Here is a 56,298-nt window from a genome sequence, read left to right as displayed (position 1 = left end):
CGTTGGGATGCTGAGCGATATTGCTTGCTAGATTGTAGGCTGCCCCTGCTTGCTGTGCGGTTTTAACCGCGGTAGCCGCGTTATAAGCGAGTGTTTGGTTGGTTGGATCTGCTTGATAAGCAGCAGCGGCAGTTTTTGCAGCTGTGGCGGCGGCTTGCGCCGCTTGTCCTGCAGCAGCAACCTGCTGCGCGCTGACTGTACCATTGACAAAGTTATTATTGCCGGTGAACTCAACATCCGCGCCCCACGGCTGGTCAAAAAACACACCCACACTGACTTTATCGTTGACGTCTGCTTTTGCCCCATAATTGATAAAATCATAGTTTAGCGCCATGTTATTAATATCGCGACCTTCTTCATACGTAGTTGGCGAAGGGGTGGTGGCCGCATTGTCTTTGCCACTAATCGATGGGTCGATGGTGATTCGTTCGATGTACGCAAAAGTGCCATCTTGCGTAAACCCCCAACTTGGCTGAGTTGAGCGGTCAAGCCCTGCGGCTTGGGCAGCGCTAGCAAATGAAATGCTGGCAATAGCGAGTGTTAAGGATTGCAATCTTAATGACATGAAATACTCCCTTTTACATGGATATTGATAAAGTGCGAATTGGAGAGCTTGCTAAAGGTTGCTAAAAGGTATGAGAAACTTAGACAGGATAGTGAGGCCTTCCAATGGACCCACAAAGAATAGTTAAAAACTTACGCCTTGACAACTTATGGCTTACAAAAATAGCGCCAATTTCTGACCTGATAAGTCACTAATAGCGTATTTATAGTGACATAAACATAACAAAACACCGATTAATATAATCGGTGTTTGAGTCAAAGAATAACAAAGTATTAATTTACTCTAGTCAAATTCATTTCCATTTTTTTACCATCATTGTTTTGAACCACTTTGACAGGTAAATAATCAAGTTTTGGGGCTAACCAAAAACTGGTTTGACGGTCTTTGTCATCATGCACGCGATCGATACGCACCACATCAAAAGTACCCGCTGGCACGGTAATGCGAGTCATGGCAGATTTTTTGAAGGGCACCGCTTCAACGGTATTGCGATCTGCCATGTAATAGTTACCACGGAACTTGCCTGCTTTTAAATCTTCCCGAATTTGAATTTCTAAACTTAAATCATCATACGCAGGCTGTGGCAAAGCAATGACTTTGTTTTGACCTTTATAATTGGTGACCAGTTGTTTTTTTGCGTTATTAAAGTTTAATGTGGTAGTTCGACCCGTCCCTAAGATTTTGTATTGGGTTAATGCGCTCACCGGTAAGATAGCGCCATTGGTATTGACAAAATTGGCGGTTTGCTTGGCACTGGCTAATTTACCGACACTTGCATTAACATTATAAAAATACTGATTGCCAGTTTGGGTCAATACACGGCTTGCGGTACCATTATATTTGCCTTCAATATTAAAATTATAGGTTGCATTAAAAGGGGCAACTGCCGCATTCGCTATAGAAGTGATAGCCATCGCTGACACGAGTGAAGTACTTACTAACAGTTTTTTTACTAAAGAATTTTTCATGTTTCATCCATCAAATAACGTTCATCAGATAAGGTTAAATCTATTTGGTATGCATACAGTAGTATTGATGGCAAGCAAATACAAGCCAGTTAACAAAAGATTGTGATTGTGCAATAAACGACAGTCTTTATGAGGTATTTGGGTGAAGGGGTTAAAAAATTGACAACAAATTGCAAAATTTCGTAATTTTCTGCTTGAACAAATTGGCATACATCCCCACTGTTAGACAGTGAATTGATAACATGTCATAAGCATATGATTATTTATGTAAACAGATAGTTATCATCTTTTTGTGGTCGGCAAAATAGAGGGGGTCTTTTGAGCCAACCTCTGAGCTGATCACAGCTTTCAAAGCTAACTACGGCTTTCAAACAATAATTTAACAGTTAATTTATGGAGTAGATTATGGCAATTCGTCCTTTACATGATCGTATCGTCGTGCGTCGCAGCGAAGAAGAACAAAAAACAGCTGGCGGTTTATTGCTAGCAGGCGGCGCCCAAGAAAAACCGTCTCAAGGTGAAGTCATTGCAGTAGGTAATGGTCAAATCCGTGAAAACGGTGATGTACGTGCGCTCGATGTCAAAGTCGGCGACAAAGTACTCTTTGGTCAATATGCCGGCTCAACGGTTAAAGTAGATGGTGAAGAATTATTGATTATGAAAGAAAGTGATGTATTGGGTGTGATTGAAGGTTAATCAGTCATTACTTTAAACAATCGTTTTTTACCCAAAAGCTAATTTACTTAGTCTTAATTTACCTGGTCTTAATCTAACTGGTTAAGTACTTGGTAAAGTAATTGATAGCAACCGTGGTAGCAATTTGGACTACCTTATACAAATAAAAATTTATAATTTGGAGAATTTAACATGGCTAAAGATGTAAAATTTGGTATTGATGCCCGTGCAAAAATGATTGATGGCGTCAACGTATTGGCAAATGCGGTTAAAGTGACATTAGGCCCTAAAGGTCGTAACGTGGTTATCGACAAATCTTTTGGCGCACCCACCATCACTAAAGATGGCGTATCAGTGGCTAAAGAAATCGAACTTGATGACAAATTTGAGAACATGGGTGCACAGCTGGTCCGTGAAGTTGCAAGCAAAACCAATGATGTTGCAGGTGACGGTACTACCACAGCGACTGTTTTAGCCCAAGCGATTTTGCAAGAAGGCATGAAATCAGTTGCCGCTGGCATGAACCCAATGGACTTAAAACGTGGTATCGATAAAGGTGTACGTGCTGTTGTTGCACAAATCCACGCGTTTTCAACCCCAGCCAATGACACTAAAGCCATCGCACAAGTTGGCTCTATCTCAGCTAACTCTGACCAAACTATCGGTGACTTAATCGCTCAAGCGATGGAAAAAGTGGGTAAAGAAGGCGTAATCACAGTTGAAGAAGGTTCAGGCTTTGAAGATACCCTTGAAGTCGTTGAAGGTATGCAATTTGATCGTGGCTACATCAGCCCATACTTTGCCAATAAAGCAGATACGTTGACCGCTGAACTAGAAAACCCATTAATCTTGTTAGTCGACAAAAAAATCAGCAATATCCGTGAGTTGATTCCACTGCTTGAAAACGTGATGAAATCTGGTAAAGCCTTACTGATCATTGCTGAAGATGTTGAAAACGAAGCCTTGGCAACTTTAGTTGTGAATAACATGCGCGGCGGTTTAAAAGTTTGTGCTGTCAAAGCCCCTGGTTTTGGTGACCGTCGTAAAGCGATGCTTCAAGATATCGCAATCTTAACGGGTGGTACAGTTGTATCAGAAGAACTGGGCATGAGCTTAGAAACTGCGGATTTATCAGTATTAGGTACTGCCAAAAAAGTGACGGTTGGTAAAGAAAACACTGTGATTGTCGATGGTGCCGGTCAAAAAACTGAAATCGATGATCGTGTTGCCTCTATCCGTCGCCAAGTGGAAGAATCAACCTCTGATTATGACAAAGAAAAGCTACAAGAGCGTATTGCTAAACTCGCAGGCGGTGTGGCAGTTATCAAAGTCGGTGCGGCGACTGAAACTGAAATGAAAGAGAAAAAAGACCGTGTGGATGATGCCTTGCATGCAACTCGTGCTGCCGTCGAAGAAGGCGTTGTAGCAGGTGGTGGTGTGGCATTGGTTCGTGCTATCTCTGCGCTTGACAATGTCAATGGTGACAATGACGACCAAGCCGCGGGTATCAACATTTTACGCCGTGCGATGGAAGCACCACTTCGTCAAATCGTGACCAACGCAGGTGATGAAGCATCTGTGGTGGTAAACCAAGTCAAAGGCGGTCAAGGTAACTACGGTTACAACGCAGCGACTGGTGAATATGGCGATATGCTTGAAATGGGTATCTTAGACCCAGCCAAAGTCACTCGCTCAGCGCTTGAAAACGCAGCATCTGTGGCAGGCTTGATGCTTACGACAGAAGCAATGATTACTGACCTGCCAAAAGACGACGCTGGCGCTGCTGCCATGGGTGGTATGGGCGGCATGGGTGGTATGGGCGGCATGATGTAATCTAAAGATTATATCCTACTCAAGCCATTTAGCTAAAATTAAAACCCTATTAAACTTCAGTTTAATAGGGTTTTTTAATTAGGGAAATTATCACAACCATGACGATGGAACTACCGACCGCTTCACTACCACAAGCCAACACCATCGGTGTATTCAATAAAAATGTGTTAAAAGATAGTATGAGTGTGGATTTATGGGCGAATATTTTGCGTTAAATGGCGGCGCAGTTAATCATTATCCCGTCTAAAAACATACTCAGTTGAGCTTGAAGCATTTTCAACAAACTGATAGCCTTCCAAGTTAAAGTCTTTTAACTGTTGCGCGGTTGTCAGCTGATTTTCAGCGGCAAAACGCACCATCAAGCCGCGTGCCTTTTTGGCATAGAAACTTACCACTTTATATTGACCATCTTTGCCGTCTTCAAAACGGGGCGTGATAATATCCGCGCTGATTTTTTTGGGATTAACCGCCTTGAAGTATTCGTTGGAAGCCAAGTTTACCAAAACTTTGTGTTTATTTTCTGCCATGCGTTGATTGATGAGATTGGCAAGCGTATCGCCCCAAAATTGATACAAATTATCGCCTCTAGGATTTTTTAGTTTTGTGCCCATTTCCAAGCGATAAGGTAGCATCAAATCAAGCGGCTTTAACAAGCCGTACAACCCAGACAATATTCCTAATCGCTCATTGACATAATGGACTTGTTGTTCAGTCATTTGCTTCGCTGCCAAACCTGTATAGACATCACCATCAAATAAATACAGCGCCGCTTTAGCAGGTATGTCAGCATGATCGGTACTAAATGGCTGGGTAGTATCCCATCGCCAATTTTGGTTGCGCACGGCATTTAATTGCCCAAGTTTAGCTGAGATACTCATCAACGCCGACAAATCGGTTGGCGCTAATGTTTTTAATTCACTCATCAATTCGCAAGCGTGCGCCATCAAAGCAGGCTGGGTGTAATGGTGGCTAAAATCAAAAGGTAAATCATTTTTTTCATTCAAATTTTTGGCAGGCGAGAGCACAAAGTACATGGGGTATGTTCCGTTTACTTTATCGGTTAAGAATTAGAGCGGTTAAGATAATGATAATGGCAGCGCAGGGCGCAAAGATAACGCCCAAGCCACATAGACTAGGCGAGTTTGATTTTATCGGTTAACAAGAATTCCATCAGCGCTTTTTGGGCATGCAGACGATTTTCGGCTTCATCCCATACCACAGCGCGCGGATCCTCAAGCAAATCATAGGAGATTTCTTCGCCGCGGTGGGCAGGCAGACAATGCATAAATAATACGTCTGGATCGGCTTTATCCAGTAATGAGCGGGTCACCATATACTGGGCAAATCGCCGCGCACGAGTATTTTGCTCGCTCTCTTGCCCCATACTTGCCCATACATCGGTGGCGACCAAATGCGAGCCTTTGACCGCCTCATTAACATCTTCGACCAGCTCAACACAGTGCGAATACTGCTTGATGAGGTCGGCATTGGGTTCAAACCCATAAGGCGCGGAAACCCGCAGTTGAAAGCCAAATTGATGCGCAGCATGGATAAAAGAAGCGCACATATTATTGCCATCCCCAATCCAAGTCACTGTTTTGCCTTCGATGCTACCACGGTGCTCTATAAAGGTTTGGATGTCGGCTAGTAGCTGACAAGGATGCTGCTCGTCAGTGAGTGCATTGATAACAGGCACTTGTGAATACTGGGCGAATTTTTCAACAATACTGTGTTCAAAGGTGCGAATCATGACGATATCGACCATGCGTGAGATGACACGTGCTGAATCTTCAATCGGTTCGCCACGACCTAGCTGGGTATCGCGCGGTGATAGAAATATGGCATGACCGCCAAACTGTCCCATCCCTGTTTCAAACGAAATACGGGTACGGGTACTCGATTTTTCAAAGATCATCCCCAAGGTACGACCGACAAAAGGCTGATAAATAACCCCTTCATGCTGCATCAAACGCAGTTCGCTACCGCGTTTAATCACTTGCATCAATTCTTCTTTGCTAAAATCCAATAACGTCAAAAAATGGCGGGTACTCATTGCCTGTCCTACATCCCAATTTTGTCAATAAACATTACAGTAAACTATCAGTATAGCGGATTTATCCAAACTGTCTAGCAAATTGACGCATTTGTGTCACTTTAACCTCAGTGAAATAATTAACAGTTACGACTGATAAATCCACGTTGGACGTCGGGTGACCACGCTTAACAGCTCATAGCTAATGGTATCATTCCAGCTACCCACCTCATCAATGCTCGGTGCGTTACCCCAAAGCTGGACAAGGCAGTCAAGGTTTACATCGGTAGTATGGGTTAAATCAACCATCAACATATCCATTGCCACGCGACCGATGATAGGCGCCTGTTGACCTGCGACGACGACATACGCATCATCGCTAATCACCCTTGGATAACCATCAGCATAACCCACACTGACAATACCGATGCGCGCTGGGGCTTGGGCAGTCCAGCGACTACCATAACCCACGCTATCACCCGCTTTTAGCGTATGAATTGCCATAATACTGGCGTTAAAATGCATGACGGGTTGCAGATCTAGCTGTTTGGCAGTGGCATGATTTACAGGCGTTGCCCCATACAAGATAATGCCTGGGCGCACCCAATCATAATGGCGGTCTGACCAGTTGACAATCCCAGCTGAATTACACAATGAGCCTTTAATTGCTGGGTTGACTTGGTCACGTAGCATTTGTAAGGTTGAATCAAATAATTCAAACTGTTGTTGGTTATTGGGATGATCGATGACATCAGCGTTGGCAAAATGGGTGGTCAAAACAAGCTCGTAGCCTGCCTCAGTTAATTGCTGGGCAATTTCCCTGATTTCACCTGATGTAAAGCCAAGGCGGTTCATGCCGGTGTTTAGTTTTAGCCAGAGGGTTGCGCCTTTCTTTGCAGGCTGCTGCAACGCCCAGTCTAATTGGCGTTGGTGATGCACCACGCACTCGATTTGATGCGCTATACAATATTGCCATTCTGCTAACGAAAACGCGCCTTCAATCACTACCATTAATTTTTGCCAGCCCGCCTGTTGTAGTTCTATCGCTTCTTGCAAACAAGCGACACCTAGGGCATCGGCTTGTGCTACGGCGGGTAAACAGTTGACGGCGCCATGTCCGTAGGCATTGGCTTTCACCATGGCTAACACCTTGGCGGTCGGGGCATAATCTTTGACGCGTTGTAAGTTATGGCTAAGCGCTGCTAAATCGATGGTGATGCTGGTTTGACGCACAATCTTGACCTTGTTGCAGTAAAATTTTTATTCATCAGGTTCGCTAAAGGAAGCGGTTTGGTAAAATTCAGGGGTTAGGTTACCAAAACGGGTAAATTGCCCTTCAAAGGAGAGGCGCACTGTCCCAATAGGTCCATTACGCTGTTTACCGATAATGATTTCAGCCGTGCCTTTAGCATCGCTGTTTTCATTATAAACCTCATCACGATAAATGAACATAATCAAATCGGCATCCTGCTCAATGGCACCCGACTCGCGTAAGTCCGACATAATCGGGCGTTTGTTGGGGCGATTTTCTAAACTTCGATTTAACTGTGATAAAGCGACCACCGGGCAATTCATCTCACGCGCAAGCGCTTTTAAGCTTCGTGAAATCTCCGAAATCTCACCCACACGGTTGTCGCCTAAGCCTGGCACTTTCATCAATTGTAGATAGTCAACCATTACCATCCCAAGTTTGCCATCATTGTCTTTGGCAATACGGCGACAACGCGAACGAACCTCAGATGGGGGGAGCGCGGTACTGTCATCGATATACAATTTTTTAGCATGCAGATGGGCGATGGCATTGGAAAGTTTACCCCATTCATCTTCGTTCATTTGGCCTGAGCGCAAATGCGTTTGGTTGATAGCCCCCCAAGAAGACAATAGACGCATCACAATCGACTCGGCAGGCATTTCCATCGAAAACACCACCACCGGTAAATCGGTATGAAATAAAATACTCTCTGCCAAATTCATCGCAAATGTGGTTTTACCCATCGAAGGACGCGCTGCCACGATAATGAGATCGCCTGCTTGTAGCCCTTGGGTTTTGTTATTGAGTTCTTCAAACGGGGTCTTAAGACCAATCATGCCTTCAGGATGGTCTTTAAGTTCTTGGATATTGTTGACGACATTGGTAATAACATCGCTTAGTTGGGTAGGACCCTTGTGTTTTGACTGGCGGCTATGGGTTTCATTGATGGCAAAAATTTCGCTTTCAACGGTGTCTAAAATATCACTGACACTTTGATTTTTTGGGTCAAAGGCAAGCTCTAGCATATGACTGCCGGCTTTGATGATTTGGCGTAAGGTCGAAAATTCCCTGACCCGCTGCGCATAAGCAGTCAAGTTAAACAGCGTCGCTGGGCTTTGTGATAGGATATCGCCTAGATAATCGCTACCACCTGCAGGTTCAAGCAGTTTTTGCATATCCAGCCAGTCCATGACCATAGTAGCATCATACGGCTCATTGGCATTGGCAAGATGAGAGATGGCATCAAAAATATATTGATGGCGCTGTGCATAAAAATCATATTTGGTAATAATATCTGAGATGCGATCAAACGACTCTTCAAGGCTCATCAGCGACGCTAGGACGGACTTTTCTAAGTCCATACTGTGCGGTTGGTGCTGCGTCAGCGAAGTATTCTTAAGATCGTTCTCTTTGGTTTTATCGTCTGCCATGATGACCTGTGATAAAGTTATTTTAAATAGTTTGAAAGGGCAAAAGTTTGCTAAAAGTTATCGGTTGCAAATCGTGAGTCTAACACACGCATCAAAATAGAACAGTCAATATACCGAAAAAACCATCCAAATTCTAATGAGAAAAATATAAAAAAACGGCAATTTTTTTGAATGAAATCAGCTTGAATTTTAGGCTTTCTTGTTGAATTTTTACGCCGCAAACAATAAAAAAAAGAGACAGCAAAGCCATCTCTTTTTTAAAGTAAACTATCAATTAAGCAGCTGAATCTTCTGCCAAGATAGTGACTTGGATGTTGGTCATTACATCGTGATGTAATTGGATATCAACATTGTATTCGCCAATTTGACGTAATGCACCTTCAGGCAATTTAACTTCTGAACGGTCAACAGGTAAACCAGATTTGGTTAAGGCATCGGCGATATCGCGAGTACCGATAGAGCCAAATAGTTTGCCTTCATCACCTGATTTTGCACGGATGATAACATTGACGTCTTGTAGCGCTTCAGCACGGGCATTAGCAGCGGCTAATTCATCAGCTTCTACTTTTTCAAGTTCTGCACGGCGTGCTTCAAATTTTTCGATGTTAAAAGCAGTGGCTGGTAATGCTTTACCTTGTGGTACAAGGAAGTTACGGCCGTAACCTGCTTTTACATTAACAGTATCGCCTAGTTTACCTAGGTTAGCGATACGTTGTAATAAAATAACTTGCATATATCACTCCTCGGTTTATTTTTGGCTGTCAGTGTAAGGAACCAACGCAAGATAACGCGCTTGTTTGATTGCTACAGCCAATTGGCGTTGATATTTGTTTGAAGTACCAGTGATACGGCTTGGTACGATTTTGCCACTTTCAGTGACATACTGTTTTAGGATTTCGATATCTTTATAATCGATATGGGTAATGCCTTCAGCAGTAAAACGGCAAAATTTACGGCGGCGATAAAAACGTGCCATGATTAGTCTCCTTAATTATTCGTCGTTGTTGTCTTCAGCATCAACTTCTGACTCATCATCATTTGATTGATAGTCATCTTGAGCTGTATCGTTACGGCGTGAAGCTTTACGAGCACGTTTTTCTTCAGCACTTTTTGCTAATGGTGATTCTTCAGTAATCGCTTCGTCACGACGGATAACTAAGCTACGGATGATAGCATCGTTATAACGGAATAATTCTTCAAGCTCATCAAGCGTTTGTTGACCCGCTTCAATGTTTAATAGCACATAGTGAGCTTTGTGAACTTTGTTGATTGGGTAAGCTAATTGACGACGACCCCAATCTTCTAGGCGATGGATAGCACCACCTTGTTCTTTTACTAAGTTGATATAGCGCTCAACCATGCCGACCACTTGGTCGCTTTGGTCTGGGTGAACCAATAATACCAGTTCATAATGTCTCATAAAGACTCCTCACGGATTAAACAGCCGTTGACCCCGTGTCAACAGCAAGGAGATTGAATGCACCTAAGTTAGAATCATCTAACTATATTGGTATAAACAAGGTGCGCTATTATATAGTAGCACACACTCAGTAGCAAGTTAATATTTACTTAACAAATTCGCCCACGCATTGCTGCAAGGTATTCGATACCGCACGCGCCACAATGACATTGCGCGCGGCCGGGTCGACTGCTGCTGTGGTCAAATCGACAATGGTGACGGACTGCGGGGCTTTTTCGCTGACGCAGCTACACACATTGCTCGCTAACTCCGCTTGCTTCTCGGAAGTCATCAACACACTGCCCAAGCGCCAGTATTGGTTGTTTTGTAATTGAGTCTGGCATTGTTGATTTACCGCGGCTTTAAATATCGCCATGCCGACATTGTTGGCAGCGCCGATGGTGCTATTAGCATCCATCACACCGGTACCTGTGGTAGAGGCGCAACCGCCCAATGCTAGGGCTGAACCAATTACTGCAGCGGCACTTCCTATGCGTTTAGTAGCTAGGCGTTTAGATGGCTTGATAGCGGCGAAAAAAGAAAATTGTTGATGCATGTTAAATACTTCTGTCCTTTACTGTGTTAAACAATTGATAAACACCGCTAACATAGCAGATTACAGAAAATTTTTTTACCCAAATTTTTTAACCAAGTCATGTTATTGGGTCATAGTTACTAAAAATAGTTACTAAAAAATGTGCCACCAAACTTGAAAAATTGGGTGGGATTTTTTTTCATCAATGTTTATAAAGCCAATTAAATTCCTCGACCTCGGTGATATTAATCGGAAAAAAACACGGATTTTTTAGATTTCTCAATAGATTTGATTCAAATTAAACCTTACTAAAAATGTGGAATTGATAACCAATTGTTTTAGGTCGTGCATTTGTTTAATCTTTTTTTTCCTTGTTTTGAGTGTGGAATTGGACTATAACTATACCTAACAAATACATCTATTTACGCAATGATAAGGAGTTGTTATGAACTGGCAATTATTTAGCGCAATTTTTACAATCGCTTCTGGTGTGACTATTGGTGTTTTAATGACCATTGCGTTGGTGACCGGTTTTGATGAGGCTCAACACATTGTGATGGCAGCCATTGTAGGGCTGGTGTTGTCGATTCCGATTGCTTGGATAGTGGTAAAAAAACTACAGAGTTTGGGTGTAAATAAAACCCCTGTCACACCTTGACTGTCACACCCTAACTGTCATAGCATAAATGGCGCTTTGATAATGCAGTTGCTCACTAGATAATTAATACATAGCAAAAACCGTTTAACTGAAAAAACCGCTTAACTAATAATAGTTAAGCGGTTTTTTTATGGTTAATAAGGTTAAAAGTGTATAGCACTCACGCTAGACTACGGTGCTAAACGCTGTAGCTCAACAGCTACTGTAAATCTACCTTGGTACCTGTATCAACATTGGCATACACTTCAAGCACATCCCAGTTGGTTAAGCGAACACAGCCGTGCGAGGCTTGACGGCTAATGCCTTCAGGAACGGGCGAGCCATGAATCCCGTATGAGGGTTTACTCAGTCCCATCCATACCACACCGACTGGACTTTTGGGTCCTGGCGGCAACATAAACACTTTTTTATCTTTGCCTTCACCGCTACTGGCGCGGTACCAAGGGTTTTTAACACGATTGACAATACTAAAGGTACCCGTAGGAGACGGTGTATCACTACTACCGACCGTGGTAGGATAAGTGGCAATTAATCTATCGCCATTATAAGCGTATAAGATATTGTCGGCTTTTTTGGCAACCAAACGGGTGATTTTCTCATTGAGCGGTGCACCTGGGTTAAAGACGGTGATGGTTTCACCTACGGTGAATTTTTTATCGCTATTAAGCTTTTTAAGATAGCGAATATCCATGTGGAAACGTTCAGCCAACATTTCTTGGACGTCTTGATAGTATAGACCTTTCATTTTAGATTTGGCTTCACTACCACTCGGTGTTGGCTGATACGGACCTTTGATATCTTCTTGCGTCAAGGTATAACCGACCAACACAGGCTGATTGGCAGGAATTTTTTCATTTAACAGTTTCCAAACTTCGGCGCTCATACGGCCATCTTGGGGTAGTCCATGCATGGCTTGGAAATTTTTGAGCGCTTTTTTGGCATTCATACCCCAGCCGCCATCAATCGGACCCGGTGAAGCATGATTCCAATCTAACAAGGCTTGAAGTTTTAAGGTCGTTGCTGAGTTAACATTTTGACCAGGTTTCCAGTCGGCACTATTGACTAGCTGTGCGTAGTCAGACAAATTTAGGGTAGAAAAACTGGCAGGTGTTGTTGCTGTTTTATTGTTACCCACTGTTGTCGGGTCAAAATTTGGCGCAGCCGTTGTGGTATTGTTGACTTCTTCAGAGCTGGCGCCTGCGACACCTGCACCCGAAGTATAGTCACTATCGATACCTGTTTGGGTGGCATCTTCTTTAATGCCTAATGCCGTGGTGGTGGCTGGGATTGCGGTTGCTGCTGCCGTTGGTTTTGCCGCCGTCACCGCAGTAGCCGAGGCGAGTTTCGGCGTGGTGGTAGATTGTGTGACGCTAGCTGCGGACTTGGCTGGTTGCGATTTTTTAGCCGTTTTACTATCGGTAGTAGTTTCTTTAGCAGTCGCAGCTGCGGTAGAGGCGCTGGCCGCTTTAGTTGTGGCAGTTTTAGTTGTGGCAGTTTTAGTCGTTGTCGTTGTTTTGGTAACAGCTTTGGTGGCGGGTGCCGTTTTGGCGGTAGTGGTGTCTGAGACCGTGTTGGTGGCTGCAAATGCTTGATTGGCAATCAGACAAGCTAGGGTAGATAATACAAATTTTTTCATAGATTGACTCAATAATCGGCAATAACAAATAAAAATAAGGGACAATATAAATAACGTACAGTAAAAGCATAAATTGGCAGCAATTATACTATAAAAACCAACTTTTCAGGCAATGGCTCATTTGTTAGCTGCACGACAATCTAAGTCTAAGTAGCGTTTGCCAAAGCGTTTAACAACCTTGCGCCATGAAACCTTGCTGCATAGTTAAATTTTTCCACAGCTAAACAGTTAAATTGTCGTATGAATAAATTGTCCCATAGGGGAATTTACATGCTTTAAGTCTAACATTAACAAATCGCACCATAGACAATGGTAAAATTTTTTAACCAAGCGGTATTTTTATAGCAAGATTAAGGCAAAAAAGGGTTTAAAATATTTAACCCTGCGAGCAACATTTATTTTTACAATGTTTATTGAGCAGCTCGATAATGAAAAATTTACTTGTACAAATCTGCGACCCTTTAATTTGTTAAATGACTTTATCTTGTTAAATAATTTGTAAAAAAATCAAAGTATATTATAATTTTAATTCAAAATTTTTTAGGTTAACCACTATGTCATCATCGCCATTTGCATCAGCCAATGTTTCTCACACGCCATCTTTTGACCAAAATCAAGATTCACAAAATTTTGACGATTTGCAAATCGATTTGCAAATCGATTTGCAAGCACTTGATATGGATGAAGAAACCGAGTCAGATGACATCTTTGACACCATGCAGCAAGAGTTTGCTGAAGCCCACCAAACCCTAAAAACGATTCGCGATTTTATCCGTTTTGGGGTCAGTAAATTACGCGAGTATGATGTAGTAGTCGCGCAAGGTACCACAGATGAGTTTGCTGAGGCTTCTGCCATTGTGCTACAAACCTTGTCACTTGATTGGTCTGCCGATGAGCAAATTTTAGATTGTCGCCTGACCAATAGCGAAAAATCAGAAGTGTTGACATTGTTGCAGCGCCGTATCGTTGAACGCAAACCTTTGAGTTATTTAATTAATTTATCTTATTTTTGCGATTTGCCATTTTATGTGGATGAGCGGGTATTGATTCCACGTTCACCGATTGCTGAGCTGATTCGCCAGCAGTTTTATCCGTATTTTGAGCCGAATGATTTGGTTGAAAAAATTGCTGGCACTACTAATGACAAAAAATTTCATGACCACGGATTGTATGATAAACAGTTAGCACAACCAGAGCGTATGCTGGATTTGTGTACAGGGTCAGGCTGTATTGCCATTGCCTTGGCAAGCCGTTTCCCTGATGCAATGGTCGATGCCAGTGATATCGATAAAAACGCCCTAGAAGTGGCAGCGGTCAATGTGGAACATCACCACATGAACCATCAGGTCAATTTGATTGAGTCAAACTTATTTGAAAAAGTGCCTGCAGAAAATCAATATGATTTGATTGTGACCAACCCGCCGTATGTTGATGCGGCAACCATGGCAGATTTACCACCCGAGTTCTTGCATGAGCCAGACCACGCGTTGGCAGCGGGACAAGATGGCTTGGATTTGGTGCATCATATTTTATACAACGCCCCAGATTATCTGACTCGTGACGGCTTGCTGGTGTGCGAGGTGGGGGATAGTGAATGGGCACTGCGCCAAGCGTATCCTGAAATTCAGTTTGATTGGTTAACCTTTGCGCATGGCGGGCATGGGATTTTTGCCATGGATTATGATGAATTGATGGAAAATCGGGCATATTTTGAGCAGTATGTGAGCGCTTCTTAAGTAAGCGCTTGTTTGGGGTTACTATCTTTAACTTGCTGATTGGGCTTGTTGATTTAACGAGTTAGATAATGGCTAAAAAAAACAATATATGAACAGGGTGCAACAAACCTATTATTTGATTTGTAAGTATTGATGATAAATTAAGCGGAGCATAAATGGCAGGCAATACCATCGGGCAAGTTTTTACCGTCACCACCTGTGGCGAATCACATGGCGCAGGACTTATGGCAATCGTTGACGGCGTGCCACCAGGGTTGCCTTTAACCGAAGCAGATCTGCAAATTGACTTGGATCGTCGTAAGCCCGGTACCTCAAAATTTGCGACCCAGCGCCGTGAAGACGATGCAGTTGAAATTATCTCTGGCGTGTTTGAGGGTAAAACGACAGGTACTTCTATCGGGCTTTTAATTCGCAATACCAACCAAAAATCCAAAGATTATAGCGATATTAAAGACACCTTTCGTCCCAACCATGCCGATTATACTTATAGCATGAAATATGGGTTTCGCGATTATCGTGGCGGTGGTCGCTCATCAGCGCGCGAAACGGCAATGCGAGTGGCAGCGGGCGCGATTGCCAAGAAATATTTGAAACAACGGCTGGGGGTAGAAGTCCGCGGTTATGTCACCCAGATTGGTGATGTGGTTGCCAAACACATACCTGAAGATACGATTGATTGGGAATTTGTCAACAGTAACCCATTTTTTTGTGCGGATATAGATGCCTTGCCAAAGTTTGAGCAGCTGATTACCCAATGCCGTGAGCAAGGAACAAGCTGTGGCGCAAAGCTTACCATATTGGCATCGGGTGTACCGGTGGGATTGGGTGAGCCTGTGTTTGACAGGCTTGATGCGGATATTGCCCATGCGATGATGAGCATCAATGCAGTCAAAGGCGTTGAAATTGGCGATGGCATGGCAGTGGCGGGACAGTTTGGGCATGAGTCTCGCGACGAGTTAACCTTGCACGGCTTTAATGCCAACCATGCCGGGGGAATTTTAGGGGGAATTTCATCAGGGCAAACGATTGTAGTGAGTATTGCGCTAAAACCTACTGCCAGTATCACCACCCCGGGTCAAAGTATTGATATTCACGGCAATGCATTAGAGATGCTAACCAAAGGGCGGCATGATCCTTGTGTCGGTGTGCGTGCTACGCCGATAGCAGAAGCCATGCTTGCCATTGTGCTGTTAGACCATTATCTGCGTCATCGTGGGCAAAATGCAGATGTCACTGTGCCGCTCACCCCGATTGTATAATTTTTTAATAGGGGTATTTGGTTGCCATAAGGTTGCTATAATGCGTTGCCCCATTCAACTTGAGTTAACATTGGTATGACTGTGCCTGACCTTACCCTTGATGAGCAGCAGTACGATGCCTGGCAAAGCGAAATACTGGCGCAGATGGGTGTTACGCGTTGGGTGCGCCAAGATTGCCCTGTCAAAACGTTTGATAATCTAGAAGATTTTGAGGTTGTTTCTTCCTATCAAGCGGTTGAGACCCTTGCTGCCATGCCACAGCAGTTACAACCATCTCAAACTGGTTTAACTAGCAATTTTTCGTCCATTGATACAACGCCAGACTTCAATCATCCTGTTATTGCGGATGATGCCGTTGGGAGCGTAGCAGAATTACCCCCAACGAGTCTGGCAGATTTTCACCCGCATGATTTACCTTTACCCAACGATTTATCTTTACCCCATGATTCACCTTTAAAAAGCGACCCTGCGCCAAATAATGATAGGTACAGTGATGCAGGGCAGAGTGATGAGCTATTCAATAATGAACAGCTCAATGATGAATTGCTCACTGCCAGTTTTGATGTGCAGGCGATAGTCGTGGGTGAGTGGACACTGGTGGTTGACAGTCATTTTTTGCAGACGGACAGCCGCCAACACCAGTTATGGCAACAAATCATCAGTGGGTTCAAAACGTCAGTGCATTTTTTTAACTTTCCTTTGCTCACAGATAGCCAGCATTTACCCAAAGCCACGGTGCAATTAATGAGCAGCTATCCGATGGCGGTCGCAGGATTTTCAGGGTTTTTATACCGTATCAATCAAGGCAATCCCAAGGTGGGGGCATTAACGCCATTGCCTGACTGTCTAGATGAACAACCGATACAGCGTCTGCCTTATCTGGTAGATATGCTTGATGATTATCGCCTAAAACGCCAACTTTGGCAGTTGCTAGCCAGTTAAACCCAATAAGCCACCAATTGATGACTTATCTTTATGATTCATCGACTAGCCATATTGTGGTAAAGTATTTTTTTATGTCATTTCACACGATAACATTTCACACGATAAAAAGGAACGTGCTATGAGTGTCAGCTTTGATCAACGTGTTGCTAACTTTTGTGCAGGCCCAGCATCTATGCCGACTGCAGTGCTGCAAAAAGCGCAAGCCGAATTGTTAAATTGGCAGGGCTCAGGCATGTCGGTGATGGAGATGAGCCACCGTAGCAGTGAATTTGTGGGCATTGCCTCAAAAGCCGAGCAGGATTTGCGCAAGCTGATGAACATTCCTGACAATTATAAAGTGCTATTTTTGCAAGGTGGCGCAAGCTTGCAGTTTTCAGCCATTCCATTGAATTTACTCAAAGGGGAGGCTGATTATTTAGACACCGGCATTTGGTCTAAAAAAGCCATCAGCGAAGCCAAACGCTATGAGCAAGCGGGGCTAGGCAAAATCAATGTCGTCGCTTCTGCCAAAGACAGCAACTATACTATTGTCCCTCCACGTGATAGCTGGCAACTTAATGACAACGCCGATTATTTCCATTATTGCCCCAACGAGACCATTAATGGCTTGGCGATGTTTGATGTGCCAGCGGTCAATGTACCCATCGTGGCGGATATGTCATCTTGCATCCTATCTAGCCCAATAGATGTATCAAAATTTGGACTGATTTATGCAGGTGCGCAAAAAAATATCGGTCCTGCAGGTTTGACACTTGTGATTGTCCGTGATGATTTGATCGGTCATGCCAACTTGGTTTGCCCAAGTATCTTGGACTATAAAAACCAAGCCGACAATGATTCGATGGTCAATACCCCCGCAACTTTTTCTTGGTATCTGGCAGGTTTGGTGTTTGAATGGTTGCTTGAGCAAGGGGGTGTCGAGGCAATCTATCAACAAAATTTGTTAAAAGCGCAAAAGCTGTATGAATTTATCGACCAAAGCGATTTTTATCAAAACCCTGTCAACAAAGACAACCGCTCAATCATGAATGTACCCTTCACCTTGGCAGATAGTCAACTTGATAAAACCTTCTTAGCTAAAGCCGACGAAGCAGGATTGTTGAATCTTAAAGGACACCGGTCAGTGGGCGGCATGCGCGCCAGTATTTATAACGCGATTGATTTGGCGACCGTTGAAAAGTTAATCAAATTTATGCAGCAGTTTGAACAAACTAGCGTATAAAAAGATTTAACAATCATGCTACATTAAGACTTAACAGCTAAAATGCTTGTTAAGTCTTTTTTATAGTTGGCGGGTGTGGGGCATATGAGGGATAACAGCTAGCCATACCAAGGGTTTTTGAAAAATAGTTGAAGGGGTCATGGGGATGCAAGTGAAAAAAGACAGGATGATAAAACCAGCCCACTGGATGAGGGCAATCACTCGCCAAACATTCGGCAAAAAATACTGGGTGCTGGGCTTATTAGTGGTCGCGTCCGCTGCCAATACTGCTATCATCACTGGCACATCTATCGCTCACAACAGCACCGCGCAATTTGCCAATGTTTCTCATTTACCGTATGCCAATCCCAACGCTCCCAAAGGCGGTGTGTTGAGCCTATCTGCCATCGGCACCTTTGACAGCATTAATAAATGGATTGATGTCGGTACGCCTGTGACCGGCACCGATTATTTGTTTGAAAGTTTGATGACAGGTTCGCTCTCTGAAGCGTTTGTGCAGTACCCACTACTGGCGGATAAAGTCACTTATGACCCAGATGACCCAAGCTGGGTTATTTATCACATCAACCCCAAAGCCTATTTTTGGGATGGCACGCCTGTGACGGCGCAAGATGTCAAAGCCAGTATGGATGCACTGCTCACAAAAGGCGTGATGAGTATGCGTAGCTACTTATCGGATGTCAAAGAAACGCAAGTGATAGATCGACAAACCGTCAAATTTATTTTTAAATCTAAAGACAACCAAGAAATCAAACTGACCGTCGCGCAAATGCCGATTTGGTCAAAAAAATCGATTGATGGCTATTTTGATAAAGTCGGACTGACGCCACTGATGGGCAGTGGCGCGTATAAAGTCGGCACAATCGATGCAGGACGCGCCATTACTTATGTGCGCGACCCCAACTATTGGGGCGCCAAACCTGAAGCGGGCGTGGTAGTGAATGTCGGTCGGTATAATTTTGACCAAATTAAGTATGTATATTATCAAAACCCCGAAGTGGCATTTGAAGGCTTTAAATCCGGCGAATATTTTTTCCGTGCCGAAAACAAAGCGCGGACATGGTCGACGGGTTATAACTTTCCTGCCGTCAAAGCAGGCATGATCACCAAAGCGCAAATCGCCAATAACAACCCCGTACCGATGCAAGCGATTGTGATGAATTTGCGCCGACCGATTTTTCAAGATATTCGGGTGCGCCAAGCGATGACACTGGCGTATGATTTTGAATGGCTCAATAAAACCATGTTTTATGGGCAGTATGAACGCTTGCAAAGCTTTTTTCATGGGTCAGCGCTTGCCGCAACCGGCACACCGACGCCCCAAGAGCTGGCGGTTATCAATCCGCTATTACCTGACCTTGAGCCCATTCAAACACAGGCTGTTTTAAGCGATTGGCAAGCCCCCAAATCAACTGGCGATGGATTTAATCGAGACAATTTATTAAAAGCGCGTCAATTGCTGCTACAAGCAGGTTTCAAATACCAAAATATGAAGCTATATCAGCCCAATGGTCAGCCCGCCAAACTGGAATTTTTATCCGCCGATGACAAGAATGCGCGCATTGTGTTGCCGTTTTTACGTAACCTGCGACGACTCGGGTTTGAGACAAGCTTTCGCCAAGCCGATGTCCCCCAGTACCTAGAGCGCACTCGCAGATACGACTATGACATGATTATCGATATGTTTGCCCAAAGTTTGTCCCCTGGCGCCGAGCAAACCTATATGTGGGGCTCACAAGCCGCAGACGAAAAAGGCAACCAAAACTCGGCGGGTATCAAAAACAAAGCCATTGATGCGGTGATTGCCAAACTCATAGTCTCCAAAAATCGTGATGATATTGTGCTATACAGCAAAGTATTAGACCGTCTGCTACGGGCGGGCTATTATGTCGTGCCGACTTATGGCAAGCATACTGACAATGTGGCGTATTGGAAATTTTATGAGCATGGGCCGCTGCCAAGCAATGCCATCGGTATCGATTATTGGTGGGTGAACAAAGACAAACAAGCACAAGTCATGCAGTATTTAGGAAAATAATAAGGAATAAAACAATGCTAAAAATCCACCCAATCCCAGCCTTCACTGACAACTACATTTGGGCGATGATCAATGATGAAATACAAGAAGTGATTATTGTCGATGCTGGCGATGCTGAGCCTGTTATAGAATTTGTCAACCGTGAAAATCTAACCATCACCCAAATATGGGTGACCCATCATCACAGCGACCACATCGGCGGCGTAACAGCATTGGCAAATGTGTTTCCAAACGCACAGATTTTTGCGCATGTCAATATTCACTCGTTAATCAATGCCACACAGTTAATCCCCGTCGCTGAAGGGCGCGAATTAACCGCTTGGGGCAGTCCTGTGCAGGTGTGGCAGGTGGCAGGGCATACCGAAAATCACTTAGCGTACTTAGTGACGCTTGATAACCGTCTGCATATTTTTTGTGGAGATACGCTATTTCGCGCAGGTTGTGGCCGGGTTTTCACCGGCACGATTGAGACGTTGTTTGAAAGCTTTGACCGTTTTGCGCAGTTACATGACGATGAAACGCTATTTTATCCTGCCCATGAGTATACCTTGTCAAATCTTAACTTTGCCCAGTTTATCGAGCCCAATAACCCAGCCATTGCACAGGCAATAGCGCATGACAGTGAGTTACGCCAGCAAAATACGCCAACTTTGCCAACCTCGTTAGCCGATGAAAAAGCCATCAATCCGTTTATGCGTGCGGTGCTTGCACCCAGTGATGAGATGATAAAAACCGTACAAACGCAAACAGGAATTGAGGATGACAGTCCGTTTGAGATATTTAAAGCCTTACGCCAACTAAAAAATAACTTTTAAGGGCAACAATTAAAGGTAACCATTAAGGCTAATAATGAGGGATAACCATGGGCAAATATATTCTTAAACGGCTGTTGTTAATCATCCCCACTTTGTTTTTGATTCTACTCACCAACTTTGCCATTGTCCAATCGGCGCCGGGCGGTCCTGTCGAGCAAAAAATATCCCAAATTGAAGCAGAACAAAAACAGGGCGCCACCCAAACCCAGCTGTCAACGACCACTTATCAAGGCAGTCGGGGTTTATCGCCAGACATGGTCGAGGCTATCAAAAAACAATATGGCTTTGATAAACCCGCGCTCGAGCGGTTTTGGCTCATGCTGACAAGCTATGCCAAGGGCGATTTTGGTACCTCATTTTTTAAAGGCAAACCGGTGGGCGAGCTGATTTTGGATAAAATGCCCGTGTCGATTTCGCTAGGGCTTTGGAGTACGCTACTGATTTATCTAATCGCTGTGCCGCTTGGGATTGCCAAAGCCAGACGCCATAATTCACTGATGGATAAAACCACCGCGTTGCTGCTTGCGGTGAGTTATGCCGTGCCTGTGTTTGTGCTTGCGGTGGTGTTACTGGTGATGTTGGCAGGGGGAAGTTATTGGCAGATTTTTCCGCTACAAGGCTTGGTGAGTGAGAATTTTGATAAGCTGTCCACGTTTGGCAAAATCAAAGATTATTTTTGGCATTTGGCATTACCCATCACGGCAAGCACGATTGGCGGGTTTGCGGGCCTGGCGTATTTGACCAAATTTAGTTTTATGGAAGAGTTGAACAAACAATACGTGCTGACGGCTCGCAGTAAAGGGTTAAGCGAAAAAAAAGTGCTATACGGTCACGTATTTCGCAATGCGATGATGATTATTATTGCAGGCTTGCCGTCGGCGATTGTGGGAATATTTTTTACCGGCAATTTTTTGATTGAAGTAATTTTTAATTTGGATGGTTTGGGACGACTGGGGTTTGAAGCGATTGGGCAACGCGATTATCCGGTGATTTTTGGCACGTTGTTTATTTTTACCTTGATGGGGCTGATTTTGCAGTTGATAAGTGATGTGACTTATCATCTCATTGATCCCCGTATTGATTTTGAGGGTCGCTAATGCTGATAAAACATCCTGTTTGGCAAGCGCGCATTCACCGCTTTCGGCGTAATCGGTTGGGATTTGTTTCGCTCATCATGTTTAGCTTGATTTTCCTTGCCTGCATGGGGGCAAACCTTATCGCCAATGACAAGCCCATACTGGTTAATTACCAAAATCACTGGTATTTTCCCATCGTCAAGTCTTACCCCGAAACTACCTTTGGCGGTGTGTTCGAAACCGAAACCAACTACCAAGACCCTGTGGTCAAAGACCTAATCAACCAACATGGCTATATGATTGAGCCTATGATACCGTTTGCCGACCAAACGCCTAGTGTCATGCGCTCAGTGCCGTTTCCTGCGCCGCCCAATGCCCAAAACTGGCTCGGTACCGACGACCAAGGTCGAGATGTGCTGGCGAGGGTATTGTATGGTTTGCGTGTATCGCTATTATTCGGGTTGGCGTTGACGGTGGCAGGGTCAATCATTGGCATTGCAGTAGGGGCGGTGCAAGGGTATTTTGGCGGCTGGACAGATTTGGTGGGTCAGCGGCTGATGGAAGTGTGGGGCGGTTTACCACAGCTGTTTATGATTATTATTTTGGTCAGTCTGTTTAGCCCCAGTGTGTTTGTGTTGTTTGGCTTAATGCTGCTCTTTGGCTGGATGGGGCTCGTTGGTCTGGTGCGTGCTGAGTTTTTGCGAGCGAGAAATTTTGATTATGTGCGGGCTGCCAAGGCGATGGGCGTGAGTGATGGCAAGATTATGTTTCGCCATATTTTGCCCAATGCGATGTCGTCGAGTCTGTCACAGTTGCCGTTTATTTTGACCGCGAATATCACGGCACTCACCACGCTCGATTATTTGGGCTATGGCTTGCCTGCAGGGTCGCCGTCTTTGGGGGAGCTAATTTCGCAGGGAAAAGATAATTTGGATTCACCGTGGCTCGCTTTGGCTGGGTTTTTTAGTTTGACGATTGTGTTGTCGCTGCTGATTTTTATTGGGGAAGCGCTGCGAGATGCGTTTGACCCACGGCAGTCTTGAATTAACTAAAATTCAATGCAGCAATCAACCCAAAATGCTGAGTAAACGGAATAAAATCCCTATCGCAAAATAACAGGGGTAATTGATGTTCAACGCAAAAACTAGCAATCATCACATCATTGGCTTTACGAATGGTAATGCCTTGCTTGCGTAATTGGCGGTAATAATCAGCGTATTTAATCGCATTTTGTTGGTTCAAAATATCGTAACATAATAAACTATCAAAGGCATTTTTGGCTTGATTGTAGTCTGTATCAAGGCGAAAACCTTGCAAGATTTCCATCAAAATCACATCAAAAATCGCCACATTACTTGCCTCAAGTTGCGTGTCCAAAAAATCGGTGTGAGGTGTTGAATGACCGTTAAAATAGTCTATCCAAACGCTAGTATCAGCGATGATAGGCAAGTTCACGCTTCAACACCTGTTTTACGCATTTCGGCTAAGTCGCCTTCCCAATGCAGTTTGCCCCGTAAGTCACGGATTTTTTGTTGTTGGCTTTTTTGCAAGAGTAGCTTTAGCCCTTGTTCGACGGCTTCTTTTTTAGTTTTAATACCTGTGGCTTGTAGGGTCTGTTGCATTAGATTGTCATCTATTATGATGTTAGTTCGCATATCATTTCGCCTTTGTGTATGATTCTTTGATATTATACACATTTTAATAAATAGTTAAAAGGATAAAAATATGAGTTCAGGTTTTGTGGCGGGGACGCTCGTGCATACGGATAAAAGTTTGACCATTCAAGGAAATGATAAATGAGCGAGTTACTCAAAGTCAAAGACCTAACAATCAAATCCGCCACCCAAACGCTGGTCGATAACCTATCTTATACCCTGCACACAGGCGAAACGCTCGCCATTGTCGGTGAATCGGGTTCGGGAAAATCCATATCAAGCCTAGCCTTACTTGGACTGCTGCCAAATAGTCTAAGCATAACAGGACAAGCCCATTTAACAGACAGCCAAAGTGACAAAACCATCAACTTACCCATTGAAAATAGCCTAAGCACCTATTCCAAAAGCAGAAAGCAAAACCAAAACATTTTTCGCCAAATCCGTGGCAAACGCATCGGCATGATTTTTCAAGAACCGATGACCGCCTTAAATCCTTTGCACACGGTGGGCAAACAAATCGCCGAATCGTTAAATCTGGCTGGCGTGGCAAAAAAACACTGGCGACAGCGTACCCTAGCGCTGCTTTCCCAAGTCAATATTACCAACCCTGAAAGCAAACTTGCCCGCTATCCGCACGAGCTATCTGGTGGGCAACGACAGCGTATCATGATAGCGATGGCACTCGCGCAAGACCCTGATATTATTATCGCAGACGAGCCAACCACCGCCCTAGATGTCACGCTTCGCCATGAGATTTTGGGGTTACTGCATCGGCTAAAAAACGAGCGGGGCATGGCAATGATTTTGATTAGCCATGATTTAAACCTTGTCAAACGCTACAGTGACAACCTCATCGTCATGCAGCAAGGCAAGGTCATGGAGCAGGGGGCGACCCAAGCAATTTTTGACCATCCGCAGCACAGTTATACTCGCTCATTGATTTATCAAGATTTTGGACAAAGTTTGCCAATCATTGACAATTCCCCCAGCGTCTTAGAAGTTAAACAGTTAACCATTGCTTTTCCCCAAAAAAACAATATATTGGGTCAAACCACCCAATGGTTTGAGGCGGTCAAAGGGTTAAATTTGACCCTTAATCAAGGGCAATCCTTGGGTATAGTGGGCGAGTCTGGGTCTGGCAAAACCACCATGGCTTTGGCACTCATCAAATTATTGGCGAATGCCGCCAAGGTGCAAGGTCAGATTTTGCTGTCAGCCAATGCTCACATGACGGACGTTTTAGCGTTGTCGAATAAAGCCTTTTTGCCGTATCGCTCGGATATTCAAATGGTATTTCAAGACCCGTATGCCAGTATCAATCCACGGTTTAGTGTGTTTGAGATAATTGAAGAAGGGCTAACCATCCAAGGTATGGCAAAAACGGCGCGTGAAAAAGCGGTGTTAGCAGCCTTAGATACAGTGCGGTTGCCACGAGATTTTATCAGCCGTTATCCGCATGAGCTTTCAGGCGGTCAGCGTCAGCGGGTGGCACTTGCGCGGGCATTGGTAATGAAGCCCAAAATTTTGTTACTCGATGAGCCAACATCGGCGCTTGATAGCAGCACCCAAGTGGCAATAGTGAAGTTATTGCGAGATATTCAAGCAAAATTTGGCTTAAGCTATATTTTTATCAGCCATGATTTGCAGGTGGTTAAGGCATTGTGTCAAACGATACTGGTATTGAAAAATGGCGAAACACAAGCGTATGATACGACAGACAATATCTTCAGCCAACCACAAAATCCCTATGTGACTGCCCTAATTGCGCACAGCAGTGAAAACTAGCGGGTTTGCTGTCAAAACATTAGAAAGTTAACAATTATCGTGAACCACGTTGTTACGTAAGTTTGCTTGGTTATAGCCAATTTGCCATAGTCATTTAATCCTAGTGATTTTATTACAAGCACTTATATAACCACTTGATTACAGGCAGTTAATTACAGCCCCTTTAGCAATTGTTAAAAGTTAACCATGCCAAATTCCATCATTACCGAAGACAAAAAGCCACAGCATGACCTATTTGCTATAGCTGCCTTAACCCCCGCGCAAACCAAATATTTGCCAATCGTGGTGGCAATCGCTTTGTTTATGCAAATTTTAGACTCAACGGTGCTCAATACCGCTTTGCCTGCGATGGCGCATGATTTAAATCAGCCTGCGTTATCAATGCAGTGGACAGTGATTAGCTATGCGCTCACTTTGGCAATTTTTACCCCGATTAGTGGTTTTATTGCCGATAAGTATGGTACTAAAACCACCTTTATGGTGGCGATTGGCGTGTTTACGGCAGGCTCGATGATGTGTGCGGTGTCACCAACGCTCAATAGCCTAATTTTTTCTCGCGTGGTGCAAGGATTGGGCGGTGCGATGCTGATGCCTGTGGGCAAGTTAACGCTGATTAAAAGCTATCCGCGAGAACGTATGCTGTCGGTGATGAATTATGCGGTAATGCCTGCGATGATTGCGCCAGTGATTGGGCCTTTGGTCGGGGGGTATTTGGTGGAGCTGGCAAGCTGGCATTGGATTTTTTTGATTAATATTCCTATGGGGGCATTGGGGATGTGGGCAGGGTGGAAACTGATGCCCAACTATCTACAGCGCAATCCCAGCATGGATTTGCTTGGGTTTTTGCTGTTTGGTGGCGCGATGGCAAGCTTTACCTTTGCGCTCGAGTTTGCCAATAACATTCATGCCGATAATCTGGCTTCAGCGGTTTTTCCCGTGATGGTTGCTTTATTGGCGATTATGCTGCTCATTGGCTATTATTATCACGCCAAATACTCAGAATCGCGTAATGGACAACAACCGCTATTTGGCTTGGATTTGTTTCAAGTGCGTACCTTTCGGGTGGGCATTGTTGGCAATTTGCTGACCCGTTTGGGGATGAGTGCGATTCCTTTTCTACTGCCGCTACTGCTGCAAGTGGTGCAGGGTTATTCGCCGTCACAAGCGGGTTGGATGTTGGCACCGATTGCGGTGGGCGCGCTGTTGACCAAGCCGCTGGTCACGCGTATTGTGAAGCGATTTGGTTATCGTAGAACATTGGCGGGCAATACCTTGTTGATTGGGGTTAATATCATGCTGCTATCACAACTCAATCAAACCACGCCGATTTGGCTAAGTGTGCCATTTTTGACTTTTATGGGGGCGTGTAATTCGCTACAATTTAGCACGATGAACACCATCAGTATCGCACGGCTTCGCCCAAGTCAAACCAGCAGTGGCAATAGTTTATTGTCCGTCAACCAACAATTGGCGATTAGTTTTGGGATTGGCTTTGGGGCGATGCTGTTACATTTACTGACGCCCGCTCGCGCCTCGCTGGCACAGACGCAAACCGCGTTTTCATACAGTTTTATCATATTGGGTATCATGACGATTTTATCTGGGCTGTATTTTTTGCGATTGCACCGATTTGATGGCAAAGGACTATACCAGTAGTCGCCCTTATATTCTTGCCCATATTGTTGATACTACGTTGTCAATATAGCTTGCCCAACCATACCGATGGATAGCGTGGTAATTTATTTCACTCATTTTTATGATAATTTTAATCCTTTAACCCGATTGACCCTAATTGCTATTCTATTGGCGCAATCGTTTTGGAAAACCTATGCTCTCCAATGCTTTTTCAATGATAATTGATACCCGTTGGTGTCTTAATGAACTGCTAAAAGATGGCGTCATTGACCAACGTGATTATAATTTGGTGATGACCCATAACCGCAAAACCTTGCATCCCCTGCAAGTGATTGCAGGCTTTCATCTAGTCGATAAAACCACGCACATGGCGCTCAGTCTGGACCAGCTCAATCGCTGGTTGGCACAAAAAGCAGGCGTTGATTATGTACGTATTGACCCGCTGAAAACCGATGTGCCCTCAGTGACATCAATTATGTCATTTGAATATGCGCGCTCGCAGCACATTTTGCCAGTCGCCGTCACCCAAGATACGGTGGAAATCGGTACTGACCAGCCATTTTATCAAGATTGGCAGCTCAATATTGCGCATATCGTGTCGCCCAAAAAAATCAAAACCGTATTAATCAGTCCCGAGCAAATCAACCGCTATCGCCAAGAATTTTATCAAGTCACCAAAGCCATTGCCGGGGCAAACCATCAGCAAAAACGCGCGGATGCCGATATCACCAATGTCGAAGCATTATTACAATTGGGCAATGCCGCCAATATTGAAAATCCCGATGCCAATGACCAACACATCGTCAAAATTGTCGATTGGCTATTACAGTACGCTTTTGACCAGCGTGCCAGTGATATTCACTTAGAGCCGCGCCGAGATAAAAGCAACGTGCGTTTTCGTATCGATGGTATTTTGCATACCGTTTATCAAATGCCGACTGGAATTATGACCGCGGTAGTGGCTCGGATAAAAATTTTAGCAAGACTCAATGTCGCTGAAAAACGTAAACCGCAAGACGGACGGCTCAAAACCCGTACCCCCAAAGGTCAAGAAACCGAGCTGCGGTTATCGACACTCCCCACTGCGTTTGGCGAAAAATTGGTGATGCGGGTATTTGACCCCGAGGTACTGGTGCGCTCTTTTGAACAGTTGGGGCTCACAGGGCGGGATTTGCAAAAATGGGATGACATGACCCGTAAAGCCAATGGTATTATTTTGGTCACAGGTCCGACAGGCTCGGGTAAAACCACGACGCTGTACAGTACCCTCAAAAAACTGGCGACAGAAGAAGTCAATGTCTGTACCATCGAAGACCCCATTGAGATGGTGGAGCCGTCATTTAACCAAATGCAAATTCAAAATAACATTGATTTGACCTTTGCTGACGGTATTCGCTCGTTGATGCGTCAAGACCCCGATATCATCATGATTGGCGAGATTCGCGATACCGAAACCGCAGAAATGGCAGTACAAGCATCGCTGACTGGGCACTTGGTGTTATCGACTTTACATACCAATGATGCACCCAGTTCGTTAACAAGGCTGCATGATTTGGGCGTGGCGCCGTTTTTAACCTCAGCGACCATCTTGGGCATCATGGCACAGCGTTTGGTGCGTACCCTTTGCCCACATTGTAAATCCAATAAGCCCATGAATGACATTGAGCAGCAGACATGGCAGGCGTTAGTCAGTCCTTGGAAAGCCGCCGCCCCAGATACCATCAATCATGCCGTTGGCTGTGAACACTGCCGTAACACTGGCTATCTTGGGCGAGTGGGATTGTATGAAATCATGGTGCTCAGTAATGCGCTTAAAAAATTGATTAGCGAAGGCGCTGACTTGTCGCAAATCGCGCAAAAAGCCTATCAAGATGGGTTGCAACCGTTAAGACTGGCAGGGGCAAAAAAGATTGCCGAAGGGGTGACGACGTTTGAAGAAGTGATGAGAGTGGTGCCATTAACTTAGGCAGCTAACCATTATTTGAAAGACAAAAAGTAAAAGTTAAAAAATAGCCGGCAACAAAAAAGCCTAAACGTAAAAGTTTAGGCTTAATCAATGGTGCCCGGGGCCGGACTTGAACCGGCACGCTCGTAAGAGCGAGGGATTTTAAATTCTTAGATAGTTAAATTCATGTGAAAACATGATAATTCATATCAATGCGTAAGGCTTCACAACCTCAGTGTTTTCAAGGCTTTTAAGGTTTTTTAGACTTCATATAAATTCATAAAAAATCATGTAACGACATATTTCAAGTATATTTTCAGTATATTTTTAGCCAATTTCGCTGATGAAAAGTATATTCAATATACTCGGGTATACTGCAAAATGGGGTGCTATTTTAGATTGGCCGCGTGGATAAGGATTTCTTTTTGAGTATAAAAAAAGCCAGCGTTCAGCTGGCTTTACGATAATTGGCAGTACATTTGTAAGTCATGCGCTGTAAGAATCCATGTAAGACTCTTGCTTGATAAAGTACAACACTTCGGCATGGTTTAGAGTACTCAAGCTTGTCGCTGTCATTGTCGCGCCAACTCTGCAGCGTGCGAGGCGATACGCCAATAAAGGCGGCTGCATACTCAGGCGTAAAGTACTCATCCGGACTGGCATGAGTGACGGCTGTTTTCATCAGTTCTTTTTCGTGGGCAGTGTAGGTCGCCCATTTTTTGCGTGGTATCATGCCAGTTCTCCAAATAAGTCAGGTTGATTTTCTTCAATAGTCTTTTTTTGCCTGGTGGCCATGGGCTTAGCTTCAACGGCGGACACATAGCTAATACCGTTCACATCCAAAGCTGATTGAAAGCCAAAACTTCCTTCACTGCCAACAAAACCAAGTGGTTTTGGGGTTAAATGAAAATAGTATTTTTCATACAGCTCATTTAAAAACATATATGCCGGCACCGCACAGCCAACAAATTGACCTGTTTTGCAATGTTTGAGCATACCGATATAGTGTTGGCGTGGCTCCCGACAATATGAGCTTTGATGGTTTTCGATTCGGCAAGTTTCGCTAAAAATATCGTAAGGTTCAAATCCTAAGTCTAGTATCTTCTTGAACATACCAAACGTGCTGTAAGTTCCACGAAAGACACTTGTTTTATAGCTTGTTGAGTCAAATGCTGATTTGATACCCTTTGCTTCATACTCATAAAAATACTTTTTCCAAAATTGACCAGGGTTCTTTTCAAACTGTTTGGTGAAACTATCTTTTGCTCGCCAAAAATCGATTTCAACATTGCGATGATAGTCAATTGGCTCAATGACTTCGCCAATCATGTTGTGAGTAGTGAAATAACCGTCAATCGCCATTCCTATATCCTCACGGTTCTCGTAGTGATTGCCGTTATAAATCCATGCAATGTTAGCTAGGATTTCTGCCTTGGTGGGTTTATTGCTCACGGCTTTCTCCTTATTTTTTATCCATCTTGATCGCTGGCATAGGCAGCGCTTTGGCTGCCTCTTTAAACTTTATTTCACACTTCACCGACTCATGATAGAGTCGGTGGTTGTTTTGGCGAATGCGTTTTGCGGTACGTTTATTCATCAAGTACCGCCTCGGTTAGTGGCTCGCCTGTGTACCAATCAATAGGCGTCAGTCCACCAACAATATTGCAATTTGTACTCATTAAACTGCCCTTATAATCCAATCGGTCAATAATGATTTTGTCGCCATTTCCCCATAAACAAAGCACATTCTTAATGCCTTTTTTGAGCATAGCTCTTACAATATCATCCCCGCTCAACGGCTTAGGCGGCTGCTCAAACTCGATATGCGGGTATAGATTGCATAGCATTTCGTAGTTTTCTTGGGTGGCATGGCAGAAGTATCTTGAATTGTAATAGTCTTCTCTCCAGCCTTTTATTTGCACTTCACCAAGGTCAGAAACATCACTAACTACACATATGTCCGCATAAGCTCTGTAATAAACCTTATCCCCCACCTTAAATTTAGGGGATACCGCTTCAAACTCAGGCGTTAGCTCTGCTCCTTGCAGTGGGTTTTCTGCTGAGTCTAGGACTGGCTCGAAATGGTCAAATTCCCAGTAAAGAAAATTTCCCTCGTCATCTTTTACCTTTATTTCTACGCTAATATCTATAACATCGTATTCTTTGCCAATTTTCAGGCAATCGTCATAAGCCTTAACGCATCGCACTTTCTTACACTTTAAAAAATCTTGTAGTTTCATAATTCGCTCACTTATTGATAGATAGTAAATGCCACCGTTGCCAGTGGCACTTTTTTGGTTAGGCTTGGGTCAATGCTTCAAGATTGCTTTCAAGCACTGCATCTAGCTGATTGAAGGTTGCCTCGCTTAACTGCGCTTGGGCAGCGTATAGTTCAGCGCGAACATCATTAAGATTATCTAGCGTCATGCCGCTGATTAGTTTCATCAGGTCGCTGGCAACCTTTTTTTCACCTGTCAACGTGGCTTTTTCTTTCGGCTCGCTGACTGGCTCATCATTGGCAACCGGCTCGGCTTCGACAACGGTATCTGTCTTGGCGCTTTCGAGTTGAGCTTTGATAGCATCACGCTTTACAGTCAAAGCATTTCTAAGCGTTGGCAGATCATCACCGCAAAGATTGACATTTGGATTTTCGCTAAGCTCCTTGATATGCTCACCAAGCGGTCTAACTTGCTCAAGCGTGGTAATCGCTTCGATTTGCGCTAATAGCGGCTTGATATCGTAGCAGGGTAGTTGTTGCTGTTTTGGTTGTGCGGCTGGCTGTGGTGCGGGCTCTGGGGTCACGTCAACAAAATCGCGTACTTCATCGGCTGAATAAATACCCATCAAAATCTCTGGTGCATAGATGCGACCAAAGAAGGCGGCTGCACGATAACGCAACATTTGGTCTGGCATGGTTTGCCATTTGCTACCGTTCTTTTGGTACCAACCTTCTTTGATCGCCATTACCATGTCGATTTTGGCGGATTCGATACGCTCGCCGGTGGCTTTCTCGATTGCCCATGCCACGCATGATACGTTTTCAACTTGGGTTTTAACATTTTCAGAAGTTTTATTTTTGCCGTAGCCTTGAGTGACTGTATATTCCACGTCTGTCATACCGTGCTTGACGATTTCAAAACGTAAAGGCGAAAACTTACCGCAGGCATTGATAGCAGCGATGATAAACTGGCTTGACCACGCTGGGCGGCCTTCGATGATATACAGGTTTTGCATAATCATCAGTGGGTCATAACCCATGCGATTTGCCATATTTAAGGCGATCAGGCAGTTAGCTGTGGCGTTTGGGTTATTCTCGCCAATCACGTTGCCTTGGTTGTCATACTGCAATTTCCCATACTCTTTGGTTGGGATAAAACAACGGTAATCTTTTGGCACAAGGCTTGAATTTGATAAAATTTGTGCTGCCTGCATAGTTTCGGCAAAACTGCTAAATTGAAAAATACCCGTGCTGTTAGAAAGGGCAGTTGTGGCTGGTGCTTGCGTTGGCATGGCTGGCATTACTTCGGCTAGGTTTGACATAAGATTTTTCCTTTTGTTGTTCTTCAAGTTCGATTTGATATTGTTCTAAAGCCAAGTCATTCTCGCTTGGCTCTGGGATAAAGTAATCACTGATATTCATCAGAAAACACCCGTACTGGCATTTCTGCGAGACTGCAGCTTAATCGCTGTGGTCTTTTTGCCCAGGTAACGATTAGTGCCGCTAACTAGGCTTTTTATTTTGGCCTTATGCTGGCTTGTTGGCTCAAACATTTCCCAGTCGCTAGATAGATCAAGCGGGCGTCGCTGAAATTCATCCATATCAACTTTGATAAATTCATTATCAATGATGCCATCGTAGTGTTTGATAGTTAGCGCAGCATGTGGGTCGCGGTTTTTAACGATACCATCCGTCAAAATAGCATAGCAGCGGGGACGGGGTGCAATCTGATTAGACGTTTGAAAACGCCCGTTCATAATGCCCAGAAACTCAGCAAAGATAGCGGTAACATCAAGGCATGATTTTGGGCTAATAATTTGCCAGCCATCGGCATACTTGACTTTGACCTCGGCGGGCTTGCTGCTGTTTGGCAAAGTCTTGACTGCGTATGTGGTCTCAATGCCTTGCTCGTCAGTTTTTACTACCAAACCTGCATGACATTTTTCAGCAGGAATATGAATGGTTTTGTCGGGTACGATGCGTAATGCCATATCAGTTATCCTTATTCCAGTGAGCTTGGATGTCAGCTTTGTAACTGTTAATGTAGGCTTGCTCGCCTTGCGCTTGTCTGTCCCATGCCGTGACAATGCCGTGACCGACAAATTTACCTGCCGCCAAAAATGCTAAAATGCACAGCATGGCAAAGGTGAGCTTACCCAACACGATGAAAAGTTTATCTTTCATGCGGCAGACTCCTCTTTGATTTCGACGACCTTGCTAATTGAAATGTCGATGCCATCCTTGCAGGCATCCCAACGCACCGCGCCGCGCGCTGCCGTGGGGTTAAATGCTTCGATTTGAATGCTTAAAAGCGTTTTTGGATATCGTGCGTCACGATAAAACACTTCAAATTTGCGTGTTTTTGGTTTTTGTGCCATAATCTGGTCACTCCTTATAAGTTGAGTAAAGCCCCTTTGCCGTCCAAAGTTCAGGGGCTTTTTTGTTGTCTTGGATTTGAGATTGCTTACGGCAATCAATCGGATTTTTGTTTTTGCCTACATACAGGTTTTGCTCTTATGGCTTATCTGCCCACTTGCTATTACGGTATGCCGAAGGGTCGTTAGCAGTCCTCATTCCCTTAAAGCGTTCTAGGCTTTGGTCATAACTCCATCGCCAGTGCTGCCGCTGAATCTTTAACTTGTGCCGTTCTCTGCACGGCTTGACAGGTTCCTGAGCTTTAATTGAATTTCGCGATAATCGGCTTATCGTGTTGATGAGTTTAGTTTACTAAAGTGAACTTAATAAGTAAAGAATTATTTTCACATAAGTGAACTAATTAATTAAATTTGTTTTTATAAGTGAATTTTAAGCAATAAAAAACCCGCATTTAAGCGGGTCATGTGATAAAATATTTTTATACTTTTTTGTAACTGAAGGTGAAAATGATGGATATTGCAGAGATTCGTTTAGAAATCGTCCGTGATTTAATCGATGCTGGACATTATCAACCCAACCATGCCAAGCAAATGATTGATGATGCCCAAGAAATCGTGAAGTATATAGTCAGTGGCGAGCGTTATGGTTGTGATAGCAGTGATAGTGCAAAGCAATTTAACGAAGCTGAACCAAAATTAAAACCTCTGATTATTCCAAAAGGCACTCGTATTAAGATTGCTGATTGTCCTTTTTATCTACAAGAAGATATCGATTTAGGTGTGAAAAATGAAGATCAGCACGAAGCCTTAGCCCATGCGCTATACGTTCAGGAAAATTGGGATACCGATATGAGCTTAAGAATAGGAAGTGTTAAGAAATCTAATTAGAAAGCCATATTGCAACCTCTTTGCGCAGATTGATATATTCGTACTCTTCAATATCAACTTCGATAATGAATATAGTATCGTCTCTGTCTACAAATTTACTTAAATAAGCTATCAGTTGCTCTTTTGTTAATTGCGTGTAGACTAACCATTGGGACTGAGTAGGTCTTGCCCAACTGTTTTGATATGAGGCTTTTTTAATACCTTCATATAATCTTTCGTAATCTCTATCTTTGTGTAGATCATAAGTAATTGAATAAAACGTCATTATTACATCTCCAATTAGCCACTCTCAAGCAGGGTGGCGTTCCGCTTAAAAATCCAACTCAATCTCTCGATAAACACACCAACCCTTAGCCCTCGTCGCTGGCGTGATTAAATCCGCATTGTAGATAAACCAAACAATGAAGTAGTGGTCAGGGTCAACATTCTCTAATGACCAGCCTGTGAGTATTGGTTTGGGTTTGGTATAGCCATTAAATATCATTTATTGCTGCCCCATGAATAACCGTATTCCCCACAGTTTCTATTTAGTGACTCAAAAATATCATTAATTTTTTGTTCAGCTATCAAATGGTAGTCTATTGCTTCGCCACGATACTCATAACTATCATTACCATAACGGGCACCTAATTGCATCTCTGTGTCGTGCATTTCCTGTTTGACTTTTTGATATTCTTCAATATTAGCTTTCACAATTGCTCGGCAATTTTTTGGCAAACCTGAGTCGCCATATTCTGCCTTTTCGTTTGGATCATTGCAGCCAGCAATCATCAAAATAAGTGGTAAATAAAATAATCTCATAGCAATTATCCCGCCCGATACATTTCACGACCAACAATCACCAAACTTGAGTGATTTTCAGCGGTCACGATTTTATCTGGATAGTCTGGATTGTAGCAGTGCAATCTAAGTACATTCCCAGGCTCGCGAAAGATGCGCTTAAACATACGCTCACCATCTAGCAAAATGGCATACATTTCACCGTCTTTGATTTCGCGGTCAGATATATCAATGCCCACCATGTCATGCTCATTGATATAAGGCTTTTGACTATCATTCTTAGCACAAACGAGCTTGAAGTTTTCAGGCTTGACGCCTTTGTCGGTAAAGAAGTGCGGGGGAAATATCCTGTCACCTTTAACTTCTTCAAAGGCAAAGTCCTCTGCATCGCCATCACCACAGCAAAAATAAACATCATAGATGGGTATTCTGATGCCGCTATCGTCATCGTCACCATAATCAACGCGGACGTTATCAAGGGCGTGTATTTGGTCGAGAACTGACTGCGTGTTGTCTGATGGCTCTCTGCCAGTTAACAGCCATTGTGTGGTTGTTTTTAATGTCTTTGATAAGTCGTCCAGATACTTTGCGCTTGGGTCATTTAAATGATTAAACCATTTATGAACCGTGGTCTTTCCTGCGCCAGTTCCTTTAATCAAATCCGCCTGTTTTAAACCAAGCTCATTCGCCCTGGCGATTAGTCTTTCAGTGATTTCACTCATAACAAACTCCTATATATTCACTATAGTAAACTTAAATATTGACCTAAAAGGGAATTTGTGGTTTACTAATGTGAACTAATAAATTCCACAAAGGTGAACTATGACATTTAATGAATTAAAGTCATTTTTCCATGTGAAAACCGACACAGCGTTAGCCGAAAAACTAGATGTATCAAAGGCGGTTATTCATAAATGGAAAAATCAAGGCATCCCAACCGAACGCCAAGCCATCATCCAAATTCAAACCAAAGGTGAATTAAAAGCCGATGGCATCCCTCAACTCGAAACCGCCTAGGAGCGACCTATGTGCCATAAACCGATAAGTGAATTATCACCTGAGCTACAGGAAATCGCACGAAAGAACGAACGGCTTTTATTGACTCGACTTTCCGAGATTGGTCAAAAAGAAGTGGGTGAGAAAGTTGGGATAAGTGAAAGCGGTGTGTCGAAACTCAAAAGCGAAGGTCGCATTGAGCTTTTTGCCGTTTTGACTGCTGTGCTTGGCATCAAGCTATCTGATAAAGATGACTTGATGTGCTCACCTGTCATTGCTGAAGCATTTAAAGAGATTTTAAAGAACTCGGCAGAAAGCCCAGAGTTTTTACAGATTTTATTTCGATAGGAGATATCAATGGCTAAATTCAACCCAGATGACTGCAAATTCTGCAATAACACAGACGATGTTTGCTGTCACGAAGCGATACGCACTGACAACAAAGCGCAAGCGCATATCATCGATGCTCAAGACGAACATCATCATGATGAAGCAGATGCTCACGTCTTCATGTTGAATGGATTGTTGGTTGCTAAAGATGTGGCTATGCCAAAGGCGGGTGTGCGATGAGCGAACTTGATAAATACGGCAAGCACGACCCACTGGCACAGCACTCAAGCTATGCCAAAAAATCAAAAATTACCGTAGCTGATACTGATGCTTGGTTAGCAAAAAACGGTAATGGTATGAGCAGACTGCCAAACAAAGCCAAAATCGTAACAGATGCAATCTGGTCAGACTACGGCAAGCAATCGGTAGCGACATTGATCTGGCGTTGTATCAATGCTAATGGCGTGGTGGTACCTGCTGATATTAGCAATACCTCATGCCAACGGTCAGTAACTTATTACTGCCGAAACATGGTGGCTAACGGTGAGCTTGAAGTGTTTACGGTAGAGCGCCACACCAACGATCCGATGCGTGCCGAATCAGGTAGTAAACGTAAAGTAAATGCGTATCGACGCGCATGAAAAAACCCTAACGACGGCAATCGTTTGGGTTTGGTATCAATCAAGAAGGAATTAAACATGAATGATTTAGCGATATTAAAACAAACAGCACAAACAATGTCAAGCCGAGAAATCGCACAGCTATGTGACAAAGAACATCGCAATGTATTGCGTGACATTGATTTGCTTAATGAAACCTACACTCACATGGGCCTGCCCAAAATTGAGCAGGGGTATTACACGCACCCCAGCACTGGTTCACAGCAACATCGCGAATTCTTACTCACTAAAGAACAATCCATTGATTTAGTCACTGGCTACCGCGCTGATATACGCATTCGCATCAATCGCCGCTGGCAAGAGCTAGAAACCCAACTACCAAGAGAATTATCCCGCCTTGAGATTTTGCAAATTGCATTACAGGCAGAGCAGGAAAAAATTGCATTGGAATGCAAGGTCAATGAGCTGCAACCGAAAGCAGATGCTCTTGACCGCATTAGTCATGCTATCGGCAATCAAAACGTGCGAGATACCGCGAAAACCTTGGACAAGAATCAAAACCAATTTGTTGATTGGTGCTTAAAGAATGACTGGCTATATCGTGACGATGCCAGCCGTTTAAAGGCATATCAACATCGTATTAATCAAGGCTTTATGGCGCAAAAATCAGTCATCTATAAAGGTCAAGATGGCGCAGAGCGAGTAACCATGCAGCCAATGTTTACACCAAAGGGCATCACTCACTTAGCTAATAAATTCAAGAAGGCGGTAGCGTGATGACTATGAACAGAGATACGGACTTACTCATGGATAAGTGGCACAAGACGCCAAACGCTGTCATAGATAGCATTGTTGGCACGCATATCACCGCGAGCGCTGGATGGATAGTCATGACGGTTATTCGCCATACTGACGGATTTGGACGCGATTCAACAGCCATCCCTACAAGCGTTTTTATGCGCGTACTTGGGACCGAGCGCGCTAAAACAGCTTATAAGTACATTAATGAAGCTATTGATTCAGGACTGATTACTGTCGTTAAGAAAAACGGAAAGGTTAGTGAATATTCCATTAACAAAAAATGTCCTATTTGGTATGGCGTTGACGAGCTAAAAGAGTCAAAACCAGTGGCACAAAACGCCACTACTAAACCAGTGGCGGAAAGTGCCACCAGTGGCGAAAAAGTACATAAACCAGTGGCACAAAACGCCACTGCCACCAGTGGCGAAAAGCGCCACACTTATAAAGACAATAAGAAAGACAATTTAAATACAAAAGATATTAAAGAAAAAAATAAAAAAGAAAATTCGCTAAAAACTCAAAGCTCGAAATCAGAAAACTTTGATCCTTTGAATTTTGAAATTCCAAGTTATGTAAATCCTGAACTTTGGAAAAGCTATCACGAAATGCGAAAAGCCAAAGGCAAAAAATTAATCGCTACCGAAAACGCTTGTCAGTTAATCATCAAGGATTTTGAAGCTTGGCATGAGAACGGTTTAGACGTTAACGAGTCCTTAGAGAAATCAATTAAATCAAGTTGGACTGGTGTTTTTGAGCCAAAACGCAGAATCAATCAACCGCAGAATTTAAACCAAGGATTTAACCATGCAAACCATCAACCAAGTAATCAGCCACAGCAGTTTGACACTAGCACAACCTTCGGCTATGCAAGCAAGCTCACAGCAGATGCCCAAGCATACTACGCACAGCAAGCAGCCCAGCAACGAACTGACGGAAGCAATCCGGTTGATGTTCATTGCATGGAAAGCACGTTTTAAAAACAAAATGCAAACGCGCAATGAAGCAGAGTTTGATTGGTCGTTCCCAATGGTTTTAGTTTGGGCGCAAGAATTAACCGATAAACGCGTTACCGTCAAAGAGTTTGATCTGGCTAAAAAACGCTCGATGGACTTAGATTGGATGCCAAACAATGCTGTAGAGTTTTTAAGACTGGTACGCGGTGAAAATATCAATCCTTATCCGTCGTTAGAGACTGCCTTTCATGTGGCCTGTCAGAATTGCGGTATGCGTGGTAATGCTAACCGTAACTGGACGCATGAGACCGTACACGAAGCGGCAACTCGTATCGGTTTTGGGGTATTGGCAAGTGCTACGGAAAGGTTTAAGCCAGAATTTGCGCGCGTTTATATGCAAGTTATCAATGAGTTTGACAATGGGGCGAGTTTTATCATTCCAGAGTCACACCGCATTGAGCAAAAACATATTCCCGCCGATGAAAAGGTTGCCGATGATCACTTAGCAAAAATCAAAGCCATGTTAGCAGGGGTGAGGGCATGACCCACCTCAGCCACCCAAACCACAAATTAACCACTACAGGCTACTACGTCTGTGCGGTTAAGCGCGGCGAGCTGACTTGGCGCGACAACAGGACCAATCAGCTTATGACAACCAAATACATAAGCGGACGCATCATCAAAAGCCCACACAACGAGAGTCTGCACCCAGCATTGTGGGCTAAGTGGCGCTTAAACGGACAGGCAATTAAACACGAATTTGGGGATTTAATTTTAGGGAGTGAGCAGTGACAGCAATCATGACACCAAAACAAGCAAAAAACCTTTTCTCTCAGCGCGGGACCACAAAAGAGACCAAGCCGAAAAAATCCAAGTATAAAAATATCCGGGTCCAATACAACGGCAAATGGTTTGATAGTAAAAAAGAGATGCGCCGTTATCAGCAGCTTGAGCTTTTACAGCGCGCTGGCAAGATTAAAAACCTATGCTGCCAAGTTGTTTATGATTTGCTGCCGACCACTCGCATCGGTGGTCAGACTCAACGAAAAACGACCTATGTTGCTGATTTCGTTTATTGGGATATCGAAAAAGATTGCGAGGTCATCGAAGATGCCAAGGGCGCGAGAACTGATGTTTATAAGATTAAGCGTAAATTGATGTGGGAAATTCTGGGGAAAGAGGTTAGAGAGGTATGACTTTCGTTGAACATAACAACCGAGAAAAAGCCAAGAAATTTGCTGAATACATCACTGGTCAAGAATTGCGCCAATACTTGGCTGAAAAAGTTAAGCATTACTGTGGCGAACATCCTACCGTATTTGATGGCGCGTGCGGCAGCGGTCAACTGGAGCAATTCATCGAGCCTAAGCTGTTATATGGCGTAGAGATTCAAACGGAAAGCTGTGAAGCAGTTAAGCAAAATTATCCAACTTCAATGATTTTTAATCAGTCATTTTTTGAGTTTGACAATGGCGTTCTCGCTGATTGTGTGATTATGAATCCACCTTTCAGTATGAAATTCAAGGATTTATCAGACAGTGAAAAATCAGCAATTCAAGCCGATTTCTCTTGGAAAAAATCGGGCGCTGTTGACGATATTTTTATTTTAAAGTCGCTTAATTACACCAGTCGCTACGCTTTTCATATTTGTTTTTGTGGCGTGGCTTATCGCAATGCTGAAAAGAAAATGCGTGAGTTAATCGGTAATCAATTAGCCGAAATTCACACTATTCAAAATGCGTTTGAAGATACGCAAATTGACGTACTTTTTTTAGTTATCGACAAGCAGAAAACGGATAGCAGCTATCAAACATCTATCTATGACTGCAAGGCTAAAGAAACGCTTGTCAGTGAAACAAAGCAACTTGATGATGAATATCGTTGGCAGACTGCTAGGGTGATTGTTGAAGAGTACCAATACACAGAAGCCGATATCGACCAGATGAACATTCAACTTAATCAAATGAATATTGATGGGTTGGAGTTACATATCAAAAACCAACTGATGCTATGGGAAATGATGGGCGCGAAGGTCGGACTACCTCAGTTTTTTAACCAAGTTAAAAAGCTTATCGCTAAGTACGAAAAAGAGTATTACAGCAAAGAACAAAGGGAGTTGCTATGTGGCTAACGCTTGATGATGTTGCGGATTTAAAGAAGGGTAAACACTGCCAAAAAACCGATGGCAATATTCCCATTATTGGCAGCGGTAAAAAACCCACTGGTTACACGGATAAGGCAAATACAGGTGATGACACCGTTACTATTAGCATCAGGGGCACGGTCGGTAAAATTTACAGATGGCGAGAACCAATCTGGGCATCAGAAACGTGTTTGGTTGTAGATCCGAAGCCAATGATATTCAAGGATTACTTATATCACTATCTAAAAAAGCATGAGCGTGAGATTCAGGAATTTCACAACTGTCAAACGATAGTAGAAATGGATATGAATCGACTTAGAAAATTCCCTATTTTTGTGCCGGACCACTACACGCAAGCCGATATCGTGGCAGACCTTGAAAGATTGGCGCTGGATATAAGTCATATTGATAAAAAGATAAAGACGGTAAATGCTTTGAGCAAAGCGATGGCTGCATCATTGCTTAATTTTGAACGAGTGGGGGCTTAATGATCAACAAAATCGAAGAATGGGGAAAGTGGGCAAGGCACACAGGTTATGAGCGTCATAGCACACCGATGTATGCTTTGATGCGCGCTAATGGTTGCTTTCATACTGGCAATAATCGGGAACCAAACATCACCGATGAAGAAGCCTTGGCGATTGATAAAGCTGTATTGGTTTTGAAGAAGAATTGGCTGGTGTTGTATGAGGTTCTTTTTCTAAAATACGTCAAAGGCGCATCATTGCGTGATATCGCAAAGTGGTACCTAACGCCGCTCGAGTACCCAAAGCAGATTAAAATGAAAGATGATGACCCGAGAAAGAAATTTGTTTGCCATAAAATCGCAGGCAAGATGTTGGAACAAGCTGAAAAAATAGTTTATAAAAACCTTGATTTTGACCCCAGCACTAGGTAAGATTGTGTTAAATTTGAAATAAGTTATACATAAGGCGAAATCGAAAGATTGTCGCCTTTTTTGTTGTCTGAAATTTAAGGATTAAACATGGTACGCAATGACGAACATGCTAAGCGATTGGTTGAGAAACGTGAGCAAGCAAATAAGAAAGGCTTGCCAAATGCGGTCAAGCGTTACATGAAGCGGACTGGGTTTAACCCAAATCCACCAGTTTTGAATGGTGATATGTAAAATTTACTTCCAACTACTTCGATTTACTTCGAACTACTTGGCTTGCAATCTTAGCGATGGGTTGCAGGTCTTTTTTATTTAAGGAGCGTAAGCATGGCGAAACTTACGCCAACCAAACCAAAATCAAACGCTGGAAGACCAACAAAATACAAAGCAGAATTTGCAGAACAGGCTTACAAATACTGTTTACTTGGCGCAGATGATAAAAAGCTTGCCTATCTTTTTGAAGTCTCAGAATCAACAATCAATCAGTGGAAAAAAGACCACAAAGAATTTTCGGAGTCCATAAAAAAGGGCAAAGAAATTGCCGATGCTGAAATTGCGTCAAGCCTATTTCACCGCGCCAAAGGTTATTCACACCCAGAAGATAAGATTTTCAATAACCAAGGCGTTGAGTTAGTTGTACCAACTATTAAGCATTATCCACCAGACACCACAGCAGCTATCTTCTGGCTTAAAAATCGTCAAAAAGATAATTGGCGCGATAAGCAAGAAGTTGACACCAACGTCAACATGAATATCAATAATTTAACCGACGACGAATTGGATGCAAAAATTCAGGCGCTGATGAATGGCAACTCGTGATAAAAAACTTGAGCTATTAGCACTGCTTGAAGAAAAGCGCAGACGTGATGACGTATATCGCTATAAGCAGTTTGGTGAAAAGCTCTATCCAAAACAACGTGAATTAGTCAAGCGCACTACAGATTACAGCCAGGTGTGTTTCATGGCAGCTAACCGTGTCGGTAAAACCATGACCGGTACTTACATGGATTCTATTCATGCACTTGGTCATTATCCCGATTGGTGGGATGGTTACGCATTTGACCATGCACCGCTTATTTGGCTACTTGGTTACTCGGGTGAAAAATGTCGTGACCTTTTGCAAAAGCCTATCTTTGGTAGGCGTGATGATAGCGGCTGGATTGGTGGATTAATTCCACCTGAATACATCCTTGACCACGAATCGATGACAGGTACACCAAACGCGATGCGAACCGTGTATGTGCGTCATGGTGGCGGTGGTGATGTCCAACATGGCGTTTCAACGGTGCAATTTTGGTCGTATAGCCAAGGTCAGCACGCTTTGATGGGTGACAGCGTTGATTGGTTTCATATCGACGAAGAGCCGAAAGACCAAACGATTTACCCACAGGTTTTAACGCGTACTGCTACAGGCGATAAAGGACGTGGTGGGCGCGGTATTTTGACGTTTACCCCTGAGAATGGGCGCACCGAATTGGTTGTCCAGTTTATGGATAATCCGGCAACTGGTCAAATCATGCTGAATGCGGGTTGGGATGACGCGCCTCACTTGAGTGAAAGCGTTAAGCAGACATTGCTTGAATCCTATCCAGCGCACCAACGTGATATGCGTACTAAGGGTATTCCAATGCTTGGGCATGGTCGTATCTATGACTTAAGCGAAGAGTTTATTACGTGCGACCCATTTGAAATACCTGACCACTTCATGCTGATTGATGGCATGGACTTTGGTTGGGACCACCCACAAGCACAGATTCAGTTAGCCATAGACACCGAAAACGATATGTTTTATGTGACGCATGGTTGGAAGCAGCGACAAGTTTCACCCGATCAGGCTTGGACAGCGACAAAATCATGGTCGAAAGACGTACCTACCGCTTGGCCACTTGACGGACTCCAAACTGAAAAAGGCTCAGGCAAACAGCAAAAAGCCTACTACAAAGAAGCCGGATTTAAAATGCTTGGTGAGTATGCCACTTGGCCAGATGGTTCAAATGGCGTTGAAGCTGGCTTGCTTGAAATTCTTTTGTTGATGCGCGCGGGTAAATTTAAAGTATTTGCGGGCTTGCGTGATTGGTGTAATGAATTTTTGCAATACCACCGCGACGAAAAAGGCAAAATCGTTAAGATAGGTGATGACTTGATGGATGCAACACGTTACGCCTATATGATGCGTCGTTTCGCTATCCAAAAAGGCTTGGTCGGTAAGCAAAAAGTTAAAGCCATACCAAAACCGTTGAAAAAAGGCTGGATGAGTTAATGAGCGATAAAATACTAGACGAAATCAAAACGCGCTTGAAACAAGCCGAAGACTATTGGCAAGAAAACTATCAACGCGGCGTTGAAGATAAAGAGTTTGTCACAGTCGAAGGCGCACAATGGGGCTTGCATGAAGTGCAAAAGCGCAAAGATGATGGTAAGCCTAGTCTTGAGTTTAATATGTGCCGTGCTTACTGCCGCCAACAAATTAACACCCAGCGTCAAAACCGACCACAAGCTAAAGTTGTGCCTGTCGATAACGGGGCAGATGCAGATAAAGCAAACTTGATTGAAGGCCTAATCAAAGACACCGAAGAAGCCACGGACGCAGAATCAGCATACGATACAGCCGCAGAAAATGCCGTCTATGGCGGACTTGGTTTTTATCGCTTGGTGACTAATTATGTTAGCGATTTGTCGTTTAACCAAGAACCAAAGTTTATGCCAGTGCAAAACCCTCATGCAGTCTATATTGACCCGTTAAGCCGTGCGCTAGATGGTAGCGATATGACATGGGCAATCGTGGGTGACTGGGTGTCAAAAGATGATATTACTCAACAGTATGGCGAAGATGCCGCAGTAAACTTTGAAGATAGCACGTATTCAGATTGGTACGATGATACTGATAAAACCTTGCGCATTGTCGAATACTTTAAACTCGAAGAAGTCAAAGACACGCTATGGCTACTGACCGATGGCACGTCAAACTTTAAATCGGTATTGTCTGAGCAACTTGGCACTGATGAAGCGGCATTAAAAGCCGCAGGTATTTTGCAAGCAACAAGACCAACGACCCGTAAGCAAGTCAAATGGTACAAAGTTTCAGGCACCAAAGTGCTAGAAGAAAATACCTTTCCTGGTCGATATATCCCCATCGTACCTGTCTATGGCGAAGTCACTTGGGTGCAAGAAAAGCGCTATATCTTTAGCTTGGTGCATTTTGCCAAAGACCCACAACGATTATTTAACTACTGGAAATCAACTGAAGCGCACATTTTGCAAAAGAACCAAGATGACATCTTGGTCGCAGATGCTGAAGGTGTGGCAGGGTATGAAGAACAATGGCAGAATCCGAGTAAATATGCGGCTGTTTATTATAACTTTGTTGATGAGTCTGGCAATCAACGTCCTGCTCCATTTCGCATGGGTGCCGCTCAGCCACCAGTGGGCGTATTAAACGCGGCTGAAAGCGCAAAGCAAGGCATTACTGACATTCTCAATATGCATGCGCCAGTGATGGGCGGTCAGGGCAATGAAACGTCAGGCGTGGCAATCGGTATGCGTCAACGTCAGTCTGAAACTGCCCAATTTCATCTACAAGACAATCTAAACAAATCAATCCGTCACGGTGCAAAAATCCTGCTTGGGCTTTATCAAGCACTCTACACCGTGCCGATGGTTAGACGTATTGTCGGTGTTGATGGTGAGTCTGAGCAAGTCAAACTGTTTGAGGAAACCGCCAAAGGCGTGATGGCTGATGTGACAGTTGGGCGTTATGACGTACGCATGGACACGGGGCCGTCATTTAACACCCAGCGCGAACAAAACTTTGCACTGATGATGCAGCTTTTAAGCATGAATCCGCAGTTGTTTAGCTTGATTGGTGATATCTTGCTGCAAAACTCACCACTGCTTAATGCCAAAGAGATTGCCGAGCGTATCAAGTCAACGATGCCGCCACAGCTCACAGGCAAAGAGCAGCAAATTGACCCTGAGCAAGCCAAAGCGCAGATTATGCAACTTGACCAACTTGTGCAGAAAATGACCGCTGAAATTGAGCAGCTACAAGGCTTGGTCAATGACAAAGATGCGGATAGACAGCTTGAGTTAGTTAAAATCCAACTGCAAGCGGAAAAAGACATCCGAGTCGCACAAATCAATGCTGAAAGCAAAGCCGATGTTGAGGAGTTAAAGGGCGTTGTGTCGCTACTCACTCAGCACATGGGCAACTTGCAAGCCGTGCAAGGCATGGTGCCACCTGAATGGATGGAAACCAGCGAATACGACCAAGAATTACCCGAACATGAATTACCTCCGCAGCATGAGATGGACGAGCCGCCACCCATGCCAAGCGAAAACATTGAGAACCCTGCCGAATCCGAGCAGGGTTTTTTAATGCCTGAAGAAACGGCTCAAAACTTCGCCCCTGAATCTGACCAGTTTGGGGATAGCGTATCGGTCAATGATATGGAGCAACCCAATGCAGACGATGGACAATATTGATACTGACAACGTGGCAACCGCTAACACGGAAAATACTAGCGCAGATAGTCAAAGTATCGAACAGCCTCAAGCCGAACCCGAAGCGGTTGAACAAACCGAAGAAGAAAAGGCAGAACAAGCCAAGCAAGAACAGGAAACTGAAAAGCAAAGCCGCTCACAAAAGCGGATTCAGCAGCTCGCTCGTGAAAAAGCCGAACTACAACGTAAAGTAGCCGAGTATGAGCAAAAGCAATCAGAGCCTAAAGCGTCTGATGCACCGAACATCGAAGATTTTGACGATTATTCGGAGTATCAAAAAGCGCAGCAGGAATACTATGTTGCCCAAGCTGAACAGCGTGTACTTGCCAAACTTGAGGCCGAAAAAGCCCAGCAATCACAGGTCGAACAACAAGCTGAATTTGAAACTGCTATCAGTGAGTTAAAAGATGGCGGTGTTGATGTAGATGGATTGATGGCAAAGGCTAATACATTGCCACCGCTACCCATCACGCTTGACCAGTTCGGGCTTGATGCTAAAGACACACTGAATTTAGCCGCTGAATTACTGCAAAACGATGATTTGTATATCGAATTATCACAAATGAACGCAGTACAAGCAGCGGTCAAAATTGGGCAAATGATTGCAAGCAAACAACCATCAAATGCTGCACCCGCTAAGGTGCCAACCGCTCCACCACCTATTAAACCTGTTACCGCCAATGCGCCCGTTGCTAAAGACCCTAGCAAAATGTCGGACGATGAGTGGTACCGACAAGAAACCCAAAAACGAAAAGGTAAATAATTTATGGCAAATCAAATCTTAACCCACCAAATGATTGCGCGTGAAGCGGCTAAAATGCTTGAAGAAGAAGCGCCGTTTCTAGCAAATATCAACAAAGGTCGCCAAGACGAATTTGGCACCGACACACAAGGCTACAAAAAAGGCGATACAGTCACCATCAAAATCCCAACCGCGGGTAAAGTGTTTGATGGTGCGGTGTTCGCAGGCGGCGGCTCAGGCACTGACGTGGTAGAAGATAAAGTCAACTTGACGCTTGACACCCAAAAACACGTTGCATTGCAGTTTGGTGCCAAAGAGAAACTGTTAAACATCACTGACTTTAAAGAGCGTATCTTACGTCCACAAATGCAGACCTTGGCGTCTGTCGTTGAAGCTGACTTGATGATGCGTGGCGTGATTGGCACACCAAACCAAGTGGCAATGAACTTGGCAGGCTCAAATCCATCTAACGCATTGGCATTGGCACGCGCTAAGCTAAACCAATACTTAGCACCAAAAGGTGATCGCAATGCGCTAATCACTAGCACCGCGAATGTGGCATTATCTGGCGAAGTATCACGCATGTGGAACCCAACCAAGACCAGTGAAAAAGCCTATATTGATGGTTTCGTGGCGAATGCGTTTGGTACTGACATTTTTGAACATCAATCAATCCCAGTATTTGCCAATGGTACAGCCGCAGGCATTACTGTATCAGGTGCAAGTCAAGGCGGTAGCACGTTGACTATGGCAGCATCAACCGCTGGCACGTTGGTACAAGGCACTGTGTTTACTATTGCAGGTGTTAACGCTGTCCATCCGCTTACTGGCGCTGATATGGGCACATTGCAGCAATTCGTGGTTAAAGAAACTGCGACTGTTGGCAGTGCAACCGCAGTAAGCATTTACCCAGCCATTAATCCAACTGCACCAAACAAAACCGTCACTGCTTCACCTGCTAACGGCGCGGCTGTCACTGTGGTATCGGTCAATGGTCCACAAAACTTGGTATTCCATAAAGACGCGTTTACCGCAGCATTTGCACCACTGCCAGTTTTGGCATCGTGCGAAGGCTACACAGCGCGTTTGCCAAGTGGCGTAAACGTGCGTGTAATGACGTTCGGCGATGGTAACGCCGACATTGAGCGCACTCGTATTGATGTGTTGTATGGCTTCCAAACTGTTCGCGGTATCCATGCAAGCCGCGTAACGCAGTAATCACATTAACCCATAGACAGGCGGCTTTGGTCGTCTGTTTTTATTTGGATAAATGCTATGAAAAAACTAGGGATTTTATTAAGTGCTACAGTAGGAATGGTGGCAGCAATCGGCACAAAAGCAGTAAACGCCAAACCAATGTCGCGGCAGAAATACAATGATTTTCGTGGTTGGCAACTACCCGAAAATGAAAACGGTGCGGACGAAGGTTACTTGGTCGAGTATCAAGATGGCGAACCTAACACAGCAGAATACCAAGGCTATGTATCATGGTCGCCAAAAGAACAATTTGAAAACTCTTACCAATATCCAAGCGTTGGTATGTCTTTTGGTCATGCAGTTGAATTGCTGAAAGGCGGTCATCGTGTAGCTCGTGAAGGTTGGAATGGTAAAGGCATGTGGCTTGGGTTAGTGCATCCAGACGATGACGCCGATGTTCCACCACAACCTACTTATGCCGTTGCTGGAATAGTGGATTATGCCACCAATGGCTGCCTACCTTGGATTGGTATGAAAACCGCTGACAACAAGTTTGTGCCTTGGCTTGCCAGTCAAACCGATGTACTAGCAGAAGATTGGCAGATTGTGGAGCAACACGATGGAAGAAATTGAATACCCCAAAGCATTATACCTTGGCGATACCGTCAACAATGAAATGGTCATTGTCCAAGATGAGGACGAAGAAGCGCAGGCGCGTGAGCATGACGCAGTTGATTTTGGCGATTTGCCCGAAGGTAAGGCACTTGAAGCGGTAGAAGTTGACGAACTGCCCGAAGCCTATGCAAACGCTATGGCACGGATTGCAGAGCTTGAAACCGAAGTGCGCGGCTATCAGCTTAAAGATATGCAATCCGATGAACTCAAAGCGATTTTGACAGAACGTAAAATCGAATTTGGCAGCCGTGACAGCAAAGACACGCTTTTAAAATTGGTCGTTGAATCGGAATAACTCATGAACGTCAGTAAAATCGTATCAGCCGCGTTAAAGCAATTAGGCGTGTTAGCAGCCGGTGAAAATGCCAGTGGCGAGGAAGTTGCTGACGCGATTGAAGCCTTGCAAGATATTTTAAGCCAGTGGGCAACGCACAAGCTGTACGTCCACAAAACCACAACAATCACCATTCCACTGTCAAAAGGTCGCAATACCTACCTTGTTGGCAAAATTGAGGGCGATTGCTGTGAGTATGAATTAACGTGCTGCGGCGAAGTGCTTGCCCGTCCAGATATCACCGCAGAAATTGCGAGCATATCAAATAATGCTTTGCTTGATGATAAGCCGATTACCTTGGTGCGTGATACCAACGACAGCAAATACGCTGGCGTGACCTACCAAGTTGATAACCCTAATTGGTCATTTAAAGTCGATACCGATGGCGGTGAGCTTAAAATCAAAGCATTTACCTTGCCATTTGACCTATGCCCACATGATGAATTGCACTTGCCAAAGCAGTATGAGCGTGCGTTAAAACTGACCTTAGCCATTGAGATTGCCCCAATGTTTGGGGTCGAGCCATCGAGCGCATTGGTGGTCAATCAGCGCAATGCCATTAACTTGCTCAAGCGCTCAAATATCACCCCATTGTATGTTAGCAACTCAATTAATATTGGAGTAGGTAATCGTGGCTGCACTTATTGATATCCCCATTGTAGGGCAGTCTTATCACTTGCAAGATTGGGCGATTGACTGCCAACGCACACTTAATCTATATCCGCAGGTTATCGAAAGTGGAAATACGCAGTCGGTAAGTGCATTGCTACCCACTGAAGGACTTGTAAAGCGTTTTGAGTTTACAGGCGCAATCCGTGGGCTTTACACTTTGCCTGACCGTTTTTTGGTGGTGGCTGGCACAGCATTATACGTTGTTAAAAATGGCGTATCACAGCGGATTGGTGCTATTAGCGGCACTAACTTAGTGACGTTTGCCGATGACAGTGTGCAAGTGATGATTGTCGGCGATGATGCCTACCGCTACAAAATAGCGGATAGCAGTTTGACCAAGCTACTGATTAATGATGATACAGGTTTTTTTGGTGCGTCATCGGTGACATTTTTGGATTCTCGCTTTATTTGGTCAGCCCCTAATAGCGGCAAAATCCAATGGTCAAACTTACTAAGCACCACGACAACCGCGCTAAATTATGCCACGGCTGAAGCGCAAAGCGATAATCTAGTGCGCGTGATAGCCAGTAATGGGCAGTTATGGCTTATCGGTGTCAAAACCACCGAAATTTGGAATAGCACAGGCTCGCAGGACTTGCCCTATCAGCGTACATCGGGCGCCTATATCCCGGTAGGCTGCGCGGCTAAAGACTCCGTTAGTGCGTTTGGTAGTAGCTTGATTTGGCTATCACAAACCGAACACGGTAACGCGCAAATAGTCATGACGCAAGGCTACCAAGTCAGCCGTATTAGCAATCATGCCATTGAAAATGAGCTTGCCAGTTACGCGCAGATTGATGACGCCTATGCCTTTAGCTATCAGCGCGAGGGGCATAGCTTTTATGTGATTAGTTTCCCCACCGCCAAAAAAACATGGGTGTATGACGCGTCAGTGCAAATGTGGCATGAGCGCAGTTTTTACAACACTGAAACCTTTAGCCATGAACATCATCGCGCTAACAGCCATTGCTTTTTTGATGGTGAGCATTTAGTCGGTGACCGCGCTAATGGGCTTGTGTATCGATTATGCCCAAACTGCCAAACTGATAATGGCAGCTTAATCATGCGTGAGCGGGTGACACCTTGCTTAAATCCACCCGGACAGCGCCTTGTTTTTGATGAAGTCGAAATCATTGCCCAAGTGGGGCAGGATGAAAATGCCAAGCCGCTGATTATGCTGGATTGGTCAGATGACAAAGGGCGCACTTGGTCAAATGATAGACAAGAGAATTTAGGCGGTATCGGTGAGTATAAAAAACGGCTGATTTTTCGCAGACTTGGGCAGTCATTTAACCGTGTATTTCGTATTCGCATGACCGATGCGGCAAGACTAATTTTATTGGGTGCAAAAGCAAAGGTGAGATAAATGCCACAAATTCCCCGCGTATCGCAAGTGCCAATTATTGAGCCGATGTATACCAATGGCGTGATGAACCCAACGTGGGTGCGATTTTTTGAGAAACTAGCGTCAATGCTCAACACGGGCGATTTGGCGGACTTGCTCACTTTATTGCAGCTTGCCAACCAATTACCAACACAGTCGCTAACAGGGCAAATGTTGCTAAATACGTCTAATACCCAGTTTGATACAGTAGCATTGCCCGTTATGCAGGCTGAAACTATGCCGATGGTTGCTGTATCTGTAAACCCATCACCCACTTTTGATATGGTCGCTATGCCAACCAGTGAGATTATTGCCCCATGATTCGATACCTAAACCCATTCAAACCGCAAAGTCTAGTTGCGGATAATAATATCGCCTATGTCGTGCCTGGGCTGTCAGTTGCACAAATTCGCGCATTAACATTCCACAACGCCACAGAAAGCCCGATTAGCATTGAGGTATATTTAGTCCCTGCCAGTGGCTCGGTGCAAGCGTCTAATCGCTTGGTTAAAAAAACACTGGGCACCAATGAAGGTTATCTTTGCCCTGAAGTCATCAACCATGTGCTCACTGAAGGTATGCAAGTGGTGCTTGTAGGGCAAGGCGCTAATGCTACGCTATCAATCATGGAACAGTCTGTATGATAACTATTGACCGCGAAAAATGGGCAGACTGCATTGATGAGCTTATGCCGCTATGTCAGCAGGTGTTTTCGTTGGTGGAAGCCGATATTACTGGATTGCCGCTTGATTTTGACCATGAGCTATACAATGAGCTAGATGCTAATGATTTACTGCATTGTATTGTCATGCGCGATGGTGGGCAGCCCATTGGCTTTCATTGGGTGGTTATTTCAGCCATGCCACGGCACAAGGGTTATAACCAAGCGCACACGGATGCGATTTTTGTATTGCCAGAACACCGCAGACACTCGACCAAGCTACTGCATTTTAGCCAAGAGTACATTGCACAGAAGGCAAGTTTTTGGACGCTTGCTAATTTGGATCCAAACGACCGCGCATTGATGTGGTACAAAAAAGGTTTTGTGCCTATTGAAACCATTATGTTTAAAAACTTATACCTAAAAAATCAGGGGAGATAACATGTCATTTGTCGGTAAAGCCATCGGCTCAATCACTGGGGCAAATCAACAAGCAAAAGCCGCGAAAAATGCGGCAAAAACCCAAGCAAATGCGGCAGAAAAAGCCAGTCAAATTCAAAAAGATATGTTTGACCAGGTGCGAAGTGATTTAAACCCCTATCGCACGGCTGGCAATGATGCACTGGCACAGCTAATGGGCAAAATGCAGCCTAATGGTTTTTTTAATCAAACTTACTCAGGTCAGGATATTTATGATGACCCTAGCTACCAATTCCGCGTCAATCAAGGCAATAACGCCATCCAAGGCAGTGCAGCAGCGCAAGGCGGTTTGTTGTCAGGCGCTACACTAAAAGCCCTGCAAAACTATGGTCAAGAGTCAGCGAGCCAAGAATATCAAAACGCTTATAATCGATTTAATGCTGACCAAACCAACCAATACAACCGCTTGTCTAATTTGGTAGGCATTGGGCAAAATGCGGCAGCGCAAACAGGTAGCGCAGGAACACAAACCGCTCAAGCTATTGCAAACAACACCATGCAAGGTGCTAACTCACAGGCGGCAGGCACGATTGCAGCGGGTAATAGTGTCGCTAATGGTTTTGGGTCATTGCTTGGTTTGGCGGGCACGGCTGCAAAATTCATGAATCCAGTAATTTGAGGTGAGTTATGTTAGACCCTAGTATCATCACAAACGGCACATTGGCTGCACAGGCACAACAAGAAGCCAATATGAAAGCAATGGGCGACTTAGGCGGTGCGTTTGGTAAATTGTTGCTTGCCCGTCAAATTAACGACATGAATCAAATGGCAACGCCTGAAGAAGAAAAGGCATTTGCCCAAAAACACAAGCTATTTGCCCCGCAGCTTATGCAGCAGTACAACGATAATCGAGCGGCTGAAGCAAAGGCAATTAAAGATGGGTTAAAGTTTGACGCAGATTTGAATAAAACCTATGCAGATACTGCGCAAACTTATGCACTGGGTCGCAAAAATGATGCAGACGCCGGCAAGGCAACGGCAGAGGGCAAAAAGGTCGGTGTTGAGACCACAGGGCTTGACATTGACCAAAATACCAAGCTTGACACTATGATTTGGGGGTCAGTGCTAAACGGTGGTAAAAACGCAGGTATTGCACAACTTGAGATTCAAAAATCACGCGGCTTGATTGATGAAGCGACTTATAATCAAAAGCTAGGATTGATTAACAATCTACCCGCTGACCCCGCGCAAGCACAAAAATATGCGTTTGCCATGTATAAGGGGATTCAAGACCCAAAATACAATCTTACCACGGCGGATAATGCGCTTGATAATCAGACATCGCGCCAAAATACGATTGACACCAATCAAACGTCCGAACGTAACAATGTGCGTACCACTCAAGCTAGTATGTATAGCAGCGATAGGTCGCTTGAAGGCACTAAGTACACGGCTAATCAAGCCACGTATCGCACAGAAAAAGAGATTGAAGCCGCCAAAAAACAAGGTAAGCAGCAGCTAATCAATGGTTTGGTTTACACCGTTTACCCTGACGGCACGGCAGACGAATTTATTGACCCTAAAACTGGGCAGCAAGCAACGTCACTGGGTAATGGCATCGGCAATAAACCCATGCCTGCAAGTGCCTTGAATCTAATTTCTACATCACGGGATAAAATTCAAAGCTCGCAAAATACGATTGATAAAATCGAGCAATCAATCAAAGACCTTGACCCAAAACAGGGGGGTAAATTAAGTCTTGGGTTGCTAGGCAATGCGGGCAATGTTGCAAGAAATTTAACAGGCAATAGTAATGAAAGCAGCTTGGCTTATGAGCGTTTAAATTCAAACATTAAAGGCATGGTCAATGAAGTATTGCAAATGGCGAAAGGCACGCAGACCGAAGGGGATGCTCAGCGCGCCGCCAAGGTAATCTTATCAACACCATTGACGGATAACCGAGCGGTATCTAATGCACTGGCTGAATTAAAACGAGTGGCGCAAAAAACGGTAGCTTTGGAGCAAGGCAAAGTGGAAGAAGTTTATTCAAACTATGGCAAAGAAGCCCCGATTTATCCTGCCGCATCTGCCCCGCCTGCAGGTATCGCAGCACCGAAAACGCCAAGCGGTAAACCAAGACCACCGTTATCAGCTTATGGATTTTAAATTATGGCAGGACTAGAGCAGTATCTAAACAATCCTAATGTCCGTAAAATGCTTGATTTGATTAGCTATACTGAGCATACGCAAGGCAATGGATATTATACAGCGTTTGGCGGTGGTCGGTTGTCTAGCCTTGCCGACCATCCAAGGTATAGAAAGCCGTTTCGTCAAACGGATGGCAAAATTAACTACACCAGTGCAGCAGGTAAGTATCAATTTTTAAAGAGCACTTGGGATGGGTTGGCAAGGAAGTATGGTTTTAGTGATTTTAGCCCACAAAACCAAGACTTAGGGGCGGTTGCCTTGCTGATTCAGCGCGGGGCAATGCCTCATCTTTTGAAAGGGGATTTTGCTAATGCTATCGCAAAATCGGGTGCAGAATGGGCAAGTTTGCCAACATCGCCGCATCCGCAGCCCACAAAATCATGGAAACAAGTTAACGCCTTTTTGGGTGGTAAGATTCAAGTTCCCCAAAACGGCGGTGCACCGCAAGGCATTGGCAGATTCAATGTCGCTGATTTGATGAAACAGGTGCCACAAAAGCCGCAACCATTGGGCAAATTTAATGTGGCAGACTTAATGAAGCAAACACCGCAAGCGCCACAGCCGTTAGGTCAGTTTAAGGTATCTGATTTACAAGCGCAGCCGCCAGCGCAATCTCAGCAAGGCATTGGAAAGTTTAATGTGGCGGATTTGATGAAAGGTGGCGGATAATTGTTGCTTAATTCTTGCTAAGTCGGGTATAGTGAAAATCCGACTTATGAAGGGAGTTGAGTATGAAACGGTTAGCAATATCAATATTTGTAGCTTTGATGAATACGGCTGTTTATGCAGGGCTAGACCACAGTATTATTATGCAATCATCCGAACAATCTCAAAGAATGCAAGAGCGAAATAACGCAGCAATGAGCGACCTTGGTAACTCTTTGGGATTAATGTATAAAGCAAGGAAAGCAAAAAAGGAACATGAAAAAGCTATGGCGGAGTTATCGCAAATTAACTTAGATGACAAACAAGCAGTAATATTATTTGTTCAAAAATACCCCAATGAGATAGAGTACGTAAAACAATTGCTAGAACTGAAAAAAGGTCTTAATTGATAGCAAACCCACTCAAGCAGTGGGTTTTTCTTTTAAAAGCTTGAGCGCGTCTAGGATTTCTCTTGACTGTCTGTGTAATTCGACTATTTCATCTCTTAATGACGGTTCTTGCATTGCTGATTGCTCAAGACCTTTATCCATTAACTCAATCATAGCAGAGTTCAAGGATATATTATTTTTTTCAGCATATTGCATTAGATCAGAATATAAATCTTGAGGCATGCGAACTTGGGTGCGTTTCCAATCATCTTGTGAAACAACGCGACCTGTTTTTGAATTACTCATAATGGCACCTTG

69 protein-coding genes (1 of these 69 cut by a window edge) are annotated in these 56,298 nt (G+C 44.1%); 43 read left to right on the top strand and 26 right to left on the bottom strand.

Annotated features, from left to right (window positions below; all coding sequences use genetic code 11):
• On the bottom strand, positions 1-565 hold the 5' end (the start) of the coding sequence (locus tag RTS10_RS03690) for a hypothetical protein (protein WP_312539294.1). It extends 839 nt beyond the left edge of the window; 565 of the gene's 1,404 nt are visible here — the first part of the coding sequence; it begins with the start codon at positions 563-565; its stop codon lies off the left edge, out of view.
• A 272-nt stretch (positions 566-837) separates the two neighbouring features.
• Positions 838-1,533 carry a DUF3108 domain-containing protein gene (locus tag RTS10_RS03685; protein ID WP_312539293.1) on the bottom strand — a complete coding sequence of 232 codons (696 nt, stop codon included), beginning with the start codon at positions 1,531-1,533 and terminating at the stop codon, positions 838-840.
• 402 nt (positions 1,534-1,935) lie between these two features.
• Here RTS10_RS03685 and RTS10_RS03680 point away from each other — a divergent pair, with 402 nt between their 5' ends.
• On the top strand, positions 1,936-2,229 hold the full coding sequence (locus tag RTS10_RS03680; RefSeq protein WP_197931485.1) for a co-chaperone GroES: 294 nt from the start codon (positions 1,936-1,938) through the stop codon (positions 2,227-2,229).
• A gap of 171 nt (positions 2,230-2,400) precedes the next feature.
• Positions 2,401-4,041 (top strand): chaperonin GroEL, encoded by a 1,641-nt coding sequence (gene groL / locus RTS10_RS03675; protein WP_007114919.1) that lies wholly within the window; start codon positions 2,401-2,403, stop codon positions 4,039-4,041.
• A gap of 227 nt (positions 4,042-4,268) precedes the next feature.
• Here the strand turns inward: groL and yaaA are convergent, their stop codons facing one another.
• From yaaA to RTS10_RS03635, 8 genes are all read right to left on the bottom strand, one after another.
• On the bottom strand, positions 4,269-5,075 hold the full coding sequence (gene yaaA, locus RTS10_RS03670) for a peroxide stress protein YaaA (RefSeq protein WP_312539291.1): 807 nt from the start codon (positions 5,073-5,075) through the stop codon (positions 4,269-4,271).
• Positions 5,076-5,173: 98 nt separating this feature from the next.
• Entirely contained in the window at positions 5,174-6,094 is a 921-nt protein-coding gene (argF, locus tag RTS10_RS03665) for an ornithine carbamoyltransferase (RefSeq protein WP_096489138.1), read from the bottom strand.
• Positions 6,095-6,220: 126 nt separating this feature from the next.
• Positions 6,221-7,306, bottom strand: coding sequence for an alanine racemase (gene alr, locus RTS10_RS03660; RefSeq protein ID WP_312539289.1), 1,086 nt, complete (start codon positions 7,304-7,306; stop codon positions 6,221-6,223).
• Between the two features lie 27 nt (positions 7,307-7,333).
• Entirely contained in the window at positions 7,334-8,755 is a 1,422-nt protein-coding gene (gene dnaB / locus RTS10_RS03655; RefSeq protein ID WP_099834203.1) for a replicative DNA helicase, read from the bottom strand.
• 274 nt (positions 8,756-9,029) lie between these two features.
• Positions 9,030-9,488: a 50S ribosomal protein L9 gene (rplI, locus tag RTS10_RS03650; protein ID WP_060994380.1), complete on the bottom strand. Its 459-nt coding sequence runs from the start codon at positions 9,486-9,488 to the stop codon at positions 9,030-9,032.
• A gap of 15 nt (positions 9,489-9,503) precedes the next feature.
• On the bottom strand, positions 9,504-9,731 hold the full coding sequence (gene rpsR, locus RTS10_RS03645; protein WP_036594162.1) for a 30S ribosomal protein S18: 228 nt from the start codon (positions 9,729-9,731) through the stop codon (positions 9,504-9,506).
• A gap of 15 nt (positions 9,732-9,746) precedes the next feature.
• Positions 9,747-10,175, bottom strand: coding sequence for a 30S ribosomal protein S6 (rpsF, locus tag RTS10_RS03640; RefSeq protein WP_007114929.1), 429 nt, complete (start codon positions 10,173-10,175; stop codon positions 9,747-9,749).
• 145 nt (positions 10,176-10,320) lie between these two features.
• Positions 10,321-10,770 carry a hypothetical protein gene (locus RTS10_RS03635; RefSeq protein ID WP_312539288.1) on the bottom strand — a complete coding sequence of 150 codons (450 nt, stop codon included), beginning with the start codon at positions 10,768-10,770 and terminating at the stop codon, positions 10,321-10,323.
• Between the two features lie 424 nt (positions 10,771-11,194).
• Here RTS10_RS03635 and RTS10_RS03630 point away from each other — a divergent pair, with 424 nt between their 5' ends.
• Entirely contained in the window at positions 11,195-11,407 is a 213-nt protein-coding gene (locus tag RTS10_RS03630) for a hypothetical protein (protein WP_312539286.1), read from the top strand.
• A gap of 199 nt (positions 11,408-11,606) precedes the next feature.
• On the opposite strand, the gene RTS10_RS03625 is transcribed toward RTS10_RS03630, so the two are convergent.
• Positions 11,607-13,043: a L,D-transpeptidase family protein gene (locus RTS10_RS03625; protein WP_312539285.1), complete on the bottom strand. Its 1,437-nt coding sequence runs from the start codon at positions 13,041-13,043 to the stop codon at positions 11,607-11,609.
• 677 nt (positions 13,044-13,720) lie between these two features.
• On the opposite strand from RTS10_RS03625, the gene prmB reads away from it, so the two are divergent.
• The 8 genes from prmB (at position 13,721) to RTS10_RS03585 (ending at position 23,177) form a co-directional block, all read left to right on the top strand.
• Entirely contained in the window at positions 13,721-14,779 is a 1,059-nt protein-coding gene (prmB, locus tag RTS10_RS03620; RefSeq protein ID WP_312539359.1) for a 50S ribosomal protein L3 N(5)-glutamine methyltransferase, read from the top strand.
• A gap of 155 nt (positions 14,780-14,934) precedes the next feature.
• A complete protein-coding gene (gene aroC, locus RTS10_RS03615) occupies positions 14,935-16,038 on the top strand; it encodes a chorismate synthase (protein ID WP_312539284.1) in 1,104 nt (367 codons plus the stop codon).
• Positions 16,039-16,113: 75 nt separating this feature from the next.
• On the top strand, positions 16,114-16,980 hold the full coding sequence (locus RTS10_RS03610) for a hypothetical protein (protein ID WP_312539283.1): 867 nt from the start codon (positions 16,114-16,116) through the stop codon (positions 16,978-16,980).
• A 121-nt stretch (positions 16,981-17,101) separates the two neighbouring features.
• A complete protein-coding gene (serC, locus tag RTS10_RS03605; RefSeq protein ID WP_312539282.1) occupies positions 17,102-18,205 on the top strand; it encodes a 3-phosphoserine/phosphohydroxythreonine transaminase in 1,104 nt (367 codons plus the stop codon).
• Between the two features lie 166 nt (positions 18,206-18,371).
• Positions 18,372-20,243, top strand: a complete 1,872-nt coding sequence (locus RTS10_RS03600; RefSeq protein ID WP_312539281.1) for an extracellular solute-binding protein — start codon at positions 18,372-18,374, stop codon at positions 20,241-20,243.
• A 14-nt stretch (positions 20,244-20,257) separates the two neighbouring features.
• Positions 20,258-21,058, top strand: a complete 801-nt coding sequence (gene gloB / locus RTS10_RS03595) for a hydroxyacylglutathione hydrolase (RefSeq protein WP_312539280.1) — start codon at positions 20,258-20,260, stop codon at positions 21,056-21,058.
• A 47-nt stretch (positions 21,059-21,105) separates the two neighbouring features.
• On the top strand, positions 21,106-22,155 hold the full coding sequence (gene yejB / locus RTS10_RS03590) for a microcin C ABC transporter permease YejB (RefSeq protein WP_096489127.1): 1,050 nt from the start codon (positions 21,106-21,108) through the stop codon (positions 22,153-22,155).
• Positions 22,155-23,177, top strand: coding sequence for an ABC transporter permease (locus RTS10_RS03585; RefSeq protein ID WP_312539278.1), 1,023 nt, complete (start codon positions 22,155-22,157; stop codon positions 23,175-23,177). The genes yejB and RTS10_RS03585 overlap by 1 nt, the downstream gene beginning before the upstream one ends.
• A 1-nt stretch (position 23,178) precedes the next feature.
• Here RTS10_RS03585 and vapC read toward each other — a convergent pair whose 3' ends face one another.
• Both vapC and RTS10_RS03575 read right to left on the bottom strand, forming a co-directional pair.
• Positions 23,179-23,589 carry a type II toxin-antitoxin system VapC family toxin gene (vapC, locus tag RTS10_RS03580; RefSeq protein WP_312539276.1) on the bottom strand — a complete coding sequence of 137 codons (411 nt, stop codon included), beginning with the start codon at positions 23,587-23,589 and terminating at the stop codon, positions 23,179-23,181.
• Positions 23,586-23,789, bottom strand: coding sequence for a type II toxin-antitoxin system VapB family antitoxin (locus RTS10_RS03575; protein WP_040403039.1), 204 nt, complete (start codon positions 23,787-23,789; stop codon positions 23,586-23,588). Before RTS10_RS03575 ends, vapC begins: the two co-directional genes overlap by 4 nt.
• Positions 23,790-23,930: 141 nt before the next feature.
• On the opposite strand from RTS10_RS03575, the gene RTS10_RS03570 reads away from it, so the two are divergent.
• The 3 genes from RTS10_RS03570 to tfpB all read left to right on the top strand — a co-directional run bounded on the left by RTS10_RS03570 (position 23,931) and on the right by tfpB (position 29,175).
• Complete coding sequence (locus RTS10_RS03570; RefSeq protein ID WP_312539275.1) at positions 23,931-25,574, top strand: ATP-binding cassette domain-containing protein; 1,644 nt, start codon at positions 23,931-23,933, stop codon at positions 25,572-25,574.
• Positions 25,575-25,760: 186 nt separating this feature from the next.
• Positions 25,761-27,230 (top strand): DHA2 family efflux MFS transporter permease subunit, encoded by a 1,470-nt coding sequence (locus RTS10_RS03565; RefSeq protein ID WP_286130640.1) that lies wholly within the window; start codon positions 25,761-25,763, stop codon positions 27,228-27,230.
• A 172-nt stretch (positions 27,231-27,402) separates the two neighbouring features.
• The gene (tfpB, locus tag RTS10_RS03560; RefSeq protein WP_312539274.1) at positions 27,403-29,175 is read left to right on the top strand and encodes a type IV pilus assembly ATPase TfpB; all 1,773 of its coding nucleotides are present in this window, start codon (positions 27,403-27,405) and stop codon (positions 29,173-29,175) included.
• Positions 29,176-29,640: 465 nt separating this feature from the next.
• On the opposite strand, the gene RTS10_RS03555 is transcribed toward tfpB, so the two are convergent.
• From RTS10_RS03555 to RTS10_RS03515, 9 genes are all read right to left on the bottom strand, one after another.
• Positions 29,641-29,805 (bottom strand): hypothetical protein, encoded by a 165-nt coding sequence (locus RTS10_RS03555; protein WP_312539273.1) that lies wholly within the window; start codon positions 29,803-29,805, stop codon positions 29,641-29,643.
• Between the two features lie 78 nt (positions 29,806-29,883).
• Entirely contained in the window at positions 29,884-30,606 is a 723-nt protein-coding gene (locus tag RTS10_RS03550) for a hypothetical protein (protein WP_312539271.1), read from the bottom strand.
• Between the two features lie 10 nt (positions 30,607-30,616).
• Entirely contained in the window at positions 30,617-30,751 is a 135-nt protein-coding gene (locus RTS10_RS03545) for a hypothetical protein (protein WP_312539270.1), read from the bottom strand.
• Positions 30,744-31,394 carry a hypothetical protein gene (locus RTS10_RS03540; protein WP_312539269.1) on the bottom strand — a complete coding sequence of 217 codons (651 nt, stop codon included), beginning with the start codon at positions 31,392-31,394 and terminating at the stop codon, positions 30,744-30,746. The genes RTS10_RS03545 and RTS10_RS03540 overlap by 8 nt, the downstream gene beginning before the upstream one ends.
• A 58-nt stretch (positions 31,395-31,452) precedes the next feature.
• The gene (locus RTS10_RS03535) at positions 31,453-32,694 is read right to left on the bottom strand and encodes a recombinase RecT (RefSeq protein ID WP_312539268.1); all 1,242 of its coding nucleotides are present in this window, start codon (positions 32,692-32,694) and stop codon (positions 31,453-31,455) included.
• Positions 32,627-32,794 carry a hypothetical protein gene (locus RTS10_RS03530; protein WP_312539267.1) on the bottom strand — a complete coding sequence of 56 codons (168 nt, stop codon included), beginning with the start codon at positions 32,792-32,794 and terminating at the stop codon, positions 32,627-32,629. Before RTS10_RS03530 ends, RTS10_RS03535 begins: the two co-directional genes overlap by 68 nt.
• Positions 32,794-33,363 carry a hypothetical protein gene (locus RTS10_RS03525; RefSeq protein WP_312539266.1) on the bottom strand — a complete coding sequence of 190 codons (570 nt, stop codon included), beginning with the start codon at positions 33,361-33,363 and terminating at the stop codon, positions 32,794-32,796. Before RTS10_RS03525 ends, RTS10_RS03530 begins: the two co-directional genes overlap by 1 nt.
• A 1-nt stretch (position 33,364) precedes the next feature.
• On the bottom strand, positions 33,365-33,556 hold the full coding sequence (locus tag RTS10_RS03520; protein WP_312539265.1) for a hypothetical protein: 192 nt from the start codon (positions 33,554-33,556) through the stop codon (positions 33,365-33,367).
• A complete protein-coding gene (locus RTS10_RS03515; protein ID WP_160001477.1) occupies positions 33,553-33,750 on the bottom strand; it encodes a hypothetical protein in 198 nt (65 codons plus the stop codon). The genes RTS10_RS03520 and RTS10_RS03515 overlap by 4 nt, the downstream gene beginning before the upstream one ends.
• A 504-nt stretch (positions 33,751-34,254) precedes the next feature.
• Between RTS10_RS03515 and RTS10_RS03510 the strand changes: the two genes are divergently transcribed.
• The gene (locus tag RTS10_RS03510) at positions 34,255-34,635 is read left to right on the top strand and encodes a hypothetical protein (protein WP_312539263.1); all 381 of its coding nucleotides are present in this window, start codon (positions 34,255-34,257) and stop codon (positions 34,633-34,635) included.
• Here the strand turns inward: RTS10_RS03510 and RTS10_RS03505 are convergent.
• The 3 genes from RTS10_RS03505 to RTS10_RS03495 all read right to left on the bottom strand — a co-directional run bounded on the left by RTS10_RS03505 (position 34,628) and on the right by RTS10_RS03495 (position 36,137).
• Positions 34,628-34,900, bottom strand: a complete 273-nt coding sequence (locus tag RTS10_RS03505; protein ID WP_312539261.1) for a hypothetical protein — start codon at positions 34,898-34,900, stop codon at positions 34,628-34,630. The genes RTS10_RS03510 and RTS10_RS03505 overlap by 8 nt on opposite strands.
• 215 nt (positions 34,901-35,115) lie before the next feature.
• A complete protein-coding gene (locus RTS10_RS03500; protein ID WP_312539260.1) occupies positions 35,116-35,436 on the bottom strand; it encodes a hypothetical protein in 321 nt (106 codons plus the stop codon).
• Positions 35,437-35,441: 5 nt separating this feature from the next.
• The gene (locus RTS10_RS03495; RefSeq protein ID WP_312539259.1) at positions 35,442-36,137 is read right to left on the bottom strand and encodes a S24 family peptidase; all 696 of its coding nucleotides are present in this window, start codon (positions 36,135-36,137) and stop codon (positions 35,442-35,444) included.
• 100 nt (positions 36,138-36,237) lie between these two features.
• On the opposite strand from RTS10_RS03495, the gene RTS10_RS03490 reads away from it, so the two are divergent.
• From RTS10_RS03490 to RTS10_RS03355, 28 genes are all read left to right on the top strand, one after another.
• On the top strand, positions 36,238-36,432 hold the full coding sequence (locus RTS10_RS03490) for a Cro/CI family transcriptional regulator (RefSeq protein WP_312539258.1): 195 nt from the start codon (positions 36,238-36,240) through the stop codon (positions 36,430-36,432).
• A 9-nt stretch (positions 36,433-36,441) separates the two neighbouring features.
• Positions 36,442-36,759 (top strand): CII family transcriptional regulator, encoded by a 318-nt coding sequence (locus RTS10_RS03485; RefSeq protein ID WP_312539257.1) that lies wholly within the window; start codon positions 36,442-36,444, stop codon positions 36,757-36,759.
• A gap of 9 nt (positions 36,760-36,768) precedes the next feature.
• Positions 36,769-36,981, top strand: a complete 213-nt coding sequence (locus RTS10_RS03480; protein ID WP_312539255.1) for a hypothetical protein — start codon at positions 36,769-36,771, stop codon at positions 36,979-36,981.
• Positions 36,978-37,382, top strand: a complete 405-nt coding sequence (locus RTS10_RS03475; protein WP_312539254.1) for a hypothetical protein — start codon at positions 36,978-36,980, stop codon at positions 37,380-37,382. Before RTS10_RS03480 ends, RTS10_RS03475 begins: the two co-directional genes overlap by 4 nt.
• Positions 37,383-37,439: 57 nt before the next feature.
• Positions 37,440-38,138, top strand: a complete 699-nt coding sequence (locus RTS10_RS03470) for a phage antirepressor KilAC domain-containing protein (protein WP_312539252.1) — start codon at positions 37,440-37,442, stop codon at positions 38,136-38,138.
• Positions 38,135-39,139, top strand: a complete 1,005-nt coding sequence (locus RTS10_RS03465) for a hypothetical protein (RefSeq protein ID WP_312539251.1) — start codon at positions 38,135-38,137, stop codon at positions 39,137-39,139. Before RTS10_RS03470 ends, RTS10_RS03465 begins: the two co-directional genes overlap by 4 nt.
• Entirely contained in the window at positions 39,111-39,659 is a 549-nt protein-coding gene (locus tag RTS10_RS03460; RefSeq protein ID WP_312539250.1) for a hypothetical protein, read from the top strand. The genes RTS10_RS03465 and RTS10_RS03460 overlap by 29 nt, the downstream gene beginning before the upstream one ends.
• Positions 39,660-39,903: 244 nt before the next feature.
• Positions 39,904-40,311: a DUF1064 domain-containing protein gene (locus tag RTS10_RS03455; protein ID WP_312539248.1), complete on the top strand. Its 408-nt coding sequence runs from the start codon at positions 39,904-39,906 to the stop codon at positions 40,309-40,311.
• Positions 40,308-41,246, top strand: a complete 939-nt coding sequence (locus RTS10_RS03450; protein ID WP_312539247.1) for an N-6 DNA methylase — start codon at positions 40,308-40,310, stop codon at positions 41,244-41,246. Before RTS10_RS03455 ends, RTS10_RS03450 begins: the two co-directional genes overlap by 4 nt.
• Entirely contained in the window at positions 41,237-41,746 is a 510-nt protein-coding gene (locus tag RTS10_RS03445; protein ID WP_312539246.1) for a restriction endonuclease subunit S, read from the top strand. Before RTS10_RS03450 ends, RTS10_RS03445 begins: the two co-directional genes overlap by 10 nt.
• Complete coding sequence (locus RTS10_RS03440; protein WP_312539245.1) at positions 41,746-42,156, top strand: antiterminator Q family protein; 411 nt, start codon at positions 41,746-41,748, stop codon at positions 42,154-42,156. Before RTS10_RS03445 ends, RTS10_RS03440 begins: the two co-directional genes overlap by 1 nt.
• 87 nt (positions 42,157-42,243) lie before the next feature.
• Positions 42,244-42,387 carry a hypothetical protein gene (locus RTS10_RS03435; RefSeq protein WP_312539244.1) on the top strand — a complete coding sequence of 48 codons (144 nt, stop codon included), beginning with the start codon at positions 42,244-42,246 and terminating at the stop codon, positions 42,385-42,387.
• 93 nt (positions 42,388-42,480) lie between these two features.
• Complete coding sequence (locus RTS10_RS03430) at positions 42,481-42,972, top strand: hypothetical protein (RefSeq protein WP_312539243.1); 492 nt, start codon at positions 42,481-42,483, stop codon at positions 42,970-42,972.
• Positions 42,959-44,413 (top strand): phage terminase large subunit family protein, encoded by a 1,455-nt coding sequence (locus RTS10_RS03425; protein ID WP_312539242.1) that lies wholly within the window; start codon positions 42,959-42,961, stop codon positions 44,411-44,413. Before RTS10_RS03430 ends, RTS10_RS03425 begins: the two co-directional genes overlap by 14 nt.
• Complete coding sequence (locus RTS10_RS03420) at positions 44,413-46,635, top strand: portal protein (RefSeq protein ID WP_312539241.1); 2,223 nt, start codon at positions 44,413-44,415, stop codon at positions 46,633-46,635. The genes RTS10_RS03425 and RTS10_RS03420 overlap by 1 nt, the downstream gene beginning before the upstream one ends.
• A complete protein-coding gene (locus RTS10_RS03415) occupies positions 46,613-47,416 on the top strand; it encodes a hypothetical protein (RefSeq protein ID WP_312539240.1) in 804 nt (267 codons plus the stop codon). The genes RTS10_RS03420 and RTS10_RS03415 overlap by 23 nt, the downstream gene beginning before the upstream one ends.
• Before the next feature lie 3 nt (positions 47,417-47,419).
• A complete protein-coding gene (locus tag RTS10_RS03410) occupies positions 47,420-48,613 on the top strand; it encodes a P22 phage major capsid protein family protein (protein ID WP_312539239.1) in 1,194 nt (397 codons plus the stop codon).
• A gap of 57 nt (positions 48,614-48,670) precedes the next feature.
• Entirely contained in the window at positions 48,671-49,225 is a 555-nt protein-coding gene (locus RTS10_RS03405; RefSeq protein ID WP_312539238.1) for a DUF2829 domain-containing protein, read from the top strand.
• Positions 49,212-49,562 (top strand): hypothetical protein, encoded by a 351-nt coding sequence (locus RTS10_RS03400; protein ID WP_312539237.1) that lies wholly within the window; start codon positions 49,212-49,214, stop codon positions 49,560-49,562. Before RTS10_RS03405 ends, RTS10_RS03400 begins: the two co-directional genes overlap by 14 nt.
• A gap of 3 nt (positions 49,563-49,565) precedes the next feature.
• Positions 49,566-50,249, top strand: a complete 684-nt coding sequence (locus tag RTS10_RS03395) for a hypothetical protein (protein ID WP_312539235.1) — start codon at positions 49,566-49,568, stop codon at positions 50,247-50,249.
• A complete protein-coding gene (locus RTS10_RS03390) occupies positions 50,233-51,639 on the top strand; it encodes a packaged DNA stabilization protein (RefSeq protein WP_312539234.1) in 1,407 nt (468 codons plus the stop codon). The genes RTS10_RS03395 and RTS10_RS03390 overlap by 17 nt, the downstream gene beginning before the upstream one ends.
• Positions 51,640-51,978 carry a hypothetical protein gene (locus tag RTS10_RS03385; protein WP_312539233.1) on the top strand — a complete coding sequence of 113 codons (339 nt, stop codon included), beginning with the start codon at positions 51,640-51,642 and terminating at the stop codon, positions 51,976-51,978.
• A complete protein-coding gene (locus RTS10_RS03380; protein ID WP_312539232.1) occupies positions 51,975-52,301 on the top strand; it encodes a hypothetical protein in 327 nt (108 codons plus the stop codon). The genes RTS10_RS03385 and RTS10_RS03380 overlap by 4 nt, the downstream gene beginning before the upstream one ends.
• Entirely contained in the window at positions 52,298-52,759 is a 462-nt protein-coding gene (locus RTS10_RS03375; RefSeq protein ID WP_312539231.1) for a GNAT family N-acetyltransferase, read from the top strand. Before RTS10_RS03380 ends, RTS10_RS03375 begins: the two co-directional genes overlap by 4 nt.
• A 1-nt stretch (position 52,760) precedes the next feature.
• Complete coding sequence (locus tag RTS10_RS03370; protein WP_312539230.1) at positions 52,761-53,417, top strand: DNA transfer protein p32; 657 nt, start codon at positions 52,761-52,763, stop codon at positions 53,415-53,417.
• Between the two features lie 8 nt (positions 53,418-53,425).
• Positions 53,426-54,904: a hypothetical protein gene (locus RTS10_RS03365; protein WP_312539229.1), complete on the top strand. Its 1,479-nt coding sequence runs from the start codon at positions 53,426-53,428 to the stop codon at positions 54,902-54,904.
• A 3-nt stretch (positions 54,905-54,907) separates the two neighbouring features.
• A complete protein-coding gene (locus RTS10_RS03360; protein WP_312539228.1) occupies positions 54,908-55,615 on the top strand; it encodes a glycoside hydrolase family 24 protein in 708 nt (235 codons plus the stop codon).
• Between the two features lie 62 nt (positions 55,616-55,677).
• Positions 55,678-56,001 (top strand): hypothetical protein, encoded by a 324-nt coding sequence (locus tag RTS10_RS03355; RefSeq protein WP_312539227.1) that lies wholly within the window; start codon positions 55,678-55,680, stop codon positions 55,999-56,001.
• 12 nt (positions 56,002-56,013) lie between these two features.
• On the opposite strand, the gene RTS10_RS03350 is transcribed toward RTS10_RS03355, so the two are convergent.
• Positions 56,014-56,286 carry a hypothetical protein gene (locus RTS10_RS03350; protein WP_312539226.1) on the bottom strand — a complete coding sequence of 91 codons (273 nt, stop codon included), beginning with the start codon at positions 56,284-56,286 and terminating at the stop codon, positions 56,014-56,016.
• Between the last annotated feature and the right edge of the window lie 12 nt (positions 56,287-56,298).

The organism is Moraxella sp. CTOTU47616 (assembly GCF_032017465.1).
GTDB lineage: Bacteria > Pseudomonadota > Gammaproteobacteria > Pseudomonadales > Moraxellaceae > Faucicola > Faucicola tetraodonis.
The sequence above is the reverse complement of the archived record's forward strand: the minus strand, read 5'-3'. Positions and strand labels throughout refer to the sequence as shown.

Coding starts and splice junctions, on each gene's coding strand:
- RTS10_RS03685 (WP_312539293.1), bottom strand. CDS start 1,533: ATGAAAAATTCTTTAGTAAAAAAACTGTTAGTAAGTACTTCACTCGTG.
- groL (WP_007114919.1), top strand. CDS start 2,401: ATGGCTAAAGATGTAAAATTTGGTATTGATGCCCGTGCAAAAATGATT.
- yaaA (WP_312539291.1), bottom strand. CDS start 5,075: ATGTACTTTGTGCTCTCGCCTGCCAAAAATTTGAATGAAAAAAATGAT.
- argF (WP_096489138.1), bottom strand. CDS start 6,094: ATGAGTACCCGCCATTTTTTGACGTTATTGGATTTTAGCAAAGAAGAA.
- dnaB (WP_099834203.1), bottom strand. CDS start 8,755: ATGGCAGACGATAAAACCAAAGAGAACGATCTTAAGAATACTTCGCTG.
- rplI (WP_060994380.1), bottom strand. CDS start 9,488: ATGCAAGTTATTTTATTACAACGTATCGCTAACCTAGGTAAACTAGGC.
- rpsR (WP_036594162.1), bottom strand. CDS start 9,731: ATGGCACGTTTTTATCGCCGCCGTAAATTTTGCCGTTTTACTGCTGAA.
- rpsF (WP_007114929.1), bottom strand. CDS start 10,175: ATGAGACATTATGAACTGGTATTATTGGTTCACCCAGACCAAAGCGAC.
- RTS10_RS03635 (WP_312539288.1), bottom strand. CDS start 10,770: ATGCATCAACAATTTTCTTTTTTCGCCGCTATCAAGCCATCTAAACGC.
- RTS10_RS03630 (WP_312539286.1), top strand. CDS start 11,195: ATGAACTGGCAATTATTTAGCGCAATTTTTACAATCGCTTCTGGTGTG.
- RTS10_RS03625 (WP_312539285.1), bottom strand. CDS start 13,043: ATGAAAAAATTTGTATTATCTACCCTAGCTTGTCTGATTGCCAATCAA.
- prmB (WP_312539359.1), top strand. CDS start 13,721: ATGGATGAAGAAACCGAGTCAGATGACATCTTTGACACCATGCAGCAA.
- aroC (WP_312539284.1), top strand. CDS start 14,935: ATGGCAGGCAATACCATCGGGCAAGTTTTTACCGTCACCACCTGTGGC.
- RTS10_RS03610 (WP_312539283.1), top strand. CDS start 16,114: ATGACTGTGCCTGACCTTACCCTTGATGAGCAGCAGTACGATGCCTGG.
- serC (WP_312539282.1), top strand. CDS start 17,102: ATGAGTGTCAGCTTTGATCAACGTGTTGCTAACTTTTGTGCAGGCCCA.
- RTS10_RS03600 (WP_312539281.1), top strand. CDS start 18,372: ATGATAAAACCAGCCCACTGGATGAGGGCAATCACTCGCCAAACATTC.
- gloB (WP_312539280.1), top strand. CDS start 20,258: ATGCTAAAAATCCACCCAATCCCAGCCTTCACTGACAACTACATTTGG.
- yejB (WP_096489127.1), top strand. CDS start 21,106: ATGGGCAAATATATTCTTAAACGGCTGTTGTTAATCATCCCCACTTTG.
- RTS10_RS03585 (WP_312539278.1), top strand. CDS start 22,155: ATGCTGATAAAACATCCTGTTTGGCAAGCGCGCATTCACCGCTTTCGG.
- RTS10_RS03575 (WP_040403039.1), bottom strand. CDS start 23,789: ATGCGAACTAACATCATAATAGATGACAATCTAATGCAACAGACCCTA.
- RTS10_RS03570 (WP_312539275.1), top strand. CDS start 23,931: ATGAGCGAGTTACTCAAAGTCAAAGACCTAACAATCAAATCCGCCACC.
- RTS10_RS03565 (WP_286130640.1), top strand. CDS start 25,761: ATGCCAAATTCCATCATTACCGAAGACAAAAAGCCACAGCATGACCTA.
- tfpB (WP_312539274.1), top strand. CDS start 27,403: ATGCTCTCCAATGCTTTTTCAATGATAATTGATACCCGTTGGTGTCTT.
- RTS10_RS03555 (WP_312539273.1), bottom strand. CDS start 29,805: ATGAGTACTTTACGCCTGAGTATGCAGCCGCCTTTATTGGCGTATCGC.
- RTS10_RS03545 (WP_312539270.1), bottom strand. CDS start 30,751: ATGAATAAACGTACCGCAAAACGCATTCGCCAAAACAACCACCGACTC.
- RTS10_RS03540 (WP_312539269.1), bottom strand. CDS start 31,394: ATGAAACTACAAGATTTTTTAAAGTGTAAGAAAGTGCGATGCGTTAAG.
- RTS10_RS03535 (WP_312539268.1), bottom strand. CDS start 32,694: ATGTCAAACCTAGCCGAAGTAATGCCAGCCATGCCAACGCAAGCACCA.
- RTS10_RS03530 (WP_312539267.1), bottom strand. CDS start 32,794: ATGAATATCAGTGATTACTTTATCCCAGAGCCAAGCGAGAATGACTTG.
- RTS10_RS03525 (WP_312539266.1), bottom strand. CDS start 33,363: ATGGCATTACGCATCGTACCCGACAAAACCATTCATATTCCTGCTGAA.
- RTS10_RS03520 (WP_312539265.1), bottom strand. CDS start 33,556: ATGAAAGATAAACTTTTCATCGTGTTGGGTAAGCTCACCTTTGCCATG.
- RTS10_RS03515 (WP_160001477.1), bottom strand. CDS start 33,750: ATGGCACAAAAACCAAAAACACGCAAATTTGAAGTGTTTTATCGTGAC.
- RTS10_RS03510 (WP_312539263.1), top strand. CDS start 34,255: ATGATGGATATTGCAGAGATTCGTTTAGAAATCGTCCGTGATTTAATC.
- RTS10_RS03505 (WP_312539261.1), bottom strand. CDS start 34,900: ATGACGTTTTATTCAATTACTTATGATCTACACAAAGATAGAGATTAC.
- RTS10_RS03500 (WP_312539260.1), bottom strand. CDS start 35,436: ATGAGATTATTTTATTTACCACTTATTTTGATGATTGCTGGCTGCAAT.
- RTS10_RS03495 (WP_312539259.1), bottom strand. CDS start 36,137: ATGAGTGAAATCACTGAAAGACTAATCGCCAGGGCGAATGAGCTTGGT.
- RTS10_RS03490 (WP_312539258.1), top strand. CDS start 36,238: ATGACATTTAATGAATTAAAGTCATTTTTCCATGTGAAAACCGACACA.
- RTS10_RS03485 (WP_312539257.1), top strand. CDS start 36,442: ATGTGCCATAAACCGATAAGTGAATTATCACCTGAGCTACAGGAAATC.
- RTS10_RS03480 (WP_312539255.1), top strand. CDS start 36,769: ATGGCTAAATTCAACCCAGATGACTGCAAATTCTGCAATAACACAGAC.
- RTS10_RS03475 (WP_312539254.1), top strand. CDS start 36,978: ATGAGCGAACTTGATAAATACGGCAAGCACGACCCACTGGCACAGCAC.
- RTS10_RS03470 (WP_312539252.1), top strand. CDS start 37,440: ATGAATGATTTAGCGATATTAAAACAAACAGCACAAACAATGTCAAGC.
- RTS10_RS03460 (WP_312539250.1), top strand. CDS start 39,111: ATGTTCATTGCATGGAAAGCACGTTTTAAAAACAAAATGCAAACGCGC.
- RTS10_RS03450 (WP_312539247.1), top strand. CDS start 40,308: ATGACTTTCGTTGAACATAACAACCGAGAAAAAGCCAAGAAATTTGCT.
- RTS10_RS03445 (WP_312539246.1), top strand. CDS start 41,237: ATGTGGCTAACGCTTGATGATGTTGCGGATTTAAAGAAGGGTAAACAC.
- RTS10_RS03440 (WP_312539245.1), top strand. CDS start 41,746: ATGATCAACAAAATCGAAGAATGGGGAAAGTGGGCAAGGCACACAGGT.
- RTS10_RS03435 (WP_312539244.1), top strand. CDS start 42,244: ATGGTACGCAATGACGAACATGCTAAGCGATTGGTTGAGAAACGTGAG.
- RTS10_RS03430 (WP_312539243.1), top strand. CDS start 42,481: ATGGCGAAACTTACGCCAACCAAACCAAAATCAAACGCTGGAAGACCA.
- RTS10_RS03425 (WP_312539242.1), top strand. CDS start 42,959: ATGGCAACTCGTGATAAAAAACTTGAGCTATTAGCACTGCTTGAAGAA.
- RTS10_RS03420 (WP_312539241.1), top strand. CDS start 44,413: ATGAGCGATAAAATACTAGACGAAATCAAAACGCGCTTGAAACAAGCC.
- RTS10_RS03415 (WP_312539240.1), top strand. CDS start 46,613: ATGCAGACGATGGACAATATTGATACTGACAACGTGGCAACCGCTAAC.
- RTS10_RS03410 (WP_312539239.1), top strand. CDS start 47,420: ATGGCAAATCAAATCTTAACCCACCAAATGATTGCGCGTGAAGCGGCT.
- RTS10_RS03405 (WP_312539238.1), top strand. CDS start 48,671: ATGAAAAAACTAGGGATTTTATTAAGTGCTACAGTAGGAATGGTGGCA.
- RTS10_RS03400 (WP_312539237.1), top strand. CDS start 49,212: ATGGAAGAAATTGAATACCCCAAAGCATTATACCTTGGCGATACCGTC.
- RTS10_RS03395 (WP_312539235.1), top strand. CDS start 49,566: ATGAACGTCAGTAAAATCGTATCAGCCGCGTTAAAGCAATTAGGCGTG.
- RTS10_RS03385 (WP_312539233.1), top strand. CDS start 51,640: ATGCCACAAATTCCCCGCGTATCGCAAGTGCCAATTATTGAGCCGATG.
- RTS10_RS03380 (WP_312539232.1), top strand. CDS start 51,975: ATGATTCGATACCTAAACCCATTCAAACCGCAAAGTCTAGTTGCGGAT.
- RTS10_RS03375 (WP_312539231.1), top strand. CDS start 52,298: ATGATAACTATTGACCGCGAAAAATGGGCAGACTGCATTGATGAGCTT.
- RTS10_RS03370 (WP_312539230.1), top strand. CDS start 52,761: ATGTCATTTGTCGGTAAAGCCATCGGCTCAATCACTGGGGCAAATCAA.
- RTS10_RS03365 (WP_312539229.1), top strand. CDS start 53,426: ATGTTAGACCCTAGTATCATCACAAACGGCACATTGGCTGCACAGGCA.
- RTS10_RS03360 (WP_312539228.1), top strand. CDS start 54,908: ATGGCAGGACTAGAGCAGTATCTAAACAATCCTAATGTCCGTAAAATG.
- RTS10_RS03355 (WP_312539227.1), top strand. CDS start 55,678: ATGAAACGGTTAGCAATATCAATATTTGTAGCTTTGATGAATACGGCT.
- RTS10_RS03350 (WP_312539226.1), bottom strand. CDS start 56,286: ATGAGTAATTCAAAAACAGGTCGCGTTGTTTCACAAGATGATTGGAAA.